This window comes from Cupriavidus sp. 291-E7, from assembly GCF_057798835.1.
Map to the genome: position 1 here is coordinate 1 of NZ_JBYOJV010000030.1, position 55,618 is coordinate 55,618.

Genomic DNA, 55,618 nt, shown 5'->3' on the forward strand with positions numbered 1-55,618 from the left:
TAGTGTGCGACACGAAGCATGAGGCCGTTGGTTAGGCGCAATGCATGCTCGTTTCATCATTGTTCAACTGCATGCAGTCTGGTGCGGTAGTGAACCCGCCGTGCGACCGGCGGTAGCTTGGGAGCGCGTGCATCGCTGGTAACGGCGTTGTGCGAAGCCGCTCCGACAAAGTGTCCGTAAGCGCGCAGTGTCGCGAGGCACTGCGTGGAAGCTCCGAGCAGCAATGGGGCTGAGATGCGAAGCTGGCTGACATGGGCAACACATGTGAATCGCTGATAAACGTCGTTATTATTGACATGCCAAAGCTGCTGTTAGGCATGACCCAAAATGGGAAGTGGCCGGATGTTGCTCTGCTATCAAGCAACACGTCGCCGTAAGCGCCACCGGCGAAGAGGCGGGTCCTTACTCAGTCGTGTGATGAAACGGGAACGTGGTAAGCCCGTACCGTTGCCCTCGTGGCAAGCGAGCCGTGAGGCAAGCTGTTGACTGTGCGGGTATGAGAAGGCGGAAAACGCGAATGCCGCGCCGTAATCGTGTGGATAGGGGCTGCAACATCGCCTCGCGCGAAAGCGAGCAGACTTCCGCTAGGTTCTCGAGCGCAGAAACTTGGTCTGGGTTCAACGAGGGGAAGCATGGAAGAGCGCCAGCTATGGCGTCTGCACCTCTCGGCGCTTGCGCTGAGCGACGACCGTTCATCGATGCGTAGGCTCAATTGAAGTCGAGAGCCGACTGTTTATCCATAGACAGTTTTTCGAGAGCGTGAGCCGTATGCGGGGAAACTCGCACGTACGGTTCTTAGGGGAGGATGCGCCGGCGACGGCGTGTCCTTACCCGATCTTGTGCCTATCAGTAAGCCTAGTCATTACGCGGAACCCATCGAAATTCTGACCGAGCCGGAACGTCGTCGTCGGCGCACGGCTCAGGAAAAAATCGCCATCGTGCAGGAAACGCTGGCACCGGGCGCGTCGGTGTCAGCCGTGGCGCGGCGGCACGGCGTGAACCCGAACCAGGTGTTCGGCTGGTGCAAGCAATACCAGGAAGGCAGTCTGGCAGCGGTGCAAGCTGGCGAAACTGTAGTCCCGGCATCGGAGCTGGCCGCCGCCATCAAGGAAATCAAGGAACTGCAGCGCCTGCTTGGGAAAAATGGTATGGACGCCTCCTCATCGCATAATGGGGCGTCGTTCTACCAGGAGAGCGAAAATGGCACCGACAGTCGTGGGCGTAGACATTGCAAAGCGGTTCTTCCAACTGCACTGGGTAGCTGCGGATACTGGCGAAGTATTCGACCGGAAGCTCCGCCGCAGCGACTTTCTGTAGCTCTTCGCCAATCGTGAAACCTGTCTGATTGGTATGGAGGCTTGCGGAGGTTCACAGCACTGGGCTCGCCGCCTCACCGACCTTGCGCCAAGTCAAACTGATGCCGGGCAAACTGGTCAAGGCATTCGTGACGGGAAACAAGAACGACGTAGCCGACGCACGTGCAATTTGGGCGGCTGCGCGACATCCGAGTGTGAAGGCCGTCGCGGTAAAGACCGAAGCACAGCAGGCAGTTCTGGCGTTGCACTGTATGAGGCAGCAACTGGTCATATTTCGCCGCTCTCAGTCTAACTGCCTGTGGGTCAGGATTCAGTGCAAATCAACAGGCGTATGGATTTCTGATGGCCCAGCGGGCCAACATAGGTTCGGCAGAGGAAGCAAAAACCTCATTCAACGCGATGCTTGCCATTCCCGTGGATTGTACCCCTCGCGGCAGTCCAACGCGCGCAGCGCCACGTCCCTGCCTCAATTACCACCCCGCGTATTCTTCTCCGGACTCATCTCTCCGCGACGCTGTTCCGCAGTGCGCGTTCTCACCGAGAATGAACTATGTGATACAGCAAGATCGGGAGATTTTCGTGCCATCAATACTGGCGAAGATGAAGGGATAACGAAGCTACTGGGACTCGCTCCACAACCCGAGTTGCCCCAAGCTCGCGGCAAGTTGGAGCCGCGCAGTCCTCCATTTCGAGACAGCCAGCACCCGCTGCTTCTGCGCATCGGCAAGCGCCGTCTGCGCTGTCAACAATTCAGTGAAGGTGCCAACTCCCGCTTTATAACGCCCGCGCGCTATCTCGAGCGCCCGCTGCGCGTCAGCGAGCAAGTCCTTTGAGTTGTTCAGGTTTGTGCTGGTGGCCTCCAAGCGCTGATAGCCCTTCCAAACTTCGAGCGACACTTGGAGCTCCATGTGCTGCAAGTCCGCTTCCTGTGCATCAGTCTGCGCATGTGCTTGTGCGGTACGGTAACCAGATGCAAAACCATCGAAAAGTGGAATCGTTACCTGAATACCGATCATGCTGTCACGCCGGCGGCCTGGATTGCCTGTCAGCGTTTGTTGCTGATACGAGGAGTTGGCCTGGCTAAGGCTGCCCATCAGCGAGATTGTTGGTAAGTCTTGGGCACGTACCACGTCAACGTTCGCGCGAGCCGCTTCTAATGCGGCCCGGGCCGCTACCAGTTTGGGGTGCCGGACCTTTGCCTCGTCGATCAGTTGATCCACCCCTTCTATGAATGCAGCGCTATCGGTAATCGGGGTGGATACAGCGATCGTTACTGGCGTATTCGCGTCGAGCCCCATCGCAACGGCCAGCGTACCGACCGCTGTGCACACATCACCCTCCGCGCCGACTCGATCGAGTAGAGTCCGACGATAGCTGGTTTGCGCCTGCAGTTGGTCACTCAGTGTCCCTGCGCCAGCATTGTGTTTCGCTGTGGCCTCGGCCAGACTCTCCTGCGCAATGTGCTCCGACTGCCGTGCAGCCTCCGCGGACGCCTGTGTATCGCGTACTGCGTAGTAGGCTTGTGCTGCCGAGAAAAACACGGTCTGTAGCGTATCGTCCTGCGCAGCGTTGGCGGCAACAAGGAGCTGGCGCGCCTGAAGCAACGCAGCACTACGTTTGCCGAAGTCGAACAGAACCCAACTCAGGTTCAGGGCACCATGCCTGTTAGTTGACTCCTGCGTTACCGAGATCGACGGGCTCGGACTGGGGGAGTCGTCATAGGATGTCCGCGACTTGCCCCGCTCGTAGCCACCCATTGCACTTAGGGTGGGTAAATAGGCGGACTCGCCAATACCGACCGCAGCCGCCTGTGCACGCGCATTTGCCCATGCCTGCCGCGCCTTGGGACTCGCACATACCGCTTGCAAGATAGCGTCTTCCAACTCAAGCGGACGATCTTTTATCCCCACCATGCACGGCGCGTCGATCAACATTGGCGTACTGGGCGTGCTAGAGACAAGGGGACGCGTGCGGAAAACGTCAAGCGCCTGTGCGCTAGCATGCGACATGCCAATCAGTGCAGCAGAGCCGATTGCGATGAGACGAATACAGATCGTTAGCGTCAGCATTATTGCGCGGCGTGCTTGGCAACGTTCGCCTCGAGCGACAATGCTGGTAGCACGATCCTGCCGTCACTTAGCTCGATCACGCGCGAAGCAGACGCGATCGTTTCCGGCCGATGTGCGACGATGAGCCTCGTCATCTGCAGCGCGCCGACGGCAGCGTTCACCTTCTGTTCGCGCTGCACGTCAAGATGGCTTGTCGCCTCGTCAAGCACCAAGATTTTCGGCCGCTTATAAAGCGCCCGCGCGAGCAGAACCCGCTGTTTTTGGCCACCGGACAGGACCGTGCCCATGTCACCTACCAGCGTGTTGTAGCCCATCGGCATGGCAACGATGTCTGCATGAATCGCCGCAAGCTGCGCGCATTCGGCGACCCAGTGAAAGTCGGCCTGGGGATCGAAGAAGCTGATGTTGTCGGCTATCGATCCGGCAAACAGCACATCGTCCTGCAGCACGGTGCCGACCAGCGCGCGGAGCCGCTCAACCCCGAGCCGGCCGATGTCCACGCCACCGATCCTGATTATGCCGCTTGTCGGGGCAAGCACACCGAGCAGCACGTTGATGAGCGTCGTCTTGCCACAGCCAGACGGGCCGACAATCGCAACCGACTCCCCGGGCTCGATCTTGAGTGATACACCGTCTAGCACAAGTGGCTCGCCATCTGCGTAGCGGAACGCAAGCTGCTCGGTTTCGATGCTGGCGGCAAAGTGTTCACCCTCACCCGGCACGTTTCGCAGGCTGGATTCGGGCTCCGGTTGGGTGAGCACGATGTCAGCCAAACGCTCCCCCTGAAGTTGCAGCATCTTGACCTCGAAGAACTTGTCGATCAGGCTGCCGACCCGGCTATCGAACTGACCCTTATAGGCGTTGAACGCCATGAGCACACCCACCGTGAACTGACCGTCCATCACGAGACGTGCACCGAACCAGATGATCAGCAGCCCTTCGATCCCGAACAACAGTCCGTTCAATTGCTGGTACAGCAGCAAGAGTTTCTGCGCGTGCAGGCTGGAATTGACCTGCTTGACCAGCAACGTGAGCCAGGCCGAACGGCGTTCGGCCTGGCGGTTGAATAGTTTGATTGTCTTGACGCCGCGCACAGTTTCGAGGAAGTGGCTCTGCTGTCTGGCTGCGTGAACGATTTGCTCCTCGGTTGCATACCTTAACGGCAGATACCAGAGCACACGCAGCACTGTGTAGAGCAGCATCGATCCCTGCGCGATCAGGCTAAGCCTCCAACTGTAGATGAACATCATCACAACAGTGACAATCGTCATTAAGCCGTCGATCACCGCGCTCAAAAAGGACGTGGTCAGCGTTTGTTGAATGGTGTCTACGGTACCAAAGCGCGAGACGACATCGCCGAGATGACGTCGCTCGAAATACTGCATTGGCAGGCTCAGTAGATGCGTAAACACGTTGGAGCGCCACTGGATATTGAGCGTCGTGCCGAAGTACATCAGCGCCCACGCACGGATTGCACTGGTCGCCTGCTGCATCAGCAGTAATAGGCCGAAGCCGAGCGCAAGCACCGTCAACAGGTCACGGTCAGTGCTGACGATCACCTCGTCAATTACCCATTGCAGGAAGAACGGCGACGCCAGCATGAATACCTCTAGCGCGAGGGCCAGTAGCAGAATCTGAGCCAGCGAGCGCGACAACCCTGACACCGGTCCAAGTAGTCTGCGCAACTTAACGGCAGGCGCCGCCTCCCGCGACTTGAAACCGTGAGCGGGCCACAGCTCCAGCGCAACGCCGGTGAATGCGCGAGCCACTTCGTCGAGCGACAGCTTGCAAACGCCTTGCGCCGGATCATGAATCGTCACGGTCTTGCCGCTGACCCGGCGAAGCACGACGAAGTGATTGAAGTTCCAGTGCAGGAGACACGGCGTGCGCAATTTAGAAAGGCTATCGAGCTCCAGCTTGAGCGCTCGAGAGCCGAGGCCCAGGCGCTGTGCGACCTCGATCACACGGCCGAGACCCATGCCCTTTAGCGACACCGGGAACTGCCCACGTAGCGCCGCCAAACTTACGTGATGGCCGTGATAGCCTGCGACCATTGCGAGACTGGCGAGGCCACATTCCGCAGCTTCGGTCTGCAGGATCATGGGGAGCTCGCTACCGATACCGAATGAGAGGCGATTCAGTAGATGCATGGATAGGCAGCGCGTCAGAGTTTGCCAGTCAGGCTGAAAAGAGGTTCGAGCACCCACTCATAAAGTCGGCGGCGCTCTTGCAGAATATCGGCCTGCAACACCATCCCGGCTTGCAGCGGTTGTGACCGTCCGTAGGCGGTTACGTTCTGCGATTGCAGCGCGACGGTGATTCGGTAGAACGCGCCGTTGTTCCCGATCGTGCCGCTGCTGTCCGCGAGCTCCGCAGGGGACAGTGCAGCGCGGGCAATTGACACAACATTCGCTGCGTACTGGCCGAACTTCTGGTACGGATAGGATCGGTAACGTATCAGTACGGAATTACCGACGTTAACGAAACCGACTGCGGCACTTGGCACGAACAAGTACGCCTGCCAGTGCGCATTGATGGGCACAATACTGGCGAGCGGATGCGTAATGTCAACCATCTGGCCCGGCTCAGCGATCACGGCCGTTGCCGTGCCGCTTTCCGATGCGGTGATTATGAGTTCTCGCCTCGCTTCGCTCTCAATTAAGCTCTGATCGACTTCGATCACGCTGCGACTGATTTGCGACAACAGGTTTTCGTGCTTGAGCGAGAGCGCGGCGAGATCATTGACAGCTTCTGTCAATTGCTGCGCAGTACTAGCACGTTCGCGTTGCAGGATGTTGAGCTTCGTGCGCTGATCGAGCAAATCGGCTTGACGCTGCTGGGCCTGATCTGTAGAGACGTAGTCCCTGGCAAGGAGCCCTGCGTAGCGTGTCGACGCATCTGCTGCGAGCGACGTCCGGATACGCTGTGCGGCGACCTGGTCGTCAATGCCGGCTAGCTGAGTACGCAGGCTTGAGATCCTCGCCTGCAGCGTATCGTGCTCGTTGTCCTGCAATCGCCGCGTCTTGTCGATTTCTTGCTGTAACAATGCCTTGCGTTGGCGAGTCTGATTGATAAGGGCAGCCTGTGTGTTCCCCGTAGCCGCGCTCTGCAGGTCAGTCGAGATGGTATAGAGCACTTGTCCGCGAGTCACGTGTTGGCCCTCGGTGACGCGCTTCTCCAGTACGATGCCAGACTGCTTCGCGTAGAGCTTCACCAGCCCAGTGTCCGGCGTTACAACTCCTTCGACCGTTGTTCTACGCGTATAGCTACCGAAAATGAAAAACATGATCACGATGACTGCCATCGCAGTAGCAGCAATTGTTAGCAGAGCGAACGACACGGGGCGAACAAGCACGATCTCGCCCAGCACTCCAGGCCGCTGAGCATCTTGTGCCGCCTCGCGAAACAGGGGAAGTGATGGCATTTTGATTGCCGAGCCCTTGTCGGCGGGAGAAAATTTGGGGCAGGAATTTTCACACTGAGTGTCGGTTGTGTCTGTGTGAGATAGACAATTTCTTACGCCTTATGAGCGGGAACTTCGTCGATCTAAAGCGAGCGCCAAAATAGTGACTTTTGGCGTTATCGATACGGCGAAATACCCCGCCAAGCCACGAATTTAAGTCACATTGAGGAAAAATTTAGCAGCGCACTACTTAAAACTATGCTGCACGATAATTTCTCAAAAAATCAACCATGTAAAATGCGAATCAAAATCATGGATCGCAATATTTATATATATTTAATTAGCACGGCTCATGTAGAGTCTTGCCATCGGGGCTAACCCAAGCATTTGGGTTGTTTTTCAGCACGTCCTCCACGTGTTTTTTCCAACGCGCATCGTCTTCAGATTGTTTTTCAAGATAATCGGCAACCTTGTTTGCAGCCCAACCAACAGGAGTTTGCTTCCAAACTTTATTAACCAAACTCAATGCATCATCAAAAATATTTCCGCCGGACACTTGCCTAACTTCGTTTGCGCTAAGTTCTTGCATTTTTATCCTCATGAAATTAGTTTCGAACTTTTCTCCCCTATCAAAGCCGCTCTCGAGGCGGCCTCAGCAAAGTTCTCTAAGCAGCTTTGAAAGTTTGGAAGAATGCTGGATAGTAAAAGAAAAAGTACCCTTGTGACCAGTTTCAACTCCCCCAGTGTGGTCCATACTTCACGAGCCAATTATTCCGGAAAGTTCTTGTGGACATGCGAGATTGCACTGGCCCCTTGCCGGAGGTGGGCTGTATCAGTCGGCAGGAGCAAGGCGCGCACGGGCATCGATCACGGCGAAACACAAGCAAGGGCCGGCACTGTGAGCGCGCTCGATGCAGCGGGGCATGTGATGATCCAGTGAAAGCCTGCTCACGTCACAATAGGGGAAATGGCGATGAGCACGAGGCTGGACCTGAAGGGCGGCGCGAGCGGCAGATCAAGGACCAGCAGGAAGCGTACGGCTATTCAGCACGCACCATATATCCGTGCGCTACAAAATCCTGAGCGACGGAGCTGATATTCGCAAGCTGTCACCCGGTGCGCGCGGGATCGTACTTCCCCTGTTGTATCCTGCCCTCGACGAAGCGGATGGCCGTCCTCTAATCATCGACCAGCAAGAGGAAAACGTGAACCCTAAGTCCGTCAACGACGAGCTGGTGCCTCTATTCATGCAAGCTTGATCGAAGCGGCAAGCGATCATAGTCACCGACAACGCGAATCTGGTCATCAATACTGATGCGGACCAGATCATCGTCGCGGAAGCGAGCCCGAAGGCTGGCTCCGGCCTTCCGACATCTACGCTGCGGTTTCAAGTGCGAAATGCAATACCCCGCAGGTTATTGAATAGGAAGCTGGTCGATGGGATTGGCTCTGAACCTGAGCGAGGACTTGTAGCGGGGAGTGCCAGTTGAGGGCTTTGCCCGGCGGTCGTTGAGACTGTCGGCGATGGCGTCAAGCTGCTCCTACGAGTAGACGGACAGATCGGCGCAGCAGACCATTAGTGTTCTCGCAGGTGCCGCGCTGCCAAGGGCTATGCAGGTCGCAGAAGCAAACGTGCACGCAAGTGGCGGCGCTCAGTTCGGCGTACCGAGCCATCTCTCGGCCCTGGTCGTAGGTCAGGGTCTGGCGCAGCGGCCCCACCAGGGATTACAGCTTCGTGGTGAAGCTCGCCAGAGCCGACGCAGCGGTGGCGTCTGGCATCTTCACCAGCAGCACGGCGCGGCTCATACGCTCGACCAGCACGCCTACGGCCGATTGGTTGTCCGCTCTCTTGATGAGGTGGCCTTCCCAGTGTCCGGGTATGAGCCGGTAGTTGACCTCGGGCGGGCGCACGTGAACCCTGATCATATCGGGAATCTGGCCGCGCCAGTCATGCGTGAGCGCGGCAGGCGTTTGGCCCGGGACTGTCGCAGGCAGGCGATGAGCTGGCGGCGCAGTTCACCTCGCGGATAAGTATAGATAGCGTTGTAGATAGTCTCGTGGGACACGTTGCGGTCGGGCTCGTCAGGAAAGGTGCGCTTGAGCGTAGCGGAGATCTCCTGGGGTGACCACTTCTGGTCGAGGGATTGGCGCCCCACGCCCCTCGGTACGCCATCAGGAGCAAGCTTGGCAGCAGGGCAGTTGCCCTTGAGGCGTAGCGTACGGCGTGCTTGTGCACTCATCGCGTCATAACCGTCACGGGCGGAGGCATTGCAGCGAAGCTCACGCACCAATGTTGAAGGCGCGCGGCCGAGCCTGCGAGCCATGACTCGCAGGCTGACATCTTCTGCCTTCCAGATCTCGACGCGCATGCATTCTTCGGGTTGTAGTTGCTGGTACTTCGTGCTTGTCATTCACCACACCTTACGGTATGGCAAGGTGTTGCACTTCAGATTTGAGGCTCCCCCGCTTGCTGTGGGCATGCTCTCGTCTTGTGAGAAATAGAGAGTAAATATTGAAATATTATGCATTGCATTCCAATGCATAATATAACAAGAAGTGTAAGGACTAAATTCTCTAATTGTTGGATTCAATCTCGCTTGAATGGGAGGGGTCATGTTTCCGTATCGTGTGCTCGGTGGATTGCTAGTTGCTGGGTTTTTAACTGCTTGTGGTGGTGGTGGTGAAGATTCGCAATCACGGCAAACCTCGGTTTTACCTATCGATGCTGTTGTAAAAGGGCCGTCGACTCCGTCGACCCCTGTCACCCTCCCAACGCAGCCATCAACGGTTGGCAATGCTCGGCCCGGTGCGCCAAAGCCGAATAACGGTGTGAATCTGCCTCCGGTATCTTCCGAAAAACTCGAGGGTATATTTGATTGGTATTGGGTCGGAAATGGCTTTCGATGGCCCGGCCAAACTTCACTTGATTACAAAATTGGGGTCTTGGACGAGGACGCCGGGATAGTTTATACCGATGAGAGTGGAAGCGGATGGTTCTCGGTCAATTGGGATCAGCGCCTACCCGCGGAGATTGATGGAAAGCTGGGTCATATTGCGGTTGATACGTCACGATTGGGGGACAAGAGCACTCTTGCGCAGGATAATGTAGTTTTGGGTGGCGGTAGTGGGCTCGCACTGTGTTCCGGAGGATATTTTCAAGGAATCGGATTCCTCGAGGTTGGGGGGACTGTGCGGGCAGTTCAGATCGGAAGTGCGGACGAGCTAAAAACTGCACTTGGCGGCAGCAATGGTCAGTTAAGAGGGCTGAAGTCTGTGACAGGATGCGACATTTCCCAGGCTACTAGCGACTTGTTGGTCGACCCGAGTGTCATATTTAGCGTAGATGCACTTGGTCTTTGGCAAACGACGTCAACCGGTGCAAAGTCGATATCGATTGATACTCGGAATTTGAACGGTGCTCTGGCGGGCGAGAAGGTAACCGTCGTCGCGGACGATAGCACTGAATATCTCATGTCGGCATACAAAGTTGGTGCAGATGTCTTTATTGTGGTGCATACATCGTCCGCTGGTGGGGAGAAAGCCTTCGTGTTGACGACAGCCTCGAGCTAGCGAGGCGCCGCCGTGTTTGCCGGCGGCTATGAAGTCCTGGCAGACACGCCCTTTTCACGAAGGGCACTTGAATAGGCGGAACCTACGCGGGCCGATTGTGGCTGCAGTTAGCGATTTCGGTGAGACGGCAGTGCGGTGGGGCACGGTGGCATTAGATTTCATGGTGGCGTGTTATGCCCCTAAATTCCACGAGCCACGTGAGTCGATGAAGCAGATCGCGCCTGGACCTGAGCGATCGGCGCACGCGTGGGCGCGTGTTTCTCAACGAAATGAAGCGCGCGGACCCTTGGCACGATTCTCTGGAACTGACTCTGCCGCACGCGCCGGTCAAAGCAACGGGCCGTCGGCCGCTTCCAATCGTAGCGATGCAGTGCACCTATGTTTGGCCTGAGCGACGTGGCAATGGAAGAAGCGCTCTACGGCACACCGCCGACCGAGGATTTGCAGGACTGGGCCGATTGCGGGTCCGCGTCAGCATCCTGCGCTTTCGCGATCTTCGGAAACGGCGTAAGCGGTGTGCCCGCGCCGTTTTGACGTTCGCCCGAGAGGTTATGTGTGAGGGGCAGGCTGATCAGAAACCGCACATGGCGTGAGTTCATCGGTGGTCAGCGATGCGTTCCAGTGCGTAGCGTAGGTTGGCTTCGGGATCGACGCTATTGAGCGTGGACGTTCGCCTGCCATCTGTATGATGCGTAGAGGATCGCCCGACTCGTATCGAATTTCGTGAAGAGTGTCTCCAGCGTCGCCGCCAGCTACGCGCGGAGTTGTTCAAGCAGTGGTCCGCATGCTCTTGCCGGTAGGACCGAGGCTCGTCAGGCGGCTGCCGCAGATCTTCTCCTCGATTCCTTACGACTCCTCGATACTCAGCAGGGCCTCGGTGTTCGGCGTGTTGTCGAGACGCGCGACGAGACGCAAGCCTCGATGCGAGGTGGCACGTTGCGATGCGATCGGGAAAAGTGCCGAGCGGTGGACAAGAATGGCCCGCTAGGAAGGCTGACCGACGAACCCGAACGGATCAAGGCGCAAATTCGCGCCAAGCTGGAACAGCCGCTTCGGGTGACAAAAACGTCAGTTCAGAAAGATGCCCTATCGAGGGTTGATGACGAACATGCGGCAACTGCGCTTCCTGTTTGCCTGAGCATGCTTTGGATGATCCAACATCAAGTGCACTCCGGCGCTAAAGGCTAACTACGGCCGCTCCCCGGCCGTAAATGTGGCCCATGCCGCCCCCGTTTATGACGATCCGGGCTGCTTTCCAACGTTACTAAGCATCGAACGCAGTCCAAGAGTTCGCCGAATCCAAGAAATTCCTTGTCGCGCGCTTAGGCGGAGATCGTCAATATTTCGGCGGTCAATTTGTAGATATAGGTGTTTTGTGAAAATTAATAATCTCTCTAAGGTACTGGTGATGTCAATCGCTGGTGTCGTTGTGGCGGCCCCGTGCTGGGCGGCCGATGCGGCGGAACAGATGGGGGTGGCGCGGGCTGAATGGCAAGAGCGCATGTCAAGTCAGGGACGGTTCAACGCGGAGCCAGACGTACTGCCACTGGTGCACTCTACCAATAACCACCCAGAAGTTAGCGAGGTTTTTCCTCTGCCATCAACTGTGAGTCGCAAGGAATTTAACGCGAAACTGATGGCGCTTGCGGATTCGAATAAGGCGGACATTGCTGAGGCGACGCGGCGGTATGAGAGCGCTCCAGCAGGGGAGGCAAAAGATCGCGCATTGGCGGCGATGCAGGCGATGATAACGGCACGTGACAGGTCCATTGCACAATATCAGGCGGATATCTCAGCGTTGGTGAATGCGGAGAAGAGGTCTAAGACTCAGACAAGAGAATTGGGCGCTCAGTGGGAGCTTGCCAATCAAGCAGAGGTGCGGGAGCTTGCCAATCAAGCAAAGGTGCGGGAGCTTGCCAAGCAGGCACAACGCAAGGCTGAGACTCAGGCAAGAGAGTTGGACGGCCAGTGGGAGCGTGCTAAGCGTGCAGAGAATGAGCAGCGCAGAGCTGAGACTCAGGTAAGGGAATTGGGTGGTCAGTGGGAGCTGGCCAAGCAAGCAGAAGGCAAGGCTGAGACTCAGGCAAGAGAGTTGGACGGTCAGTGGGAGCGTTCCAAACGTGCAGAGAATGAGCAGCGCATGGCTGAGACGCAGGTAAGGGAATTGGGTGGTCAGTGGGAGCAGGCCAAGCAAGCAGAAACTTTGGAGCGGGTTAGTGATCCGCAGCGCTTGGCAATATACGTAGCACAGCAACAGGCTGAGCAAGATCGCATTAAGGTCGGTCTCCAGGTCGTTGCGAGAGGGGCCCAAATCGAATCCATGTCGCGCGATGCTCAGTACGGCCAGATTCAGAAGCAATTCAATGCCCTGGGCGGGGTACACGTCAATGGCGCGAATAGTGTGGCCGATGGAGTGGAGTCGGTTGCAATCGGTGGTGGGGCTCGTGCGTCGGCTGCCGGTGCGATTGCCCTAGGCCGTGGGGCGAAAGCGACAGGCAAGAATGCTACTGCCTTAGGTGCTGGATCATTAGCGGAGCGGGATAACACAGTGTCCGTCGGAGCGGCAGGTGCTGAGCGTCAAATAGCAAACGTTGCAGGTGGTACCGCGGCAACCGATGCTGTAAACGTCCAGCAGATGAACCACCGCGCTGCGGATGCTATCGCTGCAGCTAACGCATATGCCGATGTCCGAGCTGCGGATGCCGTTGCTGCGGCAAACACATATGCTGATTCGCGGGTGCGGAAGGTGGAGCAGGAGATATCTCATGTTGAGCGCAAGGCGAATGCAGGCACTGCCGCTGCCATGGCGATGGCCGGACTCCCGCAAGCGTACACGCCAGGCAAGGGAATGGTGGCTGCGGCTGGTAGTACCTATCGTGGTGCCACGGCCTTTGCGGTCGGCGCTTCGATGATCACCGAAGGTGGCCATTGGCTCGTGAAAACAAATGCATCGGTCGGTAGTTACGGTGATGTTGGAGCGTCGCTTGGTGCTGGCTACCAGTGGTAAAGAATCCTTCAAAATCTCGGGCACAGCATGCAATGGGCGGGGTCAGGCCTCTGTTGAGGCCGCGAGCTGTGCGGCTCGTTGTTAGTCGCTGCCTAGCCTCTTTCAAGATATCTGGCCCCCTTCTTAGCAACTGGTTCCTGCACAGATAGGTGGCGACTCTGCGCAATTCAGCGCTCGCACTGCACGTCTTGCTAGGCGCAAACCAATAAAGGGTTGAGTCTTCGAGTCCAGTTCGGTGAAGAGGCGGCAGGGAGCGAGTTCCATCTGTGCCGGAGTAGAACGCTCGCTCCAGTACCGATACGCCGATAGTCTGCCCCGGACGTACGATGGGGAAACCACTAACTAAATGGTGCGAGCAAGCTTGCTATGTAATTGGCACGCAGATCAACACCATCACGCAGTAGAAACAAGAATAATCCTGCTTCCTGCGTGGCGCCTTGGCTTGATGATCATAATCATCTTCCTTGGGGCAAGATAATTCCTTCGGGAGTAGGGATTTAAATTCCCTATTTGGTTTGTTAACAAAATCACAATGGATGTTTAAACGTATGCGGAAATTTCTCCTTGCAATATTCGCGAGTAGCATATCTATGGCCCTTTTCGTGCCTGTCGCTCAAGCTACGTCAGCGCGTGACGCTAACGAATATGGATTCTTGAAAGTCGTGGCAAAGAAAGCGCACTCGAAACCGAAGCACTCTGGTTCGAAGCACATGAAGCGAAAGAGCCGGACGTAATCGAGCGTTGAGGAGGGGGCTGCTCTTGTGACCCTCTCTGTCCGTTCTTCAGGAAATCAGGCGGCACCCTGAAGGTATCTCAACCCAATTTTTTGGAGGATTTCAAAAAATTTCTTGAAAATTTCAGAAGCGCTCCTCAGGTTTCTAGCCAAATATAAACAATATTCCAGTTATTGCGTGGGGTTCGTATGTCACATCGCGAGGCGTGGTGTGCTTTCTTCTTATGTGTATCTGTTTATTCAAACGCATTAGCCAACGAGAGTTGCCCGGCGATAATCGACATCTATAAAACCGATGCCGTATATCGAGCCCGCGCAAAGGGTGCTGGAGAGTGGCTGGGTGTTGCTCCGATAGGATTCGGCGGCATTGTGCGTCGATTTGGCTCGGCGACTGTATACCCTATCCTGGAGCGTGATAAAAGCTTCGGGGTACTTACAAAATGTTCGTACGAACTAGCCAAAGGGACTCTCCATTTGGAATATCGACCGCGTGATGGTGCGGAGCTAATGGTAGCAATAAGTGACTGGAATAGATGGCGTCAAATGGATGGACCTCTTGGGACTATTTATTATGAGTGCTCGGGAAAGGATCCAGTTGCATGCAAATTTGAAGTATTTCGGTAGGTGAGCGTTCAGTGTCTGCCGAGTGCTTGGGACCATGCTGCCGCCTCGGCTTGCGCGCCGCGTTATATGCGGCGGCGCCGCCGGCGATATGGAGCGTCGCTGTTCATTTCACCCGCTCGAATTAAGTGGGCTGGCCCTAACGGTTTGGCGCTGCTAGCAATCTCGGAGGACGACGTATGTAGACGCTCGCGTGCCGAGTGGTAACAGCGAACGTATCTCGAACTCTTTCCGACAATACGGCTGTTAATAGAGAATCTTGACGGTTTTGATCATTTAGTTGTCGCTGCATATTGGAAGCAGCTTCTTAATTTAAGAAAAAATGACTTACAAGATTCCTATTTTAATGTATCACCAAATCGACGTACCGGCTCCGCGTGGCAGGCCGATGCGTGGATTGTCTGTGTCGCCCGGGGCTTTCGCAAGACAAATGTGGATGCTCCATAAATTAGGTTATCGCGGCATGTCCATGTCAGATCTCGAACCGCATCTGAGAGGTGTGGTGTCCGCGAAAGTCGTTGGCATAACGTTTGATGACGGTTACCTCGACAACTATGAAAATGCGTTGCCGATCTTGAAAAAGTATGGCTTTACCGCTACGTGTTACGCGGTGAGCGGGTTGATCGGACGCACAAACGAATGGGACCGTAAAAAGGGAATCCGACGAAAGCGACTTATGTCTTGGGACCAATTGCGGAACTGGAGGGCTGCCAAGATGGAAGTAGGTGGGCATACGCTGATGCACGAAGATCTGGTCTCCCTCTCCGTGGCTGACGCACGCCGGCAAATTTCAACCTGCAAAAGAACTTTGGAAATTGGTCTGAATGCACCCGTGCATCATTTCGCCTATCCGTACGGGGAATTCAATTCCGCGGTAACGGAGCTTGTCCAGGAAGCCGGTTATCGCAGCGCGGTAACAACAAAAAGCGGAAGAGCTTCTCCGGGGGATGACATGTTCATGCTTCGGCGAATATCTATTGCCAGAACGACGAATATATTCGGTTTTTTGCAGAAGATATTGACATGCCATGAAGATCGAAAGGGGATTTAGGCGGTTTATTTTTGTTGGATGGAGAGTAGTATTATGAGGGACGTAAAAAGGCTGCGTGTACTAATAATAAATTCGATGATGAAGGGAGGGGGGGTGGACTCACACACAATATCCCTATGCCAGTCTTTATTGAAACAAAAATGCGACGTAACACTAGCTATTCCTGCCGGAAGCAGATGCTCAAAAACTGCCCGTCACATCTTGGGTGAGAAGGTTGTTCTTCTACGCGGTGGGCGGTCACGGTTCTTTTGGGACGTCGCACGAATGGCCCGCGAGGTGGCATATGACATCATTCACGTTCATCATGGGCGCGATTATTGGCTTGGTGCATTAGTATGGTGGCTGTCTGGAAGATCCGCGAGGCTAGTCGTAACCCGCCATCTTATGACGTCGCTCAAGCCGAGAACCCAAAAACTCCTGTCTGCACATGCTAGTGTTATAGCGGTTTCCGATGCCGTCAAGGACTCGATACTTCGGTCAGATACTTGCCGCGAGATGAAAGTTGAAAGAATATACTGCGGGATCGACACGGAGAGTTTTGCACCCCGGTCAACTTGGCGGAATGAAATTCGTCACGAAGTTGGGATACCAGTCGATGCGTTCGTTTTCGGTCTTATCGGAGGAGCGCAGCGGCCGGATGGAAAGGGGCAGCGCTATTTCATTAATGCGGCGAGGTTGGTGTTACGCAAGTATCCGCATGCGTTCTTTGTATGTGTAGGAGATGGGGATCTCGTTCCACGCATGCGCTTGGAACTTAAATCAACTGACGTTGCTGAAAGATTCTTGTTCCTCTCCTTTGCGGGGGATATCCCCCGCTTCATGCAGGCAATAGATGCTCTTGTACATCCTGCGGTCGGGAGTGAAGCACTAGGATTGGTGATATTGGAGGCGCTCAGTTGCGGAAAGCCGGTAATTGCCTCTGAGCTTGATGGTATACCAGAGACATTTATAGAAGATTTTCATGGATTGCTGGTGCCGCCAAAGGACTCAATCTCACTCGCCGACGCTATGTGCTATTTGGTTGCCGATCCGATGCGCGCTGCAGATATGGGGAAGCGGGGACCTAATTGGGTTCAGAACAACTTCTCGCTCACGTGCTTGGGGCGCCAAACGATTGACCACTATCGCAATTGCCTGCAGGCAGGTTAGGGGAGCACAAGTGCGGCCGGATGAGACACAGGTTGGACGCCTATAAATTGCTTACCAAAGCCTGCGCACACATGCCGCCATGAAGCCTCGTAGGCGTGCAACGAACTCAGGCGTCTTTCAGGGGTACTTGACCGAAGTCCGTGGCGAGCCGACACGGCTACCTCCCGCACGGGTCATCTGCTTCTAAAGGTCGGTGGCCCTCAGCCTGCATATTGGCCTGTCAGGCTAGCTGACCTCAGCCCGAAGCCACGCAACGCATCTAGCGCGTAAATACACCGCGAGGCGGCTGTGCAGCGGGGTGCCGAAGCTCCGGGTGGAAATCTGCAAGACCTTGTGGATCGGTTCTATCTCGAGAGCCTCTGCGAGGCAGGTCCACAAAGGCCTTGAAGGTGTTCAAATGATGGAGAGCTTCGCCTGGCTTACAAGGCGGCGCAATTGCATCGTCCTTTTGCCCAGCGCTCCAGCACTTTTGAGGCCGTCGCACTCCGCAGTGGTGACGCCATCTCAGCTCGTCCCTGTCCACTTAGTTAGTGTCACCCAACCCAAAGGGGCCTTGGTCGCGAAACCGGTTATCGAGAGCGATTCAACGGGTTACAGCAGCCGGAGCTCGCTGTGCTGCCTGGTTGCGCCGGATGGGCGGCACCTCTGTTGACGATAGTCGGACAATAACCCATGCTCAAAAATATGACTATTTTGTTTTTGTTAAAATAAAAAACAAAATAGTAGAATATATTTATATATATTATCAAGATATATATGGGGATTCGAGTGCCCTAGGCGGAGCGGGGCACTCGCGCAAGCGAAAACGAGAAATTTCCTGTCGCCCTTCGGGTGTAAGGGACATACCCTTTGGCCTTTGGCCTTTGGCCTTTGGCCTTTGGCCTTTGGCCTTTGGCCTTTGGCCTTTGGCCTTTGGCCTTTGGCCTGCCCGGTTTGATCGAGCAGGATTTTTCCCTCGTTTTCTTGTGCTGAAGGGTCTGCTGCGGTTGTATCCCTGATGCTAGATCACGGTTCTTGCGCATAGCACGTCCGCCCTTTCTCCCCTGCGCGTTGTTGTCGCACGCGAGACGTTGCGTGCTAGTGCTGGTGGATGTGTGACGGGTTGTCATTCGATCATCAATCCCTTCTGTTCCCCGGGGGCGCTACGCTTGCCATCTCGTTCCGGGGAGTAGGGTATCGCTGGGTTCCTGCATGAAAATAACTCTGAAGTCGTGCTCAATTGCGCTGGGAGTAGCTTCCCTAACCTCGGCTATCGATTGTGCTGGGCAATCATTGCCACCACCAACCGTGCCAAACGCGGGTAGCCTAATGCAGCAACATCAATCAGTCGGGCGAGGAAATGTGATTGATCAACCTGATCGAGAAGATGTTAGTAGGGAAAAGAAGCGCTATCTTGTTAAGCAGATCAAGTTCTTGGGGAATCACAAGCTGACCGATGCCGATTTGGATCCATTGGTCGCCTCGTATGTGAAAGCGGAAGTGTCGCAGTCGGATCTAGAGCGAATCGCCGAAGCGATTAGTCGCGCTTACAGCGCACGAGGATATGGCTTCACATCGATTGTGGTGGATCCGCAAGGCCTCACAGAGGGTGAAGTGAAGTTTCTGATCGTGGAGGGTAAAGCGGGAAGGGTAGGATTAAGCAATCACAGTCGAGTTAGAGGCGAACTTCTGGAAGGACCATTGGAGGCTTTTCGGAAGAATCCCGATAACACAGATTATCTCGAGCGCGCCAGTCTGTTGATGTCAGATATCCCAGGGGTTGCGAGCGCACGACCGCGCTTATCGCGGGGGGGCACTAAGGGAACAGTGGATGTTGAGATGGAGGTGGAGCCTGCGCCGTTGATTGCTGGCGCGATATCCATCGATAATTTCGGAGGGCGTTCGACGGGGCGCTCGCGGATCAACGGCGCGGTCGGCATAAGCAGTCCATTCGGGCTGGGGGACGCTCTGTACCTGAATGTCTCCGGTATGCCATTCCGATCGGATAACGGAGACTCGACGTTTGGTGGAGTGGCCTACGATCTCCCCGTTGGGCGCGGCGGGATGCGAGGCGGCGTGAGTTACAACCATATGTTGTATCACTTGGGTGGAATATACGCTGGCATGTTTGATGGCACCGCAGATGTCCTGTCGACGTATGTAAGCTATCCATTAGTACGCCAGCAGAGCCGAAACCTATTTGCAAAAATTTCGTATAGCCACAGCCTTTATAGAGACAACCAAGTTGGCTTCGATAATCGCAGAAGTTCAGATGCAGTTGTGCTGTCACTGTATGGAAATATACGCGATACCCTGTTCGGGCAGCCGAGTGCGAGTCGGTTGTCGGCGAGCTTTACGCACGGCGATCTACGCTTCAATAACCCGCTGTTTGCTGAGCAGGATGCACATGGTAGTCAAACAGCAGGAAAATATAGCAAGATTGAATTATCAATATCGAGAGTTCAGTCATTGTCGGCCTCTGCTTATGTTCAAGGCGATGTGTTTGGGCAGTATAGCTTCAATAACCTAGATGGCTCATCTCGTCTGGTGATTGGCGGGCCTGCCGCAGTACGTGCATTCAGTTCTGATTTTCTTTCTGTTGATACAGGGTTGATTTTCAGGGGAGCTGCGGGATTGCGGGTGCCTGTAGCAGTGTCAATGGTCAATTTGTACGCCTTCTACGATGTAGCGACAGGTATTCTGCGTAGCGCGCCGATGAATGGACAGCCGAATAATGTGAATGTGCAAGGAGTTGGTGTTGGGGTGGATGCTACATATCGAATGATTACGGCATCATTAAGCTTGGCGATGCGAGTTGGCGGGAACGTTCCTGGCATTGATACGCAGCCCAAAGGATGGTTATGGGCTTCCTTGGCCTATAGTTTTTAGTAATTGATTGGGTTAAATATGAGGTGGGTGCGCATTGATATATTGAGATACGAAATGTAAATTCAGTATTTTATTGGTGCGGATCGTGCCAACCGATATGTCGTGCGTATCCATCGTGTAGCAGAAACATCATTGTAAAATTAGATTGAAGACCAGGGAGTAGAATTTAGGCATCGACGGTACGATCGGTGGGGGGTTGCCTTCGTCGGGCTCTCTTTGGTATGTATCTTAAAGTCGACGTATTTAAGTTTGAGTGCTGTATCAAAATACGTCAAAGTAGGTTGTGGATTGTGAAGGTTATGCTGATCAATGAAATTGCTGTTCCATTTAACCAAGTGTTTCTGCAGTGGATTATGAAGAAGGGGCAGCTCGTACCAATTTCGATGCTAAAATGGACATTCTGGTTATTTAACCCTCGAATATTTCCATTGCACGCGTTGGCTTGCGGTACGTTGATGTATTTGCGCACCGGGATTCAGGATCGAAGTTGGTGGGACTACTGGCGTCAGGTGGGATATTGCTTCATGCTGATAGCAATGGCGATAGCCTCAGTGGGCGTGGTCAAGATTCTTGTTGACGCGCCGCGGCCGGGCGTGTTTTTCCCTAGCCTCGTCACTCGACTTGGGGCTGAGGACCCTTACGGTTTCCCTAGTGGCCATGCGGCACTCATGGCATCTGTCTGCTATGTGCTGTGGGATCGCGAGAACGACATGGGAAAATTCATACTGCTGACGATCACAGTGTGGGTGGCCTTGGCGCGTTGTGCGGCTGGATTACATTTCCCACTGGACGTCGTGGCAGGTGGCCTGTTTGCAGTTATTGCATGCGCCTTATGTAAGCGCCTTATGTCAAAGTGCTTTCGTGCTGAAGTTGCAGGAACTTAGCATGCTTTCCCATTCTGGCATTCGCCAACAGTGAACTTCCTACCGCGAGCGGGAATTTCATCTGCTACGGCGGCCACTATCGCTGCCAGAGCACGCCTCAGTACCATCAGTTCGGTATGCAGAAGATGAAGGATTTTGCCGAGTATTCAGCTTAGAAGCCCTAACAAAATGAATCTACAGGGCTGCTAACTTCAAGTGATCTTTGTTAGCCTTTGCGTTGTTTCGTCAGCGCAAAGGACATGGCCAAACTAATACTCGACGACGAACTGTGGGCACTCATCGAACCACTAGTGCCGCCACCGAAAGCTCGGCGCACCCGCTTCCCGGGCGCAAGCTGCTAGACGATCAGGCCCGTGCTCACCAGCATTCCTTGGGAGATGCTGCCCAAGGAAAATGGGCTGCGGCTCGGGGATGAGTTGCTTGCGACGACTGCGCCCCTGGCAGAAGGCCGATGTGTGGGATTGCCTGCACGAGGTGCAGTTGGCCAAGCTGCGTGCGGCCGACCGCGTCGATTGGTGACGTGTCATCGTTGATTCCTCTTGCATTCGCGTGGTGGGGTCGGGTCAAAAACAGGACCCAACCCCACCGATCGCGCGCGACCCGGTTCAAAGCATCACCTCCTGACGGAGGTCCAAGGTATACCGCTGGCGCTGATGCTGAGCGGCGCCAATCGCAACGACGTTACCCAGCTGCTGCCGCTGGTCGAGGCGATTCCACCTATCCGCGGCAAGCGCGGCCGTCCTATGTCCATGCCCTGCATCGTCTAGGGTGATCGCGGCTACGACCACGACAAAAATCGGGAGCCGCGTCACGCCGCTGGCATCGCCACCGAGATTGCCCGTCGCGGTGAACCGCATGGCAGTGATCTTGTTAGGCCTTCTTACTGATTCCGGGGAGCCACTGCTGCACTACCAAACGTTCATGGATGAACGGGGCGGCTTGGCTGTTGTCTGCCCGAGCGCATCGAAGGTCGATCTGTAGATCGTTAGCTTCGGAGCGGGGAATACCAACGCCATCGAGGTGCTCTCTTGAGGTGCTCACCAGATGTTCGTGCTGTGCATGGCCGCCTACAACCTCGTGCGCATGCGTTCGCTGGGGACAAATCCGTCCGCAGTTGCAGTAGCGGGAAAAGAATGCAGGAAATGGTCGCTCAACAGCCGAAAAACTCGATCCAGCGGCGCCTAGGTTCCGGATTGCGAAATCAAGCCGTGCTCACTTGCACAGGAAAGCCGACCCCCCGTGCGAGGGAGTACTTCAGCAGCCTGCTAGGCCTGGATTCGGGCACTGATCGAGCGTCCATTCCACGTCCTCAATCTCCTAGGGCATCGCAAAGTTCGCTGCAAGAGTCTGTCCAAGAGCACGGTGCATATTTCAACCTGTTTGGTCTTGCGAATCTGGCGCTTGCTAAGAAGCCGTTGTTGGCGCTGTAGGGGGCAATCTGTCATGAGCGTGTAAAGCGCGCCAGAAATAGCGAGAAATTGGCAAAAAACGCCGTGAATCTGGCTCATTTCTCGCTCATTGTGAAAGCAAAGACTAAAGCCGTGGGTAGCGCAATACGAAGACCTCGTTGATCCGCGCTTCCATAACAAGAAATTTCCTATTTTATCCATCTGATCGTATTGTCACCATGTAAATCCGTTCGTTATTTGAGAGTGAATTTACAAATGAGGTCCACAGAAGTGAGGCTACTCCTCAATCAAGAGATTAGGGAGGCATTGATGAGCGCAAGAAATTCGGAAGAGATCAACGCGGCCACAAAAAAGGCCCGTACTGAAAATCCAGATGCCTTCCATAACGACTGGACATTGGGCGCGCGGGTATTTTTTGATCAACCATCGCGCGATGTGCCTCATAGCGGTTTTGTGCGCAACAAGCACCGCAGTCACGTTGTTGCTGGAAAGAGGCATTGATAATGGTGGCTATGGGCCAATTCGGTATTCAGTATGGCAGTGGTTGTCTTGCGTGGAAGGCGGGGCTGTGACTATGTAGATTCTAAGGCGACCACGTCAAGTATGCCAGCCTGTGTCGCGCGTGGGAACGAACTCTCACCCGTCAGTTATCTATCGCGGGCGGTGTACGGAGTTGGCTAGTGTGGATAACCGAAGGCAAGTGCTGGAGGATTTTGGCTGTCGGTGTCGAGTTCATCGCTCGATTGTGTGGGCGGCGAGGTGTTGAGTTAGGCCTAGCGCCAGAGTCGAATCCTGTCGCCAGCTGGAACTGGCGGTGGGGTGCTGGGGTGGCTACAAGCTCGATCGGATGGTATGGCCCGAAGCGGAAGCACGTACGTTGGCGCTGTACCTGAAGCCGGTCAGCAAGGTCATATGCTGCGAGGAATGCGGATTGCAGTGCCGGCAAGTCCATGAGAGGGTGGTGCGGTGCGTGCACGATCTTCCGTTGTTCGAGTAACGAGTGGTGCTACATGTCCCTCGCAGGCGCGCGTGGTGCGAGATCAATGCGGGGATCCACGGCTCGAATGGCTGGGACGCTACCAGCGTGTCACCGCCCCGGCTGGCGCAGGCCTGTGGGGAGTTGCTGCGTAGCTGCAAGGTGCAGCCGGTGGCGACTTTCTACGATCTGGGTTGGCATTCCCCGGAATTCGTCGTCGAACCGAAAAATGAGCACACCGACGGTGTCCGGCGCGAGGCGCTGGAAGTCCTGACCCGGCGGGGTCTCTCGCAACGCAAGGCATGTCGTTACCTGGGGCACAGCCGTCGGGTGGCGACCTACGTGCTCAAGCAGCCGGAGACGGCGGTGCTTGGGCGACCGGATCCTTGCGGGGTATCGTCGGAGGTGCTGCGCTTTGGATATCGCCGGATGCCGGCCTGGCTGGTGATGGGGAGTCGCGAGTGTGCCGAATGTGGCGCGCCCTGAAACTTGGCATCCCGCGACGGCGCCCCCGCCGGCGCCGTTGCGGCAACGACATCCGCCTGCCAGGCGCGACGCAGCCCAACTCAGTCTCGGGCTAGGACTTCGTGCATGAGCAATTGGTCGCTGGGCCGGGCGCCGAAGAAGCGGTGTGTGATAGACGAATACCCCCGAAAATGCCTGGCGATCGCGGTACGCGCCAGCCAGCGCGCTCGCAGGACGTGATCCTGACGCTGTCGTGTCTCGTGCGGCCGTATGCAAGCCAGCCGCCATTCGCTCGGACAACGGCAGCCGAATTCACGGCTGCCAAGGTCATGCGCTGGTTGCGCGATGCTGCGATCGGTCCGGCACTCACTATCCCCGGCAGCCCGTGGCAGAACGGCTTCATCGAGAGCTTCAATGGCAAGCTGCGCGACGAGTTGCTGAATCGTGAATGTTTTCGCAGCCGCGCCGAGGCCAAGGTGCTCATCGAGCGCTCGCGCCAGTTTTACAGCAACGAGCGCGGGCCATACCGCGCCCATCGCACCGCAGCCCAGTCCACGGTTCGTCGAGCCTGGCTTGCTTCCGCAAATATCGATCATGCCTGATTGGCAACATCATCCCGACGCAGGTCACAGGGGTTTTGATGCCACTTATCACAAATTCTTAGCCGGACGCCTGAATTTCGGAGAACTTCCGAACTATGATTCATCCCAAAATTTATAAGCTCCGTCAGATCTAATCACAGCCAAGTGGGGCGCATCCATCGTTTGTTAGTTTGGGATCTTTTGATCGACACGCTTGTTAACTTTTCTCCACGCTTTCTTAATATCACGCGGAGGAATCCACAGCTAAACTCCATGCTCACGGCGACTTCGATCCTAAATCAGGTGGGGAAACCGGAAGTGCTCGTGCTTAAGGTTATTCTAGAGCGTGAATTTCCCCGTATCCATACGGGGTTAAGAAATGGTTGTGACGAATAGTGTTTTGTATTAGGAGTCGTATTTATAAGGAGTTTGGATGCTATTTGATATACAGCAAACGGAGCCGAGTGACGGCATAAATCTACCTTCTGCTAGTTCTAGCCTAAAATATTTGACAGCCGATGGTAAGCCAGTGGCCGTTAAATTGGTAGAGAATTCGAGTGGATATAAATTATCCGATTATAGAGATATCAGATTTTCGATTTCGTTGCACGGATCTTCGCCGACAGCGCCGCGCCCTACAAGTATTAAATCCGATAGCATTGTTCAAATTCCATATGGAATTAGCATGGATGCCAACGGCGTGCTTACTGGGCGACCACTTGGAGTTGGAGAAATAGGGTCCACGCAAGTTTATTCGTTCTGCGTCTTTGGTATAGGACGAAGAAATGATGGACCCGGCTTAGAGATACTTGCCGCGCAGTGGTTTCAAATGTCAGTACGACACCTTGGGTATATTTGCTTCGACGAGGTGGTGGAGCATCGGGAGTATTTGCCTGAGGGTGTCGGAGGTCTCGAGTATCTCGTGGCGGAGAGCTTACTTCCACATCGTTTTTATGCGAGAGTGTCTCCTTCCGAGATTTATAGTGGGCAACACTCGTTTGAAGTTCTATCTTCCCCGCCGCCGGGATATGCTGCCTTCGAAAGTGCTAGGCCGGCGGCCGGTCCAAAGAAATATGCGAATCGGATAGTCATCCCAGACGGAATGACACTGTCATCGGGGACGGGGGAACTGCACGGCGTCCCCACGACGAAGGATACAACAATGCATACCTTCTTCGTTATTGCAAAGTCAAGTAATCGTCCGCCGAATGACGCAATTATCGCTGCCGGATGGTTTGAACTATTGGTTTGGGGAAGTAATGACGGATTCGTAAGAAAGGCCCTTCCATTTATCAAGGTCACTTCCGGCGATTTTGGTGGTGATGTGTTCTCAGGTATTCATAGTGAATCAACGAAAGATGCGCTGATTGATGGACCGATTCAATATCCTAAGAGCGGAGGCGTCGAAGAGGGATACGAGCCTTACGAATTCATTTTCGAGATGAAGGATTTTGATAGCGTGGAGTATTTGTCTGGGCGATTTCCGCTCGGTCTTATGTTTGCCCAGCCTGGAAAAACGAGAAATGAGACTATAAAAAAACTTCCTGGATGGTCAAAGGAATGGACCTTGGATCCTCGACTGGACAAGAAATTCGACTACCCCACCATTTGGGCGGTCCCATGTTTTTTTGATATAAAACCGGGGAACTATACGTTTAGTGCAGTCGCGAGATCCGCAACACAAAATTCGGTATGGTATATTTTCGATGTTGAAGTTAAATCCCTGAAAGCAGATAGTGCGAGCACCGAAATAAGCGTGAGTTTGGGTGGGCGGTTTGAAAGAGATTTGAAATTTGAAGGGTGGAAGGCGCCATATCAACTACGAGCGGATTTGACTGGGGCACCATTTCACTGGGTACGATTGGGCAATTACGATGCTAGCTGCTCAATTTTCGGGATAGCAGAAATCAATACCCAGTGGGATTTTGAGTACGATCAGCCTTATGGACGGAGTTGGCTTGTTCCAATCTGGGTTGTCGATGCTGAAAATGTGGCGGCAAGATTAAATGTGCGCATTCATACTACGGATGGCGTTACATTCGAGCCGCGTCCTCTTCCAAAGGGTGTCGTTGGATTAACGTATGTGCCAACTAGGGTAAGTGTAGGGATTCCATATAGGGGAACGGGGGATGTTGCGGAAACCTTGTCCGTGGAAGTTGACAACAAATCAATTGTCGGTCGTGTCCCTGATGTCCGTTATATGCCCCCTCCGGGCCTGTCCATCCGCGATAGGGTAGTTAGTGGGAAGCCGGTTTTGGCTGGCCGATTTAAATTTTTTGCACATGGCACTGCAAAACTAAAATCTCCCAAAAATGGATCACTAAACATTGAAGGTTCGAACCTCGTTACGGTGGAAGTTGTCGATAAAAATACATTCACTAATAAGCGAAAGATAGAGGCCACGCAGAACATACGCATCGATATTCCTTCGCCAGATGGAAGCTTGGAGTTCAAGAATGTTCGGGTCCTAGCCGGAGAGGTTCCCCCGGGTCTAACTCTGCATCCGGACTACCAGATTGACGGAACGCCAATCGCGACTGGCGAATTTGAATTTGTGACGGTAGCGTCTTTCAGAAAGAAAGGTGGATCCGATGAGTTCGCGGACGGGATTTTTTTTCTGGACGAGTTTGTGGTCAAAAGATCTGATGCTGTGGATAAGAAGATATCTGGGTTTCATATTTATGTCTATGCTGGTGAGCACAGGGTAATCGAGGATCTATCGCGGTTCTTTCATTTGGGAGATGATTCTCTTGTTAATGTCTCTTTGGCGGCTGAATCAAAGGATATAGTCGGTCCATATAATTTCCTTTCTCATGTAGAGGTTGTAAGGAATGATAATGGTAAGGATTATGAAATAATTATTTCTGGGAGCCGCCTCGCGCACGGAGCTTGCCCATTGTCTTACGTTGTGACTGCAAAGGACTCGGCTGGGGTGGTCAAGAACTACAGTGGGGTTGTCTATGTTTCTGTGATAAGGGAAGATGGCCCTCTCCCGACTCATGGGCAAGCCTTGCTACCGGGTCATATAAATTTAGCTCGGTTTTCCATTCAGAGAGAATTGCGGACCATTATCTGTAATGAGCCGATTAATATTGAATTTAATAATTTTGTATTCCATAGTCAGTCTCCTGTAGACGGTACACCCCCAATTGGGTGCGGAATAAACAGAAATAGCTTGGTTGGAAAACCTTATGTTCCAGGAATATATGCATTTTGCATGGAGGCTGATCAGCTATTACCTAATCCTGTTGCGTCGATACTAGTCTACTTCGTGATAACAGTTATCCCGCAGTTGGAGATCGGTCCCGCAGAACTTCCGAAAGGTGCGACTAAAGGGGGGGGATTTGAGGTGGATCTAAAGGTGAACGAGGCGGGTGCTCCGGCGATGTTTAAGATAACGGAAGGAAGACTCCCAGAAGGCGTCACCCTGGATGAGAAAGGGCACATTTCCGGAATTCCAAAGGGTTCAGGCGAATATTCGTTCGCCGTTGAAGCAATGCGAGGGAGTTCGAGTGGGAAGAAGGGGTACAAGCTCCATGTGGCTGATGCTCCGATGGCTCATACTTTTGAGCACGTTGAGCCTTTCTCAGATTTGATTTATCACGATTCAGATATAGGGCGCTTTGCGATCGGCGGCCCATTTTTAGAAGGGAAGGTTGTTTCGGTTTCAAATGAGGCACGGTTTTGTGCGGACAAGGGATTTGAGCTGAGAGATGGAAAATTGTCCTTCTATTTTAAAGGAAAGCCTGATGCCTCAGGTAGATGCGTTGTTGAATATCAGATAAAAAATAGTATTTCGTGGTCTGCAACCGCATCAATTGCAATTTTTCTTCCGTAGTGCGTATTTGTTACATTGAATGCCAGTCAATTTTTGAAGTGTTTTATTTGCGCGCGGAACTGATTGGAGGAATTGTTAGAGAGTAGCGGGAGACATGGATGTTGTGGGTCGACTTTTTATATTACAGATTGCCGCACGTATTTTGGGTTGGATTCCATTTATATGTTTCGTACCATGCTGTTGTGCGGAAGGTAAAGTGAGCCACTTTTCCGTACAGTTTGCCTTTCCGCGCGAAGGCTGAAGATGCTGTTGAAGGGACAGTGGATGTCGATCCACGTGCTCAAGGCCCAGGGGTTGAAGCTGCGCGCGATCGCGCGGCGCCTGGGCGTCTCTCGCAAACACGGTGCCCCCGCTTACCTGGTGGTCGACGATCTCCGCCGCTACAAGCTGCGTGAGGCGCGTCCTATCATGCTGGATCCGTTTCACCACTGCATCCGGGAGAGCATACGGGCAGCGGTGCTCGAGTGGATTTTCCACGGTCATCGTCACCAGCCAGTTACCGATTGAGCATTGGCACAGTTGGATCGGCGACGAGACCATTGCCGATGCGATGCTCGACCGTCTCATGCAGCGTCATCACCGGATCACGCTCACCGGCGAGTCGCTCAGAAAATCATCCCCAAAACCCACCATCCAGGAGCCAGGACTCGACCAGAACTGATACGAAACCCTACAATCGGCACCGCGCAACTCCCATCCCGCCGAATCGGTCACGATCCCGAAATCGGCGGTCACGTTCGCCGAAATACGCAACTGGGGCCCGGCGCACCGGCGCTGGATCAGTGCCTTTGCGTTCGATACCGTGTGGCAACAACTTGCCTGTGACGAATATCGACGTGCCATCGAGGATCGAGTCGCCCAATGCAGCCGTCTCGAAACCGCCTTGCGCGAAGCAGTGGTTAACTGGCGCTTCTACCCGGCCGTACTGGGCTTGCAGGCCATGCGCGGCGTGCAGTTCACCACGGTGATCGGCATTTTCGCCGAGTTGGGGGATCTCTCGCGTTTCGTGCATCCGCGCCAACTGATGGCCTGGCTCGGCGTCACGCCCGCCGAGCACTCATCGGGGGAAAAACGGCGTCAGGGCAGCATCGCCAAGAACGGCAATAACTATGCAAGAAAGTTACTGATCGAAGCCGCATGGAGTTACCGCTACCCGGCACGCGTGAGCCCCGAGGTCCAGCGCCGGTACGAAGGTTACCAAAGGCTATCGTTGACCGATCTTGGGACGCCCAGGTGCGACTGCGCCGGCGCTATCGGAAACTAGCCGCGCGCGGTAAGAACCCGAACACTGCGGTATTTGCGGTGGCCCGCGAACTGAGCGGGTTCATCTGGGATATCGGCCGGCTCGCCATGTCGCTTGCCGTACCACAAGAGGCACCGGGCAACCTAACCTAGCCGTTCCGTCAGACTTGCTCATTCCTGCTCAAACAGGAACAAAGCTGACTTCCTGCTTCGCAGAGGCCGGTTTCACTCGGATCTTTCGAACCGAGCCAGCGCCTTCCTCTCCACAGGCTGACACCGTGGAACTCACGGCGTTGTTACAGAGGTTCACGGCCGCATTGACATCGCGGTCGTGAATCGTCCCGCATGCGAGACATGTCCATTCGCGCACCGACAGCGGCAAGCTGTCCATCTTGTGGCTGCATACCGAACACGTCTTGCTGCTGGCGTAGAAACGGTCAGCCACGACGACCTTACCGCCGCGCATGTCCGCCTTGTACTCCAGTTGCCGCCTCAGCTCAAAAAAGCTCATGTCGGCGATCGAACGGGCCAGATGCCGGTTCTTCAACATGCCGCGCACGTTCAGACCTTCAATGCCGATGGTATGGAAACGCCGTGTCACGTCAGTCGTGAGCTTATGCAGGGCGTCCAAGCGGATGGCGGCGATGCGGGCATGCAGCTTCGCCAGCTTTGCTTTCGCCTTGCGACGATTGGCCGATCCCTTGACCTTGCGCGACAGGCTGCGCGACGCCTTGCGCAGGCGGGCCAGCAAAGCCTTGTGGGCCTTGGGGCCGGGGATCGATTCTCCCGTCGAGAGCGTCGCCAGTGCCGACACACCCAGATCGACACCCACCGCGCCTTGGTTTTCGGCTTCGGGCAGATGCGAACCATCGGGTGTGTCCACGGTGAGGCTGACGAACCAGCGGTCGGCCACACGGGAGACCGTGGCCGACATGATCTTCCCAGCAAAGCGCAACGACTCGCGCATGCGCACCCAGCCGAGATTGGGGATGCGAATGCGTGAGGCGTCGAGGCTGAACTGATCGTTGGTGAGCGTAAAGCGGTCGTGCACGCCCTTCTTGCGGAACTGCGGATAGCGGGCACGGCCCGCGAAGAAATTCTTGAACGCGTCGCCCAACTGGATGATCGCCATCTGCGGCGCATTCTTCGTGACTTCCATCATCCACGGAAACTGCTCGCGCTTGATCGCATTCAGTTGGCGTCGCAACGCCGTCTGCGACGGCTTGGGGCATGCATTGTCCGTCTTCCACGCCTCGTACTGGCGCTTCCACTCGGCCAACGCCCAGTTATAGGCGAAGCGCGCCGTGCCCGCCGCACGCGCTAGATACGTGGCTTGCGCGTTGTTCGGATCGAGGGCGATGCGGTGAGCAATCAGCATGAATGGGCGGTTTCCGCGACCTGACGCACCCCGTCGAGCAGCTTCTGATTCTTGCGCGAACGGCTGCCGTAGAGCCGGGCGCTGAACACTGTGATGATCTCCAGCACGTCCTTGGCCAAGTCTTCCTCGAACGTCGTGTCCTCGCCCTGGTTGAGGATCACGACCTCGACGTTCCTCGCCTTGCAGATGGCGAACACCAGTTCCGCACCAAAGCGCAGTAGCCTATCCTTGTGGGTAATGACCAGGCGCCCGACAGTGCCGTCGATGATCGCGCCCAGTAAGCGCTTGAGGCCTTTCTTGTGGTAGTTCATGCCTGAGCCAAGGTCGGCGATTACCTCAAACGTCCAGCCTTGGTGCGCGCAGTAAAGCTCCAGTACCTGCTTCTGCCGCTCAAGATCATCCTTTTGGTCGTGGCTGGAAACACGGGCGTAGGCCACGGTGCGCCGCGCCATCGCGGTTGCATGGAAGTGTTCGGGCCGCAGACGCGCCAGATCGTAGCGACGACGCCCGCCGGCTGTGCGTTCGTCCGGAATAAGCTTGGCTTCGCGTTCCCAGCGCCTGAGCGTTTGAGCCGAAACGCCCAGAAACTCCGCAGCCTCTTGTATGCTGACCATCGTGCGTGACATGCGCAAATTGTGCATAACTGCGCAAGAACGCGCAACTATGTTGGCGGCAGTTCAAGCCCTGCCCACATCGACGGTTCAACAACTACTTGGTAGGCAGTTTCCTGAAGGCGACGTAGCCCGGCACTCGAGTAATCCGAGAAAGCGCTGGGCAACAGAATCTCATCCGACTTGCGGAACTAGATAGCGGCAGGCTCATTGGGCGGACCCTGTCGTGCGGTAACGAACCCGCGGATATCAGCCTGATCCACCGTCGAGATTTACTGCTACGTCGCCTGCAGGAAATTGAGGGGGCAATACGTAACTTAAAAACTGAACAAACCAATCTCGATTGACATCCGGAGTCATATCAGTGCTTTTGCTTCGAGAATATGCTCTCCACGGGCAATGGCATGAGGTGCCGCCGAGGGACCACCCCGAGGGATTCGCTTCACATGCGACGTTGGTCGCGTACTCCGGCGACCAGTCTGCTAGGGTTGCAGTGATTGCCGCGGTGATGCCGGGCGCCTTGCAGATGTTGCGCAAGAACGCCCTGGTTGCTGCGAGACGTCAATTCTGTGCGTCTTCGTTTGGCGATCTTCCAGACTGACCATGCTTCCCTGGGTCATAAAGAAGGTGTCTCCTAGGTATTCCTTGACTGTACCGATAGCGTGACGTATTGGGCCAAGGCGACGACCGTCGTTCTGCGAACGTCCGCTCTTCCGCACCGAGCTAGGGAGCGGCGGTTCGCAAGGACGGACATTCCATATGGTCAGTGAGACGCGCGGGCTTTCAAAATTTCCACGAAAAATCAGGAAATGCGTGGATTCTTCTTATGACTATCCTCGTTAGGGGGTGAGGGCAAAGTGGCTTGTAGTAGTTTGCCGAGAAGACGCAACATTAATAACAAGAAATTGCTTGTTTTCTTTGGTGCGGTCATTGGCGATCCTCCATGTTTTGAGTTGAGTTGGAAAGGCTCAGTTCTATTCATACAGGACATACATGCCATTCTTCGGTTTCCCAGTTTCCTCTGTTGAGGGTAAGGCTAAACAACATGTGGAGCCATCGCGGCTGCTCATGGCGGTGCTCTCAGGCGTGTTGTGCTCTGTGGGTGCCTTGGGGAGTAGCAACGCACTGGCGGCTGATGGAAGTCAGGTAGTGGGTGGTCAGGCATCGGTTACGCAAGCACCCGGACAAACGACCATTAATCAGAGTTCGGATCGCGCCATCATCAACTGGCAAAACTTCAATATAGGGCAAGGCGAAGGGGTGCGTTTCAATCAACCCAGCGCGAACTCTGCCACCTTGAACCAGGTTGTGGGCAATAACGCCGGCCCCACAAGCATACAAGGTCTCCTGCAGGCAAATGGACGTGTGTTCATTGTCGATCCAAACGGGGTGGTATTTGGTAAAGGTGCTTCGGTCGATGTTGGCGGAATAGTTGCCTCCTCGATGGGCATTAACAACCAGGACTTCATGTCGGGGACACAACGGTTCAAATTTAGTGCTAGCACCACGCGCCCGGGTGTTGTTCAAGTGGAGCAGGGGGCTCAGATCACGGCCAAGTCGTTCGTTGCTCTGCTCGGCAGTGTCGTGAATAACGCAGGCACCATCGCCGCCGGTGCAGATCCGAATGCGCAGGACCGCAGCATTGCGATGGTGGCGGCCAACGCGGCCACAATTCAGTTGGGCGGCTGGAACGTCTCGGTTGATCAGCCAGCGATGGATGCGCTGGTGACGAACTCCGGTGACCTCGTGATTGGTCAATCGCAAGGGGATGGCTCGATTCTGCTCAACGCTGCAGGCGCGAATGCGATCATGAGTGTGCTGCTGGAAAACACTGGTCTGATCAATAATCAAAGCCGCGGTGCGGGCAGTACCACGGCACTACTCTCGACCGGAGCGGTATCCCACGCCGGGGAGCTCAATGCGTTGGGTGGCAAGGTCGAAATGCACAGCGGCAGCAATATCACCATAAGTGGCAATGTCACAGTGGGAGATGATAAGACGGCCGATCCGGTTATCGTGGAGATTGGTGACGCGAACACGGGGCACGTGAGTCAGGCTGAGTCGAGCACGATCACGGCTAATAGTCAGGCGGACGCGCAGATCAATATGGCAGCGCAGAAGGTGCTAGCGCTGTCAGGTCAACTCTTTGCACCGAACAATGGAAGTATTTCACTGGCTTCTGTCATTTTGGACACAGGTTTGCTGGTGCCTGTGGCTGACACAATTAATCTGTCCGGTGTTCAGGCGATAGCCAAGCTACCCGTTTTTACGGAGGACGGGTCGAGTGTTTATCTCGGTAAGGACGGAAATTTCTATACTGAGTCCGGCATTGTTCTTGATCCAACTACGCATCTATATGACTCCATCGAACGAAGCCGAAAAGATCTTGGCGAAATTGGGCATCGACTTGCCTCGAGCGGAGAGTTCTTCGATGCAATGCCTGTAGAGGTGGGGTTCATAAAAAGTGGAACGCGAACGGAAGTCGCCGGAGTTAGTGTTGTCGCGACCAGTATGAAGGTAAGGCGTGGGGATGCCTGGATTCAGCTATTTGCGGATTCGTCGACTGATCAATGGGAAAATGTGGATGGCGTCAAATTCATTGATAATAATGGCGGAAGATTGGTCGCGGGAGATTTGGTGGAGACAGGCGACGGGAAGGGGGCGTTCACTTTTACGGGGCTTGTTGGCTCAAACATAGTTACCGATGACGAGCATCCCAGGCTCCTGTTTCGTGATAAATCGGGAAAATTCTTCTTTGCTGACAAGGGCGACACGTTCGTGGAGACTCGCCCGGATAATGAAGAATGGGGAATAGCTCGAGTGAGGATTGCAGGTATTGCAAAAAAAGAAGGCGGCAGCGGATTCTATCTATCCTCTGATGAGAGTGGTCATGCATTGGTGCGCTTATCGCCGCGTTTTGAGTGGTTGGCAGTTTCGGACGATGCCTTAAAGGCGATTGCAAAGTATGGTATGCAGGCTGAAGTAAGTATCTCAGTTGATGGTGTAGAAAACAAGCCGATCAGCGTTGGTGGTGTAATTTACTTATATGATGGCTCCAGTTATTCTAAGTTAAGAGAACAACGATCAACAACGCTCAAGATCTTCGATGTGGAGGGTGGTGGTCGTGAGCTAATAGGGAAAGTTGTCACTCTACCAGGTGGGCGAGATATAGTCATAGAGTCTAAGACTGGTATCGTATTTGATGCGAGACAAGGGCTTCCAATCGATGGTGATATCGTGAAGGATGCGAGGGGGAATGCTCTTAATATCGCTTATGACGAATCAAGCGAGAAGTACTTCTTCGTAACTAAAAAAGATAGTCGACGCGTAGAAGACGGTGAGGTACTGATATCTAGTTTAGGTAGCGTTAAAAACGCTGTTAACGTAAGTAACGAATTGGGAAATGCGAAAATTGCCGGAGGTGATACGTCGAAGCTCGTGGCGTTGATACTGGCTGCGCAGGCGCGCAAGGACGCGTATGACAGGGATGCAAAGGCCTGGACGGAAGGTCAGCCACGTCGGGATGCGCTCGAAGCGATAGGCAAGATCGCGGATCCGGAAGTCAAGCGGGAAATAGAGTCGCGGGATAAGGCGAAGGCGTACGCTGATGCAGCGGCAGTCAACAAGGATGCGGCATCTGTGCTTGCGTTGGTTGAGGCTGAGAAATCGCGCAAGGACGCGTATGACAGGGATGCAAAGGCCCGGGCGGAGGGTCGGCCACATCGCGATACGCTCGATGCGGCCGAGCGCGCTCGAAGCGCAGCTGAGGAGGATGTCGACTGTTCTGATCCCCGCCATAGCTCCTCAATTTCATGCTTTGAAAGGCAATGACTGGCTGTGCTTCAGGATGGAAGCGCAGTTATGGACCTGCTTTTGAGGCTGGAATTAGAGAAAATATAAGTTGTAGAAGGCTTGTCATTTTCTTACGTCACAACCTTGCAAGGAGGGGAAATATCAGAACAGTAAATGGAAGGTTGACGAATGATAAGCGAGGGGGCTCCCATCTGAGATGGTGATCCCTTAGCCGAGCGGCATCAGGTCGATGATATCGAGCACGGAGTCTAGGTTAATAACTGGCAGATTAATGCTATGGCGATGATATATTTATATATCAGCCAAATTATCGTGGAGAAATAAATGGCAGTCCAAATTGATGGTGCTTTGGCAGAAGGTTGGGTGAGGGCGGAATATAATTCAAAGCTCACTCTAAAAGATCCTCAGAGTGGTCATTTCTATTATTTCGATTCATCAGATCTACCATTGGGATTAGAGATTTCGCGAAATGGAGAAATCTTTGGTACTCCAAAGCGTGTCCACGCTGGGAGTGATAGCTGCTATGTGAAAGTTTACGAAGTTGCAAGTGAGACTGCGAAGCCGGATATTAATGCGGTCCCTGTGGCTGAAAAGGAATTTTCAATTGTAATTCATGCGCCATTTGAAGTACTACCGCTCCCAGATGCAGGGGTCCCCAGTAATTGGCTACGGATGAATTCAAGCATAAATATTCAATTTAGCGTTAGTTTAAAAAATCAAAAAGTAGCTGGCGATTGGGAGTGGTCTTACGATCCGCCATTAAAGGGAATAGTTTTAAACAAGGATACGGGGGTGCTCTCCGGAAAGCTGGATGATTCGTATGCTCCCAAGGCGGTAGACGGACATGCCTATACCGTGAAAATAAGCGCTATTTCAAAAGGCAATAAAAATAAGGCCGCCGTTTCCGAAACGCATTGCTTAGTTGTATATCCAGAGTTGGGTATTAACGTAAGCCATCCTCACAAGCCGGTTCCGAAGAAACTATTCGAGGCATTTGCTGTTGCGACGAATGCGGGGAGAACGCCGACGCAAGGGTTGATATACGAACTGAAGGCTGCAGATCCCCAAGATAAGCGCTTGCAGTGGCTATCTATTGATAAAGATACTGGAAAACTCTCCGGCACGCCGGACCTAAAGAGCGAAAACCCCGGAAAGCCATTGAAGGCGAAGGTCCGTGTACGCGATCTGGCGGGATTTTCTGCGGAATCGCCGGAAATTGACTTTATTGTCAAAGATTTAATCGGGATCATGTTGGTAGCATCGCCCGATCCAGCTAAGACAATCGCGTTTCCCGGTGAGGAGATAGATTGCAAAATTTCTAGCGATGACGGTTCGATTTTTCCGTGGAGGGTATTAAAGACACTTCCTGATACCCACGGCGGGATAACTATAGATAAAGATGGCAAGGTTAAGGGTATTTATCCTGTCGCGCCAAAGGATATGCCGGGTGGAAATTTTAGTATCTGGATTAAAGCGGAAGACTCAGATGGCGCTAACAATGGTGCCGAGGGCCAAGAATTCGCTTTTCCTTTTGGAAAGCGAATTACTATAAACAGCCTGGACAAAAGGGATATACCGACGGTAGAAATGTCGTCTGAAAGGCCAGTATACGAGGACTTCTCCCGAGGCGCAACTGGAGCGCCATTTACGAGTATAAGTATTACACCTCTGAAACCAGAAGAAGGAGTGGCGAGGATCGAAAAAGGCACGGTGGTTGCGTTTTTCCCAGGGACCAAGGAAGGGAAAATTGATGTGAAATATAAAATTAACAACGCCCACGATTCCGCAGACGGTGTTTTGTCATTCAAGGTAGTCAAGAGGTTGTTGCGCGCTTTGCCCGCCGCGCCAGTCAATGTTTCACCAGGAAAGGCAGTATTTGCAGAGTTGCCGACTGAAACTACCTCCGATGAGTTGAGTATTCAATATGCGTTATACGTACCGCCTAGTCGAGGGATCCTGATCGAGCAAGCGGTGCAAGGGGGGAAATTCGGTGTGAATATAAAGGTGGAAAAGGACGTGGATGCTGGCCAAACGAGTGTTTTGAATTATGTATTGGTTTCTTCAGATGACCAGGTTTCCGGGGTGAATAAGCTCAAGATCAATATAGTTAAGGAGCAACCGAATTAACCATAAAGTATATTAACGAGTTGCTAGGCATGGAATGCATGCGCGCCCACACTGTGGTTAACAAGGAGCGCGCATGCAAACCTTGTATTGCAAGCCGCCGCTTGTTCTTCCAAGCTAGACGCAGCGCGGGTCACGCACTTGGCCGGCGTTGTTGATACTGATCGATTGTTTAATCCTTGGTCTGAGGTAAATGAGATCTGCCGTTGACGGCCTCAATGTGCGGGGGTGAGTAATGGCCGCAAGCAGCCGCAATGCATAACTATGGGTCTATTAGGCCGTCTTTGGTTGCGCGCACAACTGCTTCGACACGAGTGGCGACACCGAGCTTCTCGCGGACGTTGTCAATATGAAAGTCAACTGTACGTTTTGTAAGGCCGAGGATAGTTGCGATTTCACTGGACGTCTTTCCGCGTGCAGACCACGACAATGTCTCAATCTCCCGTTCGCTTAGCAACACGTGAGGCAACGAGCGATTCAGAATTTTAGGCGCACGTGCTAAGCGAGCCTTGATAATACTTTCAAGAATATCAAAATCCACTGGCTTGGTCACATAGTCGTCTGCACCGAGGCGTCGACCCTTGAGTTCGGCGTCGCGCTGTGCCAGTGCAGTCAGGAACACAAACGGAATATCGGCAAAGCGTGGTGCTAACGAGCGCAGGCGGGTCAGCAGCGCAAAGCCGTCTATGATGGGAATACCGACATCGCACAACACTAGGTCGGGTGGTGTGCGCAAAATCGATGCAAAGCCACGCTGGCCGTCGTAAGAAACAGACACTTGGTAGCCTCGCTCAGCCAATTCCTCGTAAATAAGTGACGCGGTTTCGGCATCGTCCTCAATACAAAGGATTTGTCTGGATGCTGTATCAGAAGGAGCGCACATAGTGATATTTTTTCAACTGGTGATGAGCGCTTGTAGGCGAATGATGTCGCAACTCAGCGCATGATAAATCCAACCGCAAGCATGGGAAATGAGGCTGTCTACAAGGCGGCCACGTCACGCTTCGCATCGTTCAGTTGCCTGCGTGTGCGGCTGCCATTGGTGTTTATGCTGTTTCTGTTGCTTGTCGTTGGGCTTGGTGCGTTCAGTATCGAGCGCTTGGGAAGCTTCTACAACGTTTCGAAGCAGATTAGCACTCATTGGTTACTAATCAATAGAATATTGGGAGACCTCAACAACGATATCTCCGATTTTCGTGCCACGGAGGGCGAACTTCTGACCGCACGCGGCGACATGGATCGGCGCAGAACCGCAGAGGAGTTGATAGCGCTGGATGTGACGATAGCCGATGCGAGCGTGCGCTACGGGAACATCGAGCATGACGCGCGGGAATTGGAGCATTACGCCCAGTTCGCCACGCAATGGCGAGCCTATCGAGAGTTGGCGGACCGTGTCATGGAACTGGCGCAGCGAGACGACAAATCCAAAGCGATCGCGCTGTACTATCAGGAATCGCGGCGCGCTTTCACGCTGGCGAATGCCACGTTGACCACGTTGACCGAACGCAACGCGGCAGGCGCAAACGATGCCACGCTGCGCGAGGCGCAGGCGTACCTGCGCGCGCGCGACCTGATTCTGATTGGCATTATTGTTGCGATCCTGCTGCTGATTGCAGGGGTACTCTACTTTGTCACCGCCGTGATTAATCCGATCGCGGAGTTGGTCAACTGCATGCACCGGGTTACCGATAACGAGACCGATATCGATATTCCTTTGACTGAACGCGCCGACGAAGTGGGTGAAATCGCTTGCGCCGTGCGGCGATTCCGTGACAATACAGTGGCGCTGGCTGAGAGCCGGATGGCGCTGACGGAGCAGGCGCGTGCGCTGGAGACGACGCTGGGTAACGAGCGACGCGTGGCCGAGCTGCAGCGCAACTTCGTGTCGATGGTGTCGCATGAATTTCGCACGCCGCTGACGGTGATCGACGGGCAAGCGCAGCGACTGAGCCATCTGTCGGATGCAATTTCCATCGGACAAGTGGCTGATCGCAGCGCGCGTATCCGTGCCTCGGTGAAGAAGCTGACGGCTTTGATCGATGACATGCTCGGTGCGGCGCAGACGCTGGATGCTGCGACGCCGAGCGCATTGAGACGATCGGAAATATCGCCGCGGCTGTTGCTGCAGGAAGTTTGCGACATGCATCGTGAAAGTGTGCCCGGTGCTGAGATCATCGATCAATGGCGCATGGATGCGCCCGAAGTCATCTACGGCGATGCGCGTTTGCTGTTCCAAGTGTTCAACAACCTGATTGGCAACGCCATCAAGTATTCGCCGCCGGAATCGCCGGTGAGCCTTGAGGTGGCACGCGAGGGCGATGTGCTGGTCGTGAGTGTGTCGGACTGCGGCATCGGCATTCCGGAGGCTGACCTGGCACATGTATTCGAGCGCTACGTCCGCGGTGGTAACGTCTCCGGCACGGCGGGCGCCGGCGTGGGACTCTACATCGTCAGGCTGGCCGTCGAGCTGCACGGTGGCACGGTCTCCGTGACGAGCATAGAAGGCGCCGGATCAAGATTCACGGTGCGACTGCCTGGCGCGAAGCAAGCGGCGCAGACGTGATACTCGCCACGTCGGTCTGGGCGGAGCGGTTCCACCAGCCGCCACCCAATGCCTGGTACAGCGCAACGGTATCGACGTAGCGTGCGGCCTGGGCCTGCGCCGTGGCCTGCGTGGCGGTCTGGAACGCCTGCTCGGCGTTCAGTACGGCAAGCACGTTGACGAATCCGGATGAGAGTTGCTTCTGCGTGATGTCCAGCGTAGTGCGTGCGGCCTGCTCCGATGCGCGCGCGGCTTTCAGCGTATCGGCGTCGTTGTGGATGGCGTGAAGCGTGTCGGCCACGTTCTGGAACGCATTGATGACGGTGCCACGATACTGTGCCTCGGCCTGGTCTAGCGCGGCATCGGCCGCGTGCTTGCGGGCGATCAGCGTGCCGCCAGCGAAGAATGTCTGTGCTGCGTTTCCGGCCAGACTCCAGAATACGTTACCCGATGCGAACATCTGCCGGAACGCCGTGGCGGTCCCTCCCTGTGTTCCAGTGATTGTGATCTGCGGCAGCATGTTGGCGATGGCCACACCTACCAATGCCGTTGCAGAATGCAGTTGGGATTCGGCGGCGCGTACGTCGGGACGCTGGCGAACCAGATCGGAAGGTAGCGACACGGGCAGGGTGTCGGGCAGCGTGAAGTCCGCGAAAGTAAACGTCTCGTCGAACGGCTCGGCAGGCAGCTTGCCAGCCAGCGCGGAAAGCAGGTCGCGTTGCAATGCTAGCTGCTTGCGCAGGGCGGGCAACGCCTGTTCGGCTTGCGCAAGCTGGGTACGTGCGGCGGCGACGTCGAGTCCGCTAACGTATCCGAGTGCAAACTGCTTTTGCAGAATATCAAGAAGCCGTGTTTGCACTGAGACGACATGCTCCTGCGCGTCGATCTGCGCGCGGAGTGAGGCTTCCTGGATCGCGGCGATGCTGATGTTTGATGAAAGCGTCAAGTATGCAGCCTCCAGTTCGAAACGCTGGACATCTTCTAGGGACCGCAAAGACTCCACCTGTCTCGAGTTCAGGCCGAAGATATCAAGTGCATAGGCTATGCTCAACTGGGAAGTATGTAGGCTGTACAGTGCATCGCCAGATGTGAGTGAGGGCGACAAGGTGCTCACCGGCTCTCGCCTTCGCAATGGAGAATAGGAAGCGCCCAGCGTTGGAAAGAATGCTCCTTGCTGTGCACGCATTTCGGCATGGGCTTGCCGCAAGGCGCCCTGTGCGGCGGCGATTGTCGGACTCGCACGCATGGCCGACCCGATGACCCAGTCTAGTTTATCCGAATGCAACAGCGTCCACCATTGTTCGGGAATCGCCATCGCCACTACAAGTTGCTGTGCATTTCCATCTTTCCCCATCGCAGTTGCAGTTTCGTTTAACAGAGGCGTCCGCGTATAGCCAGGTGTGGTGGGCGACACAGGCTGGTGAAAGTCCGGCCCTACGGCGCAAGCCGCAAGGAGGCATATGGCGCCTATTGCCAAGCTGCTGCGGACACTTCGTACGACGGGGCGAGATAGAAGGTTGCTACGAACTGGGATCATGGTCCTTCAAAAGATCTGACATTCGCGAATATTAGAAGCGAGGCAGGGCCGCGTCACTGCGATTTGTCACAGTAGACCGGTCGCAATTCTGCTCGCATTATGCGGGTCATTGAAAAATTAAGAATCAAATGGGGTGGGATACTATGCGTATCGATGGCAAATCTGCCTTGGTCGGTGCCGGGGTCGCCATGGTGGGGCTGGTCGTGATATTTGTCGTGTGGCAGCAGTCCGGCGCCCTAAACGGGAGGGAGCGAGTGTATGCGGGGAGTAAGGCGCACGCTTTCAAAGTCGCCTCGCTTGATTCATCGGTGACACTGAGCGCAACGCAGGCGAATACTGTCAAAGTGGTGGCCGTGCAGCAATCCGAATTTTCCAACCGGCGCGAGACGGTCGGCAGCATCGATTTCAACCAGGACCGCTCGGTGCAGGTGTACTCGGCCTATCAGGGTAAGGTGCGTAATGTGTACGTCAAGGTGGGCGACGATGTAAAGAGAGGCGCCCCGCTCTATGACATCAACAGCTCGGACTTGGTGCAGGCGGAATCGACGTTGATATCCGCCGCTGGCACGCGCAAGCTGAACGCCCGCGCGCTGGAGCGGGCACGCCAGTTGTTAGAGATCCAGGGCATTGCACAGAAGGACGTGGACCAGGCCGTGTCCGACCAACAGGCGTCCGAGGCTGCGTACAAGGCCGCGCGCGACGCCGTAGCGATCTTTGGCAAGACCGATGCCGACATGAATCGCATCATCGCGCAGCGGCGTACTGACGCCACGCTGACCGTGTTCAGCCCGATCGCTGGTCGCGTGACCGCGCGAAATGCGCAGCCGGGGATGTTGGTCCAGCCCGGCAACGGCACCGCCCCGGTGATCGTATCCGACATTTCGACGGTCTGGATGCAGGCCTTCGTGTCCGAGGCGGATACCCCATTGCTGCGCGTGGGACAGTCGGTGACGGTCAGGGCGATGGCGCTGCCTAATCGCACCTTCACGGGCACCATCACGACGCTGGGGGCCAGCATCGACAACACGACGCACCGCATGCAGGTGCGTTCTGAGGTCAGGGACCCCGGACATGAACTGCGTCCCGGCATGATCACGTCATTCGACATACGCACGGGCGATCCCACGCGCTCAGCGGCCGTAGCCGCGGACGGCATAGTGCATGAAGGGGACGGCACGATGACCGTCTGGGTCACGCGCGACCAGCGGCGATTCGAACGTCGCATAGTCACTATCGGCACGACGCAGGACGGGCTGGTGCAGGTGCTGAGTGGGCTGACACCCGGAGAACTGGTCGCCAGCGAAGGCGCCGTGTACCTGAGCAACGCCGCGCCACTATCTGCCCAATAGTGATTTGGGTCGTGTAGCTGCATTGCGCATAGCTTTCCAATATTGAGAACATCGTGCTGACGAACATTCTTCGGCTGTCGCTGACGCGGCGACCGCTTATTCTGATTTTTCTCCTAGTCTTTGCCGGCGCCGGGCTGTTTGCCTATTCGAAGCTCAATATCGAGGCCTATCCGAATCCCGCGCCTGTGATTCTAGAGATTACCGCACAGGCGCCAGGGTTGTCAGCCGAGGAGATGGAGCGCTACTACACGGTGCCGATGGAAGTGGGTCTGGCCGCCACGCCCGGCGTGGAAAGCATCCGCTCCACGTCGTTCTACGGCCTGTCGTTTGTGCGAGTGACGTTTCGCTATGGCGTCGACTACTACTTCGCATATACACAGGCCGCACTGGCATTGCAGCAGAACGTGAGCCTGCCCAACAACGTGCAGCCGCAGATCCAGGCTTCGAGTCTGGTGGGCGAAATCTACCGCTACCAGCTCAAGGGCCCCGACCATTTCGGGCTGACCAATCTCCGCACGTTGCAGGACTGGGTGTTGCAGCGCCGGCTAAAGACCGTGCCTGGGGTGATGCAGGTGGTGAGCTGGGGCGGCACCACAAAGGAATACGACGTCGAGGCGGACCTGAACAAACTCGATGCGTACAACATCTCGCTATCGCAGATGATCACGGCGCTTGGTAACGCCAATATCAACGTGGGCGGGCGTACCATCAATCTTGGCGAGCAGTCCGTCAACATCCGCGGCGTGGGCCTGATCGAGAGCTCAAAGGATATCGAGCAGGTAGTGCTCACGCAGAGCAATGGCGTGCCGGTTCAGGTCAAGGACGTGGCGAAGGTCAAGATCGGCTTCGCGCCTCGCCTGGGAAAATCGGGCCGCGACAACGAGGACGATGTGGTGACTGCGGTCGTGGTCATGAACCGCACGTTGCAAACCAACGAGGTGGTGGCCCGCGTCAAGGATGAAATTGAGAAGATCAATGGCGATGGTACGCTGCCTGCCGGCGTGCATATCGATCCGTATTACGACCGTTCCACGCTGGTGGGCGTGACAACGCACACCGTGCTGCACAGCCTGCTGTTCGGCTGCCTGCTGGTATTCTTCATCCAGTGGGTGTTCCTGGGCGACTTGCGCAGCGCCATCATCGTCAGCATCAACATTCCGTTTGCGCTGTTCTTCAGCATTATGATCCTCGTGCTGCTGGGCGAATCGGCGAACCTTTTATCCGTCGGGGCGGTGGACTTCGGGATCATCGTCGATTCGTCGGTGATCCTGGTCGAGAACATCTTCCGAAACTTCCAGTTGCCGATAGTGGAGCAGCAAAGGCTGTTGATGGGTCGCGACGGACGTGCCCTGGGTAATGGCATGTCCGACCGGCTGCGGATGATCTTCGTCAGCGCGTTGCAGGTGGATAAGGCCGTCTTCTTTTCCGCGGCCATCACCGTGGCGGCGTTCGTGCCGCTGTTCACGATGCAAGGCGTGGAAGGCCAGATCTTCGGGCCGATGGCGCGCACGTATGGGTACGCGCTGCTGGGCGCACTGATCGCGACGTTCACGGTCACGCCGGTTCTTTGCTCGTACCTGCTGCCGAAGCATATCGAGGAAAAGGAGACTTGGCTGGTGCGCAAGTTGCACCGCGTGTATGCGCCGGCGCTGAAATGGTCGTTGGGCAACAAGCGCATGTCGGTGACCATCGGTGCGGCGGTGCTTGGCATCGCAGTAGCGATGATGCCATTGCTGGGCACGGAGTTCCTCCCAGCGCTGGAGGAAGGCAACCTGTGGATTCGCGCCACTCTGCCGCCCACCGTGTCGCTGGAGGCCGGGATTCCGCCGGTGGCGCGCATGCGCAAGATCCTGCTGTCGCATCCGGAGGTGGCGACGGTGGTCTCCCAGCACGGCCGCCCGGACGATGGCAGCGATGCGGCGGGCTTCTTCAACGCGGAGTTCTTCGTACCGTTGAAGTCCTTCGACGAGTGGCCGGCAGGCATGACCAAGGATAAGCTCGTCGCCCAGGTGCAGAAGGAATTCGCCGACGAGTTCGCGGGGATTTCGCTGAACTTCTCACAATACATCCAGGACAACGTGGAAGAAGGCTTGTCCGGTGTGAAAGGCGCAAACTCTGTGAAGATCGTCGGGCGGGATCTGCCGACGCTGGAAAGGCTTGCCGACCAGGTCATGTACGAAATGGGGCAGATCCGCGGGGTGGCGGACTTGGGTGTGTTCCGCGTGCTGGGGCAGCCCAATCTGAACATCAAGGTCAATCGCGAGGCGGCGGCGCGCTACGGGCTCAACACGGGCGACGTGAACGCAGTGGTACAGGCGGCGCTAGGCGGCGCACAAGCCACCACGGTGCTGGAAGGCGACAGACAATTCGCCCTGACTGTGCGCATGGCGCCCGAGTATCGCGGCAGCATCGACGCCATTCGCAACATCAAGGTGGCGTACCAAGTGGCGGGCGGCAGCAATGCCTACATTCCGTTGAGCGCGCTGGCCGATGTATCGCTCGATACCGGGGCGTCGTACATCTATCACGAGCGCAACCGGCGCTATATCCCGATCAAGTTCAGCGTGCGCGGGCGAGATCTGGGCAGTACGGTGGCCGAGGCACAGGCGCGCATTGCGCGCGCTGTCAAACTGCCCGAGGGATATCAGATCACCTGGGCTGGCGAATTCGAGGAGCTGGAGCAGGCGAAGAAGCGACTGGCGCTGATCGTGCCGATCAGCATCGTGATGATCATGGTGCTGCTGTATGGCCTGTTCAATTCGTTGCGCGATAGCGTGATGGCGCTGGCCGGCATTCCGTTCGCCATTTCTGGCGGCGTGCTGGCACTGTTCGTGACGGGACTGGATTTCAGCATATCGGCCGCCATCGGCTTCGTCTCGCTGTTCGGCGTGTCGGTGATGGACGGCATCCTCATGATCACCTACTACAACGAGTTGCGACAACAGGGCGAGTCATCCGAAACGGCAATGTCGCACGCTGCTCAGCAACGGATGCGACCGATGCTGATGACGGCGTTGTCCGCGTGCATCGGACTGTTCCCTGCGGCGCTCTCCACCGGCATTGGCAGCCAGGTGCAGAAGCCGCTGGCGACGGTGGTGGTTGGTGGCATGCTCATCGGGCCGTTGATGCTCCTTGTCATTGTGCCAGCGCTTCGGCTCTTGCTAGGGAAACGCTGATCGATGATGTCGGCGAGCGGGGATGCTAATGGGCCAGTCCTCGGCTTTCGTAATGTGAGTGAAGACAGCCAATTCAAAGACGGCACTTGTGTCGCTTCGAACTGTTCCTCTGCACTGTGGCCGCTTAGGACGGATTGTGCTCCTGTTGGCCCAACAACCGCTTTGTCGCGAGCAAAGGACTGCGTTTTGGATACACGGCTCGTAGGCTGCGGTGTACACAACGCTGTGCACCCAGTCCGAGGCGCGTCGACGACGACGCGGGCCTTCATAACAAGGCTTGCCCCTTTTGGTCGACGGTGGCGCTGCTCCAAGAAATTGGAGCAAAGGCGAGCACAATGCGCCTTCCGAATTCCTTGATCCTATTAACCTTACTCATTTCAGATACGGCAAGGGCGGTTTCAAGAGCGAAGTGCAACACCTCGCAGATTATTGAACGGCAAGCTGGTCTGAGGGATTCGCGAGTACCTGCGCGAGGACTTGCAATGGGCTGTGCCAGTTCAGGGTCTTTCGTGGCCGGCCGTTGAGGCTGTCAGCGATAGCGTCAAGTTCGTCCTGCGGGTAGATGGATAGGTCCGTGCCCTTGGGGGAATACTGGCGTAGAAACCATTGGTGTTTTCGCATGTGCCGCGCTGCCAAGGGCTGTGTGGATCGCAGAAGTACACGCGGACGCCGGTAGCGGCGCTTCGTTCGGCGCGCCGGGCTATCTCGTGGCCCTGGTCGTAGGTCAACGTCTGGCGCAGAGGCGCCACCAGTGATTGCAGCTTTGCTGTGAAGCCGGCCAGGGCCGAGGCCGCGGTGGCGCCGGACATCTTTGACCAGCTGCACCCCACGGCTCATGCGCTCGACCAGCACGCCAACGGCGGAGCCGTTACCCGCTCCCTTGATGCGATCGCCCTCCCAGTGTCCGGGCATGAGCCGATCGTTGACCTCAGGCGGACGCACATGGGTGCTGACCTTATCGGGAATCTGGCCGCGTCGGTCGGTGCCGCGCGAGTGCGGCAGGCGCTTGGCGTGGCCCTGGCGCAGACAGACGATGAGCTGTCGACGCAACTCCCCGCGCGGGTAGGCGTGAATGGCGTTGTAGATGGTTTCGTGGGACACATTGAGGTCGGATTGGGCAGGAAAGGCGCGCTTGAGCGTAGCGGAGATTTCCTGAGGTGACCACTTTTGCTGGAGGAAGTGGCGTACCACGCCCCATAGCACGGTGTGCTCACTGAGCTTGGTCGCTGCACGGCCGGCCTGTCGGCGTTGCACCCGGCGCACTTGAGCGGATAGTACGGGCTCCTACAGCCGCTACGAGCCACGATCACCGCACCACGCTTCCCATCTCCGGAAGAAGCGCTGACGGCGGTTCACGTGCTTCTTGCCGTGGGCGTTCCCTGCCTCCGTAGAACTGATCCATCGATTCATCCGATGGGGAAATGCTAGGTCACGTGCTTATCGTTGATATCTATTTCCCGCAGCTGATCTACAGGTACCGGGCGCAGTGTCCTAGAAGCAGCGACAGCGTGGGTGAATGTCTCTTCGAGTGGGCTCCGGAAGTCGGGCGCGAGCTTACCGCCAAAGAAATTCTCCTCAAGAGTGACATCATCGGGAAACCAGCGTGCTTCGAGGAGCTTTCCCGCATGCGCGGCCAATGCAAGCACCCCCGGCGATGCCAGCGTGCTTGCAATAAGCGTTGCGGGTAACACCGCAACACCCGCATTTATGCTGGGCTTACCGAATGCGCCAAAGCGTAATGGTGTGTCGCCCATAGCCCAACTCTTTAGCCGGGATAGCCCCTTGGCGCCACGATAGATACCAGACGCGCGGTGGGTGCCTGGTTGTAGCCAAGCGAAATTAGGAACTCCGGTGGCATATAGCCCATCAAAATCCCCTGATTCAAGCATACGACTCACCGTTCCGATCAGCGACACCAATTCAGCCGGCGGCATGGCGGCGTCCATTGGCCCCATGCCCAGCGAAGCCGATGCTGTGACGTCAAGAAACTCCAGCACATTTCGGACTACGATTTCCCGGTCATTGTCGACGCACACCATGTGATAGCTGTCTTCTAGAACGAGCATGCGCGCGAGTCCGGCGCGCGTCTTGCCGCCAATGTGCTTGACTAGGTAGGTGGCCGACCGCAGGCTGGTCAATTCGTCCTCTCGCGCATGCACCACAAGCGTCTTGCAGGCGATCTGGTCCAGGCCATCCATTACCATGCCGCGGAGGCGGTCCACTTCGCGTATACACGCAAGCGGCACCCACCGATAGTGGAAATTCTCGCCACGCTCGAGTTTGGCCTTGACGATGGCGCGCAACTGAGCGTTCTTTATGCCGAATGGATCTTCCTCCATTACCTTCATACGCTCGGGTACACCGGGAATTCGATAAAGGGCGGCACGGGCGCCGCGATACCACGGCGTGGCCCACCCATCGATATAGACTGGTGGTGCCAGCATCACGAGCTTGCCCTTGTCATGGTGTTCGCGTTTGGCGATCTCGACGGCCAACAGCGACCCCATACACATTCCCATCAGATGTAGCACATCATGTTGGTCGCGCACCTCGTAGTACTTACGGCGTACCGCTTCGAGCCAGTCTTCTACGCGTACGCCAGCCAAGTCTTCAGGTCTCGTACCGTGGCCCGGCAGCGTCAGCGAATGGGTAACAAGACCTGCGTTTCTCAGGCGCTTGTGCATTGAACCAAGGTCATACTGGGTCCCACCAAGGCCGTGAATTAGGAGGACCCCAGGCTTACGCATGGTTGGTCTCCATGCTCGCAGGAGAAATTGTCTGTAGCAAGCAGGCCACGCGCTCGACTGTCCCATCAGGACCGCGCACTGGTGCTAGCCGCGTCTGCACCTGCAGGTCGCGGTCGCCGAGGCGGATGTCATAGGACCCGGCGCTGGCATTACGCCGTCCGCTGATCATGGCATCCCACTCAGCTCGCACCAGGGCCCGATCTGCGAGATTGACGATATCAAGCCAGTCACAAATATTGCGTATTTGTCCTACTTCAGGTCCAAGTACGGTATCGGCTGATTCCCCCCAGACTGCAGCACCACTGACTGCATCGAACTCTACGCTGGCAACGCCGTTTGCCACCAGAGTGCGCTCATAGCGAAGCTGCCATTCGCGCGCCATGATCAGTGCGGTGCGCCGGTCAGAGTTCAAGGCTTGACCCACTAGAAGCAGCGCGGCCCAGATCGACACATAGGCTTGAACCTCGATGACCGATTCGCCGGGGAAACCCTCGCTAACGACAAACGGCCCTTTCCCATTGGCTGTCAGCCAGACGACTACTATGGCCCCAACTAGCGCGGCAACTGACCCCCCGCGGGGACCCCAAAACATCGAAGCGAGCACAAGAAAGGGCATTGGAAGGTAGGCCAGCGTCGGCGCTACAGCGCCGAATCGGTCCTGCGCTCCCTCGTTGAACACGGTGAGAACTGCGGTGATAAACAGTGTGAACATGACGGTGCCGCTCAAGAAGAGTCGTACTGGCATGCCACCAGAGCGTCTCACCGAAAAATCTTTGAAGCTGACGATCACGGGCACAAGAAGCAAGATGCCCAAGACTGTCGAAAAGGCCCATGCACGCCACTCTCTGTTGCTTGCAGGATTTCCTATAGGGCTAATCCAACGCCAAAACTCGTTGGCCAATGCAGCGCCAATCACGCCCGTAGCAATTGCGCCTATCACCATCATTGCGGCTCGTGCAATCGGCTTCTGAGCCTGTGTTGGTTCGGGATATTGTGAAGTCGCTAGCCAAGCGCCTAGTATGATGCTACTAGTTTCAATAGAGCCGAATACTAGAGCGTGGGCCCATGGGAGCGAATGCCATGTCCTTCCCCAAATAGTGGCAGCAAATAACGTGCCCATGACTACCGCTAATCGTTCGCTACGGGGGCTAACGATCCAGGCGCCGAAGCTGACACCGGATGCCAGCCACACGATGACCGTTTGGGTATTTGCCGCGGCCATATAGGCAGATAGGATTCCCACAACAGGGTAGGCTCCTGTCACTAACATTGTCACGACTACAATGCGCATGCGTGTTGGATGCATCTTAAACCCATAAAGTAGTCGAGACGCAAGGTATTCTGTCACGATATCAATGATTATCTGAATTCTGTCTTTCAGCGATCCTTATCATCCAGATAGCGTAATGCTTCTGTGGCATCGCTGCCGGGGGCAATCGAGCTTGCCTTTGTGCGTGCTGGTCTCAGCAGACTATATATAGGATCGCCCAAATACTATCATTTACGCATAAGATCGCGTATCAGAAAATTCTCTCAAATTATCGAAATAAATCTACATTTGAAAATGTCAATAATTAACTAATGCCCTGATACAGGGGGGGTGATATTTTGATTTGTAGCCATCTATGCAAGATTAGGGTGGTGCTTGACTAGGTGGCAGGTTCATGATGGGAGGTTGGTATTGAAAGTCAGTGTGATTGATACAAATCGTGATCGATTTGTAGAGATTTGCGATTTACTAAAAAATTCGAGATTTGAGTGCGTTGCATTTGATATGGATGTGCAGGGCAATGAGGATGTGAATACGAGGAATTTCGACATACTAATTATTAGATCGCCTGAATTTAGTTCATCAGCTCTGACCCTTGCGCAGAGTTTTCGTCGTCGGTGCGGAGTAGACATTGCTATCGTCTATATAGCTAGCCAGATTGAATATTTCGAGGAGTTGATCGCAATAAAAGCAGGAGTAGATTTATGCATCAGGGGAAGCATTTGCCGGACGACCCTATTGGCTTGTCTTGACATGTTGGCGACTCGTTTGGTAATTAACTCTGCGAAGGCGGGTGGGACGCTGCATCTGGGAAATTATCAAGTTGATTCGTTGTCTCGTGCTGTTATGGTGAATGGATGCGCTGTGGCTCTATCGGAGCGGGAATTCGATCTGGTGGGGTTTTTATTTGCGAATATTGGAAGGAGCGTTTCCAGATGTGATATTGAGCGGGCAATTTGGGGGAAATTGTTGTGTCCTTCGCGCTCTTTGGATGCATACCTTTCTCGTATTCGTAAAAAGATGGTATTTTGTCGTGATAATGGTGTGGTTCTGAAAACACTCTACGGTAAAGGTTATAAGCTGGATCTCGCCGGAAATATCGATTGATGGCGAGTAGTAGCCCACCGACTCCGTGCTGGTCAGGGCCGGTCTGAGTGGGGCAAACGGAAGGATCAAGGACTTCCACAACATCGGGGTCACGCCCGGGCGTTCCCGCTCGACATGCCCGACCCCGTTGAGGCTGGCTGGCGGAAGACTCCGGTGCTGCGAACTTCGATGGCCTGCTGGCAGGTGTTACCGAGATGGGAGCGGCTTCTTTCGAGGGACCCGCCGACCCTTACTGTTCCAGGACGTGCCAAAGGAGCTGCGACATTTCTTTGGCCCCGTCATCGCTAACGTCGCGTTCTCGGAAGACTCCAAGGGCCAGTGGGGGCGCGCATGGTGGCCCGTGACGTTAAGTTAAAGGAGTACGCGCCACGTCGGGCCGCCGAAGCGGGATCCCTGCTAATGCCCAAAGCCTAGTACTAGCGGCAACACGTACGGCGCGTGGGCGGTGTATGCCGGCCTGCGGCTGCGGGAGGGGATGCGTCAGAAGTGGCGGCGATTGGACTGTCCGGACCGCTACTGACCGCGCGCGAGGCTGAGGTCATGGCTTGGGTAGCGTGCGGCAAGACCCATAGCGATGTGGCGGGAATGTTGGGCATGAGTCCGCGTACCGTGAACCAGCGCCTAGTACACTCCCGGCATGCTGGTCAGGACCGGTCAGAGGGGGTGAGCAAGTACCAGTCGTTCGACCTCGGCGGCCACTTTGTCCCGTTGTTTGTGCAGGGCGGCGAGTTGCTGAGCTAGGCGTGGCATTGCCAGGCCGGGCAGATAGGCAATCGGGACGCCGTCATCGCGGGCGACGGCCGCCGGCAGCGCATCAATTGTGGCTGGTTGATCGATGGCGAAGAGAGGGCGGCCATGCACCTTGAGCTAATCGATGAGGGCGCGCGGCTTTGCTTCGTCGTTAGGTGGCGCCCTATTGTACAGGCGCTTGGCGTTCCGGCCGAGTGCAATGGCAGGATGCTGGCCTTTGCCGACGAAGACATCGACGGCGTCATGTTGTTGGGTTTCTTGCATCGAAGTTTGTGCAGATTGAATGAGTTGGCCTGCAACAACTGTAGCAAGTCTCGGCATCCACGTTACGGACGGCCTTGGATATCCCTGCCGAGTCCCTATTGGCGATCACCAGCTACCCACCAGACCCGGAGCATACCCCCGGATCATGGTCGACTGGGGGGGAATAATGCCGGTCCTGGCTGGCCAAAGCGCTCATTGACGGGGCATGAAGATAGTAACGGCGGTGAAGGCATCCTGGCGGCTAAGCGCCAGCCATTCGTCATCAGTACTTTGACGAAGTCGATGTTCGGATGATTCTTAAAGGCGCGCCTGACAAGCGATCGACAATCGAAGGAATTCCGTTGGCGGGGCAAGCCGCATCAACGAAGTGCGGGCAAGTTCAAGGCTCTCAACTATGAGTAGATTCTTGGCGCAGGAACTCTCGCTCAGCTCTCTTCACGCTACTCTTTCATCAAAAAAAGACTCCCGCCGACCCCGGGGAAAGGTGGCGGGAGTTGAGGGAAGCTGTATCCATAAATCTAAGCAGATTTCATCCTAGCGATAATCTATTAGACTGTGGACGAGACTTTTCTTGTTTCCGCTCCAAGGAAAATGAACCATGAAACCGGAAACAGCCCACCTCCAATCAATTAGGCTGTTCAGGGATCGGGCAACGTCGGGGAATTCGACTACGTTTTAGCTAGTAGATGGGTTCGCCGAAACTTGACTTAGCCACTGAGCGAACCGGTTGAGCCCATCCAGGTCGGAGCGCCATTCGGGCCAGCGCAGGTAGTACGCGCGTGGCGCTACCCACGGGTCGTCCCATAGGCAGACGAGCTTTCCCGAGTCCACGGCATTGCTGGCAATGAAGTCTGGTAGCAACGCGACCCCCAACCCCTCAACGGCGCCGTTGAGCGCCATGGACAGCAGCGCATATCGCGGGCCCCCATTTAAGTGCGATTCCGAGATGACCGTGTCAAGCCCTACCTGGGCCAGCCAGCCCGGCCACGCCTCCATTACCGTCACGCGGCGGATGAGTGTGTGACCACGGAGCAGCTCACCCAGCTGCGAGCGTGTCAGTGCCCGGTTGCCAAGCCGTTTGGTGCGCCGGAAGTCCTTGAGGACGGCCGGCGCCACGTATGGCCGCAGTTCGGCGCGCAGCACCAGATTCGCGGCAAGACCGGGCATCGGACCGCTGCAGAATTCGATGGCGGCATCGTCTTCGCTTGTGGCGAAGTCCACCGTTCCCACGCGCGTTGAAAGATTCAGGGTGATGTCGGGATTGGCTGCCACGAAGGACTGCAGGCGCGGCATGAGCCAGTAGTTGCCGAAGCTGGAGGATACCGACAGATTCAGGGAGCCACCGCGCCCACCGGTGGTAATGATGCTCTCCGTTGCACGTTCGAGTTGCCGCAGGATCACCGACGTGTCATTCCAGTACTTCCGGCCGGCCTGGGTCAATTCCAGTCCACTGCGCCGACGCACAAACAACTGCACGCCCAACTGACGTTCGAGCAGCAGGATGTGATGGCTGACCGCGCCCTGCGTGAGATGCAGGTCATCGGCTGCGCGCGTAAAGCTGCGCAGCCGTGCGCTGGCATCCAGGCATCGCAGCGCCGTCATGGAGGGCAGTCGACTCATCCATTAAATCCTTTGATGCAAGACGCAAAAAGATTGGTTTGCGTCCGTGCTTGTTGTCCCAATAACATCAAAGCATTGTCGCACGGACGATAGGATGGATCGGGCAAGCTCCCTTTTGCGGTGCATCATTTTTTCTGATGCACCAGTCTTGCAAACTAACCTTGGCGGTGAGCACTAAGCCAGTGCGATACGCGCTTTGGACAGATCACGAAGGCAAGAGATGATTCGAACGGCACAGTGGAAAACGGCGCGTCGGATGGTGGCAGGCATTTGGGCGGCGATCGCTGCGATGACGGCCTTGGGCGTCAGTCAGCAGGCATGGGCGGAGTATCCCGACCGGCCAATCAAGTATGTCTTGAGCTCTGGGGCCGGCTCGGCACCCGACACGCTGATGCGGCTCATTCTGGAGGACGTTGGCAAGCGCGTCGGAACGGCCATCGTCATCGAAAACAAGTCGGGCGGCGGCGGCCTGATTGCCATGCAGGCCATCGCCTCGGCCACGCCCGATGGCTACACGATCGGCCACGGCAACACGCAGACGCTCGGCATCAATCCATCGTTGTCAAAAGCCGGCCTTGCCGCGGCCAATCATGTGGACCTTATTGTCCAGACCGGATACACGCCGAACCTGCTCTCCGTGTCGCCATCGCTACCCGTGAGCTCGGTCGGCGAGCTGATTACCTACGCGAAAGCCAACCCCGGCAAGCTCGTTTTCGGCTCGGCAGGCAACGGCACGTCGGGTCATGTCGGCGCGGAACTGTTCAAGTACATGACCAGGGCGCAGATGGTGCATGCGCCCTACAAGACGGCGCCAGCGGCGGTCAACGACGTCATGGCCGGTCACGTCGATCTCGTGTTCGACAACATTGCTGGCAGTCTGGCCGCCGTAAAGGGTGGCAAGCTGAAGCCCCTCGCAGTGACCAGCCAGAAGCGTTCCCCGCTGGTGCCGAACTTGCCGACGGTGGCGGAAGCGGGCGTTCCTGGCTTCGAAGTGATCGCATGGTCCGGCATTATCGGCCCGAAGGGCATGCCGCCCGCCGTCGTGCAGAAGCTCAATACCGCCGTCAATCAGTCGCTCAAGGACCCACACGTCGTCAAGGGTATGCGAGAGCTTGGCTACGAAGTGGTGGGCGGCACGCCGGCCGAGTTCTCAGCCTGGGTCAATCGTGAGCGCTCGAAGTGGGCCGATGTGATTCGCAGGTCCGGTGCCACGACGGACTGACCGCGCCAACGTCGCCGCATCTCTTGTTTTTCCTTCTACAAAATCAATGAGGCACTCTGCCTCGGAGTACGCTCGTATGTCAGTTCTGGAGACACTTGCGGCCTGGACCACCAGCCGTGAGCATGTATGGTCCGACATCGCCTTGACACGCGCGATGCACGCGTTCGGCGACACGATTGCCTGCATGGTGGCCGGGAGCGTCGACCCGGTCAGCACCAAGGTGGCGCAAGGCCTGAAAGCGTGGGGAACGGGCAGCGCCACCGTCCTGGGTACCGACGCCACAGTCCCCGCGCCATGGGCTGCCATGGTCAACGGCACGGCCGCGCACGTGCTGGAAATCGATGACAATTTCTATCCGGCACTCACCCACGCATCTGCCGTTCTGGTGCCCGCACTGATGGCGCTGGGCGAGGAAATCGACGCCAGTGGTGCGGATCTGCTCGACGCCTATATCGTCGGCGTGGAGCTGCATGCGACGCTGGGCCGCGGCGTCAACCGCTCCCACTACTTCGCGGGCTGGCATCCGACAGCAACAGTGGGCTGTATTGGCACGGCAGGGGCGTGCGCTCGCCTTCTCAAGCTCGACGCCGCGCAAACGATGGCCGCGATGAGCCTGGCTGTGAGCATGGCTTCCGGCAACAAGGCGCAGTTTGGCACTGAGGCAAAGTCGTTTCAGTGCGGCATGTCGGCATCAAACGCAATCGTGGCGGCGCGGCTAGCCGCTTCCGGCCTGGAAGGCAATCCCGAAGTGTTGGAAGACCCGCAAGGATTCCTTTCGCTCTATGGCGGTCCAGCACCGCGCGGCTGGGACGAACCGCTGAAAAAGCTTGGTAAGCCACTGGCGCTCGAGGAGTTCGGGCTGGCCCCGAAGCGTCACGCATGTTGTGGGTCCGCGCACAACGCCATCGACTGCGTGCTCGATCTGA

At 55.7% G+C, this 55,618-nt stretch carries 30 protein-coding genes and 12 pseudogenes; 28 read left to right on the top strand and 14 right to left on the bottom strand.

Annotation, left to right across the window (positions count from 1 at the left end; genetic code table 11):
- Positions 1-875: 875 nt before the first annotated feature.
- Together AC3FLX_RS30790 and AC3FLX_RS30795 are read left to right on the top strand one after the other, a co-directional pair.
- Positions 876-1,154 (top strand): annotated as a pseudogene (locus AC3FLX_RS30790) (transposase); the annotation flags it as partial.
- A gap of 46 nt (positions 1,155-1,200) precedes the next feature.
- Positions 1,201-1,615: pseudogene (locus AC3FLX_RS30795) on the top strand (IS110 family transposase); the annotation flags it as partial.
- Between the two features lie 318 nt (positions 1,616-1,933).
- Here the strand turns inward: AC3FLX_RS30795 and AC3FLX_RS30800 are convergent.
- The 4 genes from AC3FLX_RS30800 to AC3FLX_RS30815 all read right to left on the bottom strand — a co-directional run bounded on the left by AC3FLX_RS30800 (position 1,934) and on the right by AC3FLX_RS30815 (position 7,377).
- Positions 1,934-3,385 carry a TolC family protein gene (locus AC3FLX_RS30800; protein WP_488701116.1) on the bottom strand — a complete coding sequence of 484 codons (1,452 nt, stop codon included), beginning with the start codon at positions 3,383-3,385 and terminating at the stop codon, positions 1,934-1,936.
- Complete coding sequence (locus AC3FLX_RS30805; RefSeq protein ID WP_488701117.1) at positions 3,385-5,535, bottom strand: peptidase domain-containing ABC transporter; 2,151 nt, start codon at positions 5,533-5,535, stop codon at positions 3,385-3,387. Before AC3FLX_RS30805 ends, AC3FLX_RS30800 begins: the two co-directional genes overlap by 1 nt.
- 14 nt (positions 5,536-5,549) lie before the next feature.
- Entirely contained in the window at positions 5,550-6,809 is a 1,260-nt protein-coding gene (locus AC3FLX_RS30810; protein ID WP_488701118.1) for an HlyD family secretion protein, read from the bottom strand.
- 319 nt (positions 6,810-7,128) lie between these two features.
- Positions 7,129-7,377 carry a hypothetical protein gene (locus AC3FLX_RS30815; RefSeq protein ID WP_488701119.1) on the bottom strand — a complete coding sequence of 83 codons (249 nt, stop codon included), beginning with the start codon at positions 7,375-7,377 and terminating at the stop codon, positions 7,129-7,131.
- 451 nt (positions 7,378-7,828) lie between these two features.
- On the opposite strand from AC3FLX_RS30815, the pseudogene AC3FLX_RS30820 reads away from it, so the two are divergent.
- Positions 7,829-8,161: pseudogene (locus tag AC3FLX_RS30820) on the top strand (TrlF family ATPase); the annotation flags it as partial.
- A gap of 1 nt (position 8,162) precedes the next feature.
- Here the strand turns inward: AC3FLX_RS30820 and AC3FLX_RS30825 are convergent.
- Positions 8,163-9,199 (bottom strand): annotated as a pseudogene (locus tag AC3FLX_RS30825) (IS30 family transposase).
- Between the two features lie 202 nt (positions 9,200-9,401).
- On the opposite strand from AC3FLX_RS30825, the gene AC3FLX_RS30830 reads away from it, so the two are divergent.
- The 16 genes and pseudogenes from AC3FLX_RS30830 to AC3FLX_RS30905 all read left to right on the top strand — a co-directional run.
- Positions 9,402-10,358: a hypothetical protein gene (locus AC3FLX_RS30830; RefSeq protein ID WP_488701120.1), complete on the top strand. Its 957-nt coding sequence runs from the start codon at positions 9,402-9,404 to the stop codon at positions 10,356-10,358.
- A 378-nt stretch (positions 10,359-10,736) separates the two neighbouring features.
- Complete coding sequence (locus tag AC3FLX_RS30835) at positions 10,737-10,892, top strand: hypothetical protein (protein ID WP_488701121.1); 156 nt, start codon at positions 10,737-10,739, stop codon at positions 10,890-10,892.
- A gap of 874 nt (positions 10,893-11,766) precedes the next feature.
- On the top strand, positions 11,767-13,365 hold the full coding sequence (locus tag AC3FLX_RS30840) for a YadA family autotransporter adhesin (protein WP_488701122.1): 1,599 nt from the start codon (positions 11,767-11,769) through the stop codon (positions 13,363-13,365).
- Positions 13,366-14,287: 922 nt separating this feature from the next.
- Positions 14,288-14,722 (top strand): DUF3757 domain-containing protein, encoded by a 435-nt coding sequence (locus AC3FLX_RS30845; protein ID WP_488701123.1) that lies wholly within the window; start codon positions 14,288-14,290, stop codon positions 14,720-14,722.
- Positions 14,723-15,041: 319 nt separating this feature from the next.
- A complete protein-coding gene (locus AC3FLX_RS30850) occupies positions 15,042-15,770 on the top strand; it encodes a polysaccharide deacetylase family protein (protein ID WP_488701124.1) in 729 nt (242 codons plus the stop codon).
- A 78-nt stretch (positions 15,771-15,848) separates the two neighbouring features.
- A complete protein-coding gene (locus AC3FLX_RS30855; RefSeq protein WP_488701144.1) occupies positions 15,849-16,919 on the top strand; it encodes a glycosyltransferase family 4 protein in 1,071 nt (356 codons plus the stop codon).
- A 1,308-nt stretch (positions 16,920-18,227) separates the two neighbouring features.
- Positions 18,228-19,787, top strand: coding sequence for a ShlB/FhaC/HecB family hemolysin secretion/activation protein (locus AC3FLX_RS30860; protein ID WP_488701125.1), 1,560 nt, complete (start codon positions 18,228-18,230; stop codon positions 19,785-19,787).
- 299 nt (positions 19,788-20,086) lie between these two features.
- The gene (locus tag AC3FLX_RS30865) at positions 20,087-20,671 is read left to right on the top strand and encodes a phosphatase PAP2 family protein (RefSeq protein WP_488701126.1); all 585 of its coding nucleotides are present in this window, start codon (positions 20,087-20,089) and stop codon (positions 20,669-20,671) included.
- Between the two features lie 239 nt (positions 20,672-20,910).
- A pseudogene (locus AC3FLX_RS30870) lies at positions 20,911-21,540 on the top strand (IS5 family transposase); the annotation flags it as partial.
- Positions 21,541-22,389: 849 nt separating this feature from the next.
- Complete coding sequence (locus tag AC3FLX_RS30875; protein WP_488701127.1) at positions 22,390-22,581, top strand: hypothetical protein; 192 nt, start codon at positions 22,390-22,392, stop codon at positions 22,579-22,581.
- 346 nt (positions 22,582-22,927) lie between these two features.
- Positions 22,928-23,260 (top strand): annotated as a pseudogene (locus AC3FLX_RS30880) (ISL3 family transposase); the annotation flags it as partial.
- 13 nt (positions 23,261-23,273) lie between these two features.
- Positions 23,274-24,123, top strand: a pseudogene (locus AC3FLX_RS30885) (integrase core domain-containing protein); the annotation flags it as partial.
- Between the two features lie 664 nt (positions 24,124-24,787).
- Positions 24,788-27,940 (top strand): putative Ig domain-containing protein, encoded by a 3,153-nt coding sequence (locus tag AC3FLX_RS30890; protein ID WP_488701128.1) that lies wholly within the window; start codon positions 24,788-24,790, stop codon positions 27,938-27,940.
- 243 nt (positions 27,941-28,183) lie between these two features.
- Positions 28,184-28,411 (top strand): annotated as a pseudogene (locus AC3FLX_RS30895) (IS21 family transposase); the annotation flags it as partial.
- Positions 28,401-28,601, top strand: a pseudogene (locus AC3FLX_RS30900) (ATP-binding protein); the annotation flags it as partial. The pseudogenes AC3FLX_RS30895 and AC3FLX_RS30900, both read left to right, overlap by 11 nt.
- 90 nt (positions 28,602-28,691) lie before the next feature.
- Positions 28,692-29,335, top strand: a pseudogene (locus tag AC3FLX_RS30905) (transposase); the annotation flags it as partial.
- A gap of 28 nt (positions 29,336-29,363) precedes the next feature.
- Here AC3FLX_RS30905 and AC3FLX_RS30910 read toward each other — a convergent pair.
- A complete protein-coding gene (locus AC3FLX_RS30910) occupies positions 29,364-30,560 on the bottom strand; it encodes an RNA-guided endonuclease InsQ/TnpB family protein (protein ID WP_488701129.1) in 1,197 nt (398 codons plus the stop codon).
- Positions 30,554-31,186: an IS607 family transposase gene (locus tag AC3FLX_RS30915; protein ID WP_488701130.1), complete on the bottom strand. Its 633-nt coding sequence runs from the start codon at positions 31,184-31,186 to the stop codon at positions 30,554-30,556. The genes AC3FLX_RS30910 and AC3FLX_RS30915 overlap by 7 nt, the downstream gene beginning before the upstream one ends.
- A gap of 978 nt (positions 31,187-32,164) precedes the next feature.
- Here AC3FLX_RS30915 and AC3FLX_RS30920 point away from each other — a divergent pair.
- Positions 32,165-35,002 (top strand): filamentous hemagglutinin N-terminal domain-containing protein, encoded by a 2,838-nt coding sequence (locus tag AC3FLX_RS30920; protein WP_488701131.1) that lies wholly within the window; start codon positions 32,165-32,167, stop codon positions 35,000-35,002.
- A 306-nt stretch (positions 35,003-35,308) separates the two neighbouring features.
- Complete coding sequence (locus tag AC3FLX_RS30925; RefSeq protein WP_488701132.1) at positions 35,309-37,111, top strand: hypothetical protein; 1,803 nt, start codon at positions 35,309-35,311, stop codon at positions 37,109-37,111.
- Between the two features lie 259 nt (positions 37,112-37,370).
- Here the strand turns inward: AC3FLX_RS30925 and AC3FLX_RS30930 are convergent, their stop codons facing one another.
- Positions 37,371-37,991, bottom strand: coding sequence for a response regulator transcription factor (locus AC3FLX_RS30930; protein WP_488701133.1), 621 nt, complete (start codon positions 37,989-37,991; stop codon positions 37,371-37,373).
- 60 nt (positions 37,992-38,051) lie between these two features.
- Here AC3FLX_RS30930 and AC3FLX_RS30935 point away from each other — a divergent pair, with 60 nt between their 5' ends.
- Positions 38,052-39,671, top strand: coding sequence for a sensor histidine kinase (locus tag AC3FLX_RS30935; RefSeq protein ID WP_488701134.1), 1,620 nt, complete (start codon positions 38,052-38,054; stop codon positions 39,669-39,671).
- On the opposite strand, the gene AC3FLX_RS30940 is transcribed toward AC3FLX_RS30935, so the two are convergent.
- The gene (locus tag AC3FLX_RS30940) at positions 39,628-41,187 is read right to left on the bottom strand and encodes an efflux transporter outer membrane subunit (protein ID WP_488701135.1); all 1,560 of its coding nucleotides are present in this window, start codon (positions 41,185-41,187) and stop codon (positions 39,628-39,630) included. The two genes, AC3FLX_RS30935 and AC3FLX_RS30940, sit on opposite strands and share 44 nt — an antisense overlap.
- 143 nt (positions 41,188-41,330) lie before the next feature.
- Between AC3FLX_RS30940 and AC3FLX_RS30945 the strand changes: the two genes are divergently transcribed.
- Positions 41,331-42,536, top strand: coding sequence for an efflux RND transporter periplasmic adaptor subunit (locus tag AC3FLX_RS30945; protein WP_488701136.1), 1,206 nt, complete (start codon positions 41,331-41,333; stop codon positions 42,534-42,536).
- Between the two features lie 53 nt (positions 42,537-42,589).
- Positions 42,590-45,712, top strand: coding sequence for an efflux RND transporter permease subunit (locus AC3FLX_RS30950; protein ID WP_488701137.1), 3,123 nt, complete (start codon positions 42,590-42,592; stop codon positions 45,710-45,712).
- A 426-nt stretch (positions 45,713-46,138) separates the two neighbouring features.
- Here the strand turns inward: AC3FLX_RS30950 and AC3FLX_RS30955 are convergent.
- The 3 genes and pseudogenes from AC3FLX_RS30955 to AC3FLX_RS30965 all read right to left on the bottom strand — a co-directional run.
- Positions 46,139-46,987: pseudogene (locus AC3FLX_RS30955) on the bottom strand (IS30 family transposase); the annotation flags it as partial.
- Positions 46,988-47,136: 149 nt separating this feature from the next.
- A complete protein-coding gene (locus tag AC3FLX_RS30960; RefSeq protein ID WP_488701138.1) occupies positions 47,137-48,525 on the bottom strand; it encodes an alpha/beta hydrolase in 1,389 nt (462 codons plus the stop codon).
- Positions 48,452-49,765 (bottom strand): MASE1 domain-containing protein, encoded by a 1,314-nt coding sequence (locus tag AC3FLX_RS30965; protein ID WP_488701145.1) that lies wholly within the window; start codon positions 49,763-49,765, stop codon positions 48,452-48,454. The genes AC3FLX_RS30960 and AC3FLX_RS30965 overlap by 74 nt, the downstream gene beginning before the upstream one ends.
- 375 nt (positions 49,766-50,140) lie before the next feature.
- Here AC3FLX_RS30965 and AC3FLX_RS30970 point away from each other — a divergent pair, with 375 nt between their 5' ends.
- Together AC3FLX_RS30970 and AC3FLX_RS30975 are read left to right on the top strand one after the other, a co-directional pair.
- Positions 50,141-50,836, top strand: coding sequence for a winged helix-turn-helix transcriptional regulator (locus tag AC3FLX_RS30970; RefSeq protein WP_488701139.1), 696 nt, complete (start codon positions 50,141-50,143; stop codon positions 50,834-50,836).
- Between the two features lie 486 nt (positions 50,837-51,322).
- Entirely contained in the window at positions 51,323-51,577 is a 255-nt protein-coding gene (locus AC3FLX_RS30975; protein ID WP_488701140.1) for a helix-turn-helix domain-containing protein, read from the top strand.
- Here the strand turns inward: AC3FLX_RS30975 and AC3FLX_RS30980 are convergent.
- Together AC3FLX_RS30980 and AC3FLX_RS30985 are read right to left on the bottom strand one after the other, a co-directional pair.
- Positions 51,571-51,907 (bottom strand): annotated as a pseudogene (locus AC3FLX_RS30980) (IS110 family transposase); the annotation flags it as partial. The gene AC3FLX_RS30975 and the pseudogene AC3FLX_RS30980 sit on opposite strands and share 7 nt — an antisense overlap.
- 618 nt (positions 51,908-52,525) lie before the next feature.
- Positions 52,526-53,470 (bottom strand): LysR substrate-binding domain-containing protein, encoded by a 945-nt coding sequence (locus AC3FLX_RS30985; protein WP_488701141.1) that lies wholly within the window; start codon positions 53,468-53,470, stop codon positions 52,526-52,528.
- Between the two features lie 289 nt (positions 53,471-53,759).
- Here AC3FLX_RS30985 and AC3FLX_RS30990 point away from each other — a divergent pair, with 289 nt between their 5' ends.
- Complete coding sequence (locus AC3FLX_RS30990; RefSeq protein ID WP_488701142.1) at positions 53,760-54,692, top strand: Bug family tripartite tricarboxylate transporter substrate binding protein; 933 nt, start codon at positions 53,760-53,762, stop codon at positions 54,690-54,692.
- A gap of 76 nt (positions 54,693-54,768) precedes the next feature.
- A partial coding sequence (locus AC3FLX_RS30995) for an MmgE/PrpD family protein (RefSeq protein ID WP_488701143.1) occupies positions 54,769-55,618 on the top strand: 850 nt, incomplete at its 3' end.

What these genes read in the sequence shown, in the direction of transcription:
- AC3FLX_RS30800 (WP_488701116.1), bottom strand. Translation starts at nt 3,385, where the DNA reads ATGCTGACGCTAACGATCTGTATTCGTCTCATCGCAATCGGCTCTGCT.
- AC3FLX_RS30805 (WP_488701117.1), bottom strand. Translation starts at nt 5,535, where the DNA reads ATGCATCTACTGAATCGCCTCTCATTCGGTATCGGTAGCGAGCTCCCC.
- AC3FLX_RS30810 (WP_488701118.1), bottom strand. Translation starts at nt 6,809, where the DNA reads ATGCCATCACTTCCCCTGTTTCGCGAGGCGGCACAAGATGCTCAGCGG.
- AC3FLX_RS30815 (WP_488701119.1), bottom strand. Translation starts at nt 7,377, where the DNA reads ATGCAAGAACTTAGCGCAAACGAAGTTAGGCAAGTGTCCGGCGGAAAT.
- AC3FLX_RS30830 (WP_488701120.1), top strand. Translation starts at nt 9,402, where the DNA reads ATGTTTCCGTATCGTGTGCTCGGTGGATTGCTAGTTGCTGGGTTTTTA.
- AC3FLX_RS30835 (WP_488701121.1), top strand. Translation starts at nt 10,737, where the DNA reads ATGTTTGGCCTGAGCGACGTGGCAATGGAAGAAGCGCTCTACGGCACA.
- AC3FLX_RS30840 (WP_488701122.1), top strand. Translation starts at nt 11,767, where the DNA reads ATGTCAATCGCTGGTGTCGTTGTGGCGGCCCCGTGCTGGGCGGCCGAT.
- AC3FLX_RS30845 (WP_488701123.1), top strand. Translation starts at nt 14,288, where the DNA reads ATGTCACATCGCGAGGCGTGGTGTGCTTTCTTCTTATGTGTATCTGTT.
- AC3FLX_RS30850 (WP_488701124.1), top strand. Translation starts at nt 15,042, where the DNA reads ATGACTTACAAGATTCCTATTTTAATGTATCACCAAATCGACGTACCG.
- AC3FLX_RS30855 (WP_488701144.1), top strand. Translation starts at nt 15,849, where the DNA reads ATGAAGGGAGGGGGGGTGGACTCACACACAATATCCCTATGCCAGTCT.
- AC3FLX_RS30860 (WP_488701125.1), top strand. Translation starts at nt 18,228, where the DNA reads ATGCAGCAACATCAATCAGTCGGGCGAGGAAATGTGATTGATCAACCT.
- AC3FLX_RS30865 (WP_488701126.1), top strand. Translation starts at nt 20,087, where the DNA reads ATGCTGATCAATGAAATTGCTGTTCCATTTAACCAAGTGTTTCTGCAG.
- AC3FLX_RS30875 (WP_488701127.1), top strand. Translation starts at nt 22,390, where the DNA reads ATGAGCGCAAGAAATTCGGAAGAGATCAACGCGGCCACAAAAAAGGCC.
- AC3FLX_RS30890 (WP_488701128.1), top strand. Translation starts at nt 24,788, where the DNA reads ATGGATGCCAACGGCGTGCTTACTGGGCGACCACTTGGAGTTGGAGAA.
- AC3FLX_RS30910 (WP_488701129.1), bottom strand. Translation starts at nt 30,560, where the DNA reads ATGCTGATTGCTCACCGCATCGCCCTCGATCCGAACAACGCGCAAGCC.
- AC3FLX_RS30915 (WP_488701130.1), bottom strand. Translation starts at nt 31,186, where the DNA reads ATGTCACGCACGATGGTCAGCATACAAGAGGCTGCGGAGTTTCTGGGC.
- AC3FLX_RS30920 (WP_488701131.1), top strand. Translation starts at nt 32,165, where the DNA reads ATGCCATTCTTCGGTTTCCCAGTTTCCTCTGTTGAGGGTAAGGCTAAA.
- AC3FLX_RS30925 (WP_488701132.1), top strand. Translation starts at nt 35,309, where the DNA reads ATGGCAGTCCAAATTGATGGTGCTTTGGCAGAAGGTTGGGTGAGGGCG.
- AC3FLX_RS30930 (WP_488701133.1), bottom strand. Translation starts at nt 37,991, where the DNA reads ATGTGCGCTCCTTCTGATACAGCATCCAGACAAATCCTTTGTATTGAG.
- AC3FLX_RS30935 (WP_488701134.1), top strand. Translation starts at nt 38,052, where the DNA reads ATGATAAATCCAACCGCAAGCATGGGAAATGAGGCTGTCTACAAGGCG.
- AC3FLX_RS30940 (WP_488701135.1), bottom strand. Translation starts at nt 41,187, where the DNA reads ATGATCCCAGTTCGTAGCAACCTTCTATCTCGCCCCGTCGTACGAAGT.
- AC3FLX_RS30945 (WP_488701136.1), top strand. Translation starts at nt 41,331, where the DNA reads ATGCGTATCGATGGCAAATCTGCCTTGGTCGGTGCCGGGGTCGCCATG.
- AC3FLX_RS30960 (WP_488701138.1), bottom strand. Translation starts at nt 48,525, where the DNA reads ATGGGACAGTCGAGCGCGTGGCCTGCTTGCTACAGACAATTTCTCCTG.
- AC3FLX_RS30965 (WP_488701145.1), bottom strand. Translation starts at nt 49,765, where the DNA reads ATGCATCCAACACGCATGCGCATTGTAGTCGTGACAATGTTAGTGACA.
- AC3FLX_RS30985 (WP_488701141.1), bottom strand. Translation starts at nt 53,470, where the DNA reads ATGAGTCGACTGCCCTCCATGACGGCGCTGCGATGCCTGGATGCCAGC.
- AC3FLX_RS30990 (WP_488701142.1), top strand. Translation starts at nt 53,760, where the DNA reads ATGACGGCCTTGGGCGTCAGTCAGCAGGCATGGGCGGAGTATCCCGAC.